The organism is Paenibacillus cremeus, from assembly GCF_007786445.1.
GTDB classification, from domain to species: domain Bacteria; phylum Bacillota; class Bacilli; order Paenibacillales; family NBRC-103111; genus Paenibacillus_G; species Paenibacillus_G cremeus.
The window spans coordinates 1-57671 of record NZ_VNJI01000026.1 but is presented as its reverse complement, the minus strand read 5'-3'; the positions used below and the strand labels follow the sequence as shown (position 1 = coordinate 57671).

General features: G+C 52.2%; 47 protein-coding genes (1 of these 47 running past the window's edge). 2 read left to right on the top strand and 45 right to left on the bottom strand.

The genetic code is table 11. From position 1 onward, the window contains the following. From FPZ49_RS20010 to FPZ49_RS19845, 35 genes are all read right to left on the bottom strand, one after another. Positions 1-718 carry the 5' portion of a site-specific integrase gene (locus FPZ49_RS20010; protein WP_144850220.1) on the bottom strand. Its footprint begins 320 nt before the window's first position, so only the first 718 of its 1038 coding nucleotides appear in the window; the start codon lies at positions 716-718; the stop codon falls past the left edge of the window. A 99-nt stretch (positions 719-817) separates the two neighbouring features. After that, on the bottom strand, positions 818-976 hold the full coding sequence (locus FPZ49_RS35855; RefSeq protein ID WP_186445933.1) for a hypothetical protein: 159 nt from the start codon (positions 974-976) through the stop codon (positions 818-820). A 706-nt stretch (positions 977-1682) separates the two neighbouring features. After that, positions 1683-1808, bottom strand: coding sequence for a hypothetical protein (locus tag FPZ49_RS36920; RefSeq protein WP_261381503.1), 126 nt, complete (start codon positions 1806-1808; stop codon positions 1683-1685). Between the two features lie 1027 nt (positions 1809-2835). After that, entirely contained in the window at positions 2836-4632 is a 1797-nt protein-coding gene (locus FPZ49_RS20000) for a sensor histidine kinase (protein ID WP_144850218.1), read from the bottom strand. Between the two features lie 190 nt (positions 4633-4822). Continuing rightward, positions 4823-5830, bottom strand: a complete 1008-nt coding sequence (locus FPZ49_RS19995) for a Gfo/Idh/MocA family protein (protein ID WP_144850216.1) — start codon at positions 5828-5830, stop codon at positions 4823-4825. A 12-nt stretch (positions 5831-5842) separates the two neighbouring features. Then, positions 5843-6832, bottom strand: coding sequence for a Gfo/Idh/MocA family protein (locus tag FPZ49_RS19990; protein ID WP_144850214.1), 990 nt, complete (start codon positions 6830-6832; stop codon positions 5843-5845). A 127-nt stretch (positions 6833-6959) separates the two neighbouring features. Next, positions 6960-8447, bottom strand: a complete 1488-nt coding sequence (locus tag FPZ49_RS19985; protein ID WP_144850212.1) for an ABC transporter substrate-binding protein — start codon at positions 8445-8447, stop codon at positions 6960-6962. Between the two features lie 34 nt (positions 8448-8481). After that, positions 8482-9303, bottom strand: coding sequence for a carbohydrate ABC transporter permease (locus tag FPZ49_RS19980; RefSeq protein ID WP_144850210.1), 822 nt, complete (start codon positions 9301-9303; stop codon positions 8482-8484). An 11-nt stretch (positions 9304-9314) separates the two neighbouring features. Further along, on the bottom strand, positions 9315-10256 hold the full coding sequence (locus FPZ49_RS19975; protein ID WP_186445932.1) for a carbohydrate ABC transporter permease: 942 nt from the start codon (positions 10254-10256) through the stop codon (positions 9315-9317). A gap of 249 nt (positions 10257-10505) precedes the next feature. Further along, positions 10506-11408 (bottom strand): AraC family transcriptional regulator, encoded by a 903-nt coding sequence (locus tag FPZ49_RS19970; RefSeq protein WP_144850206.1) that lies wholly within the window; start codon positions 11406-11408, stop codon positions 10506-10508. Between the two features lie 75 nt (positions 11409-11483). Next, positions 11484-12914, bottom strand: a complete 1431-nt coding sequence (locus tag FPZ49_RS19965) for a sulfatase family protein (protein WP_144850204.1) — start codon at positions 12912-12914, stop codon at positions 11484-11486. A gap of 41 nt (positions 12915-12955) precedes the next feature. Further along, a complete protein-coding gene (locus tag FPZ49_RS19960; protein WP_144850203.1) occupies positions 12956-13762 on the bottom strand; it encodes a sugar phosphate isomerase/epimerase family protein in 807 nt (268 codons plus the stop codon). A gap of 113 nt (positions 13763-13875) precedes the next feature. Then, positions 13876-15285 (bottom strand): sulfatase-like hydrolase/transferase, encoded by a 1410-nt coding sequence (locus FPZ49_RS19955; RefSeq protein ID WP_144850201.1) that lies wholly within the window; start codon positions 15283-15285, stop codon positions 13876-13878. Between the two features lie 4 nt (positions 15286-15289). Further along, positions 15290-16177 carry a carbohydrate ABC transporter permease gene (locus FPZ49_RS19950; RefSeq protein ID WP_144850198.1) on the bottom strand — a complete coding sequence of 296 codons (888 nt, stop codon included), beginning with the start codon at positions 16175-16177 and terminating at the stop codon, positions 15290-15292. Next, positions 16174-17019 carry a carbohydrate ABC transporter permease gene (locus FPZ49_RS19945; protein WP_391563843.1) on the bottom strand — a complete coding sequence of 282 codons (846 nt, stop codon included), beginning with the start codon at positions 17017-17019 and terminating at the stop codon, positions 16174-16176. Before FPZ49_RS19945 ends, FPZ49_RS19950 begins: the two co-directional genes overlap by 4 nt. Before the next feature lie 100 nt (positions 17020-17119). Continuing rightward, complete coding sequence (locus FPZ49_RS19940) at positions 17120-18463, bottom strand: ABC transporter substrate-binding protein (RefSeq protein ID WP_144850194.1); 1344 nt, start codon at positions 18461-18463, stop codon at positions 17120-17122. A 199-nt stretch (positions 18464-18662) separates the two neighbouring features. After that, a complete protein-coding gene (locus tag FPZ49_RS19935; protein ID WP_144850192.1) occupies positions 18663-20207 on the bottom strand; it encodes a response regulator transcription factor in 1545 nt (514 codons plus the stop codon). Between the two features lie 193 nt (positions 20208-20400). Beyond that, positions 20401-21114, bottom strand: coding sequence for an esterase-like activity of phytase family protein (locus FPZ49_RS19930; protein ID WP_144850190.1), 714 nt, complete (start codon positions 21112-21114; stop codon positions 20401-20403). Positions 21115-21121: 7 nt separating this feature from the next. Then, positions 21122-23803, bottom strand: coding sequence for a UxaA family hydrolase (locus FPZ49_RS19925; RefSeq protein WP_144850188.1), 2682 nt, complete (start codon positions 23801-23803; stop codon positions 21122-21124). Positions 23804-23931: 128 nt separating this feature from the next. After that, positions 23932-25353 (bottom strand): LamG-like jellyroll fold domain-containing protein, encoded by a 1422-nt coding sequence (locus tag FPZ49_RS36915; protein ID WP_261381502.1) that lies wholly within the window; start codon positions 25351-25353, stop codon positions 23932-23934. 172 nt (positions 25354-25525) lie between these two features. After that, the gene (locus FPZ49_RS19915; RefSeq protein WP_261381501.1) at positions 25526-26692 is read right to left on the bottom strand and encodes a CapA family protein; all 1167 of its coding nucleotides are present in this window, start codon (positions 26690-26692) and stop codon (positions 25526-25528) included. A 114-nt stretch (positions 26693-26806) separates the two neighbouring features. After that, on the bottom strand, positions 26807-27559 hold the full coding sequence (locus FPZ49_RS19910) for an SGNH/GDSL hydrolase family protein (protein WP_144850186.1): 753 nt from the start codon (positions 27557-27559) through the stop codon (positions 26807-26809). Between the two features lie 119 nt (positions 27560-27678). After that, complete coding sequence (locus FPZ49_RS19905; RefSeq protein WP_144850184.1) at positions 27679-28164, bottom strand: hypothetical protein; 486 nt, start codon at positions 28162-28164, stop codon at positions 27679-27681. 184 nt (positions 28165-28348) lie between these two features. Next, positions 28349-29674, bottom strand: a complete 1326-nt coding sequence (gene melA / locus FPZ49_RS19900) for an alpha-galactosidase (protein WP_144850182.1) — start codon at positions 29672-29674, stop codon at positions 28349-28351. Positions 29675-29731: 57 nt separating this feature from the next. Continuing rightward, complete coding sequence (locus FPZ49_RS19895; RefSeq protein ID WP_186445930.1) at positions 29732-30541, bottom strand: SDR family NAD(P)-dependent oxidoreductase; 810 nt, start codon at positions 30539-30541, stop codon at positions 29732-29734. Then, positions 30534-31337, bottom strand: coding sequence for an SDR family NAD(P)-dependent oxidoreductase (locus FPZ49_RS19890; protein ID WP_144850178.1), 804 nt, complete (start codon positions 31335-31337; stop codon positions 30534-30536). Before FPZ49_RS19890 ends, FPZ49_RS19895 begins: the two co-directional genes overlap by 8 nt. 19 nt (positions 31338-31356) lie before the next feature. Beyond that, the gene (locus FPZ49_RS19885; RefSeq protein ID WP_144850176.1) at positions 31357-31875 is read right to left on the bottom strand and encodes a hypothetical protein; all 519 of its coding nucleotides are present in this window, start codon (positions 31873-31875) and stop codon (positions 31357-31359) included. Positions 31876-31883: 8 nt separating this feature from the next. Continuing rightward, positions 31884-32096 carry an SDR family NAD(P)-dependent oxidoreductase gene (locus FPZ49_RS19880; protein WP_144850175.1) on the bottom strand — a complete coding sequence of 71 codons (213 nt, stop codon included), beginning with the start codon at positions 32094-32096 and terminating at the stop codon, positions 31884-31886. Positions 32097-32272: 176 nt separating this feature from the next. Next, positions 32273-33055, bottom strand: a complete 783-nt coding sequence (locus FPZ49_RS19875; protein ID WP_144850173.1) for an alpha/beta hydrolase — start codon at positions 33053-33055, stop codon at positions 32273-32275. Between the two features lie 23 nt (positions 33056-33078). Continuing rightward, complete coding sequence (locus tag FPZ49_RS19870) at positions 33079-34581, bottom strand: helix-turn-helix domain-containing protein (RefSeq protein WP_261381505.1); 1503 nt, start codon at positions 34579-34581, stop codon at positions 33079-33081. Between the two features lie 2 nt (positions 34582-34583). Further along, positions 34584-36320, bottom strand: a complete 1737-nt coding sequence (locus FPZ49_RS19865; protein ID WP_144850169.1) for a cache domain-containing sensor histidine kinase — start codon at positions 36318-36320, stop codon at positions 34584-34586. A 117-nt stretch (positions 36321-36437) separates the two neighbouring features. Beyond that, on the bottom strand, positions 36438-37253 hold the full coding sequence (locus FPZ49_RS19860) for a carbohydrate ABC transporter permease (protein ID WP_144850167.1): 816 nt from the start codon (positions 37251-37253) through the stop codon (positions 36438-36440). Next, entirely contained in the window at positions 37250-38101 is an 852-nt protein-coding gene (locus FPZ49_RS19855; protein WP_261381504.1) for a carbohydrate ABC transporter permease, read from the bottom strand. Before FPZ49_RS19855 ends, FPZ49_RS19860 begins: the two co-directional genes overlap by 4 nt. Before the next feature lie 159 nt (positions 38102-38260). Then, positions 38261-39592: an ABC transporter substrate-binding protein gene (locus FPZ49_RS19850; protein WP_144850163.1), complete on the bottom strand. Its 1332-nt coding sequence runs from the start codon at positions 39590-39592 to the stop codon at positions 38261-38263. Between the two features lie 155 nt (positions 39593-39747). Then, positions 39748-40779, bottom strand: coding sequence for an LLM class flavin-dependent oxidoreductase (locus tag FPZ49_RS19845; RefSeq protein ID WP_144850161.1), 1032 nt, complete (start codon positions 40777-40779; stop codon positions 39748-39750). Positions 40780-41044: 265 nt separating this feature from the next. Between FPZ49_RS19845 and FPZ49_RS19840 the strand changes: the two genes are divergently transcribed. Further along, positions 41045-42025 carry an aldo/keto reductase gene (locus tag FPZ49_RS19840; protein ID WP_144850279.1) on the top strand — a complete coding sequence of 327 codons (981 nt, stop codon included), beginning with the start codon at positions 41045-41047 and terminating at the stop codon, positions 42023-42025. 65 nt (positions 42026-42090) lie between these two features. Here the strand turns inward: FPZ49_RS19840 and FPZ49_RS19835 are convergent, their stop codons facing one another. After that, positions 42091-43494: an MATE family efflux transporter gene (locus tag FPZ49_RS19835; protein WP_144850159.1), complete on the bottom strand. Its 1404-nt coding sequence runs from the start codon at positions 43492-43494 to the stop codon at positions 42091-42093. A gap of 233 nt (positions 43495-43727) precedes the next feature. Here FPZ49_RS19835 and FPZ49_RS19830 point away from each other — a divergent pair, with 233 nt between their 5' ends. Further along, entirely contained in the window at positions 43728-44279 is a 552-nt protein-coding gene (locus FPZ49_RS19830) for a hypothetical protein (protein ID WP_144850157.1), read from the top strand. A 26-nt stretch (positions 44280-44305) separates the two neighbouring features. Here FPZ49_RS19830 and FPZ49_RS19825 read toward each other — a convergent pair whose 3' ends face one another. The 9 genes from FPZ49_RS19825 to FPZ49_RS19785 form a co-directional block, all read right to left on the bottom strand. Beyond that, positions 44306-45406: a bifunctional heptose 7-phosphate kinase/heptose 1-phosphate adenyltransferase gene (locus FPZ49_RS19825; RefSeq protein WP_144850155.1), complete on the bottom strand. Its 1101-nt coding sequence runs from the start codon at positions 45404-45406 to the stop codon at positions 44306-44308. Continuing rightward, on the bottom strand, positions 45393-47429 hold the full coding sequence (locus FPZ49_RS35850; protein ID WP_186445929.1) for a hypothetical protein: 2037 nt from the start codon (positions 47427-47429) through the stop codon (positions 45393-45395). The genes FPZ49_RS19825 and FPZ49_RS35850 overlap by 14 nt, the downstream gene beginning before the upstream one ends. Positions 47430-47432: 3 nt before the next feature. Continuing rightward, positions 47433-48446: a DUF4432 family protein gene (locus FPZ49_RS19815; RefSeq protein ID WP_144850153.1), complete on the bottom strand. Its 1014-nt coding sequence runs from the start codon at positions 48444-48446 to the stop codon at positions 47433-47435. Further along, positions 48422-49234 carry an HAD family hydrolase gene (locus FPZ49_RS19810; protein WP_144850151.1) on the bottom strand — a complete coding sequence of 271 codons (813 nt, stop codon included), beginning with the start codon at positions 49232-49234 and terminating at the stop codon, positions 48422-48424. The genes FPZ49_RS19815 and FPZ49_RS19810 overlap by 25 nt, the downstream gene beginning before the upstream one ends. 31 nt (positions 49235-49265) lie before the next feature. After that, complete coding sequence (locus FPZ49_RS19805; RefSeq protein ID WP_144850149.1) at positions 49266-49895, bottom strand: D-sedoheptulose-7-phosphate isomerase; 630 nt, start codon at positions 49893-49895, stop codon at positions 49266-49268. 60 nt (positions 49896-49955) lie between these two features. Further along, entirely contained in the window at positions 49956-51134 is a 1179-nt protein-coding gene (locus FPZ49_RS19800; RefSeq protein WP_144850147.1) for an ROK family transcriptional regulator, read from the bottom strand. A 90-nt stretch (positions 51135-51224) separates the two neighbouring features. Beyond that, positions 51225-54278: an alpha-mannosidase gene (locus FPZ49_RS19795; RefSeq protein ID WP_144850145.1), complete on the bottom strand. Its 3054-nt coding sequence runs from the start codon at positions 54276-54278 to the stop codon at positions 51225-51227. Positions 54279-54589: 311 nt separating this feature from the next. Continuing rightward, positions 54590-54778, bottom strand: coding sequence for a hypothetical protein (locus tag FPZ49_RS19790; protein ID WP_144850143.1), 189 nt, complete (start codon positions 54776-54778; stop codon positions 54590-54592). Between the two features lie 185 nt (positions 54779-54963). After that, positions 54964-57294, bottom strand: a complete 2331-nt coding sequence (locus FPZ49_RS19785) for a hypothetical protein (RefSeq protein ID WP_144850140.1) — start codon at positions 57292-57294, stop codon at positions 54964-54966. Between the last annotated feature and the right edge of the window lie 377 nt (positions 57295-57671).

Below are 57671 nucleotides of genomic sequence, written 5' to 3'. Positions count from 1 at the left end.
CCAAAATCTTTTGCCCAGGAATTTTTCCCTGAATCAGTTGTCGTAGCATTGATTCGTACTCCTTAGGAACCGGAATATCGCGGAATCGTCCGCCTTTGGTGACCCCACGCCCCTCCACAATATGAATCTGCAGCCGACCATTCGGATTTTCTGCAATATGTTCTACCCGAATGTTCGTCACCTCCTTGGCACGTAGCCCCAGGTGAACACTCATCTGCATAGCCGCATGTACGTTAGGGGACATGTGTTTACCTATTTCAAAAATTTCTAGCGAAGAATAACTACGATCGTGCGGCTTTTCCCGCTCATCTGTTGCAATGTGACGTGTTCCAACAAAAATCACCGGTGGTTTTCCTTGCTTCTCCGAAAACTTCTGCATACCATTCTGAAGCTTTTTTAAATGGGATTCCACATTAATGAGATACCCCTTCGACACGCCTTTTCCCGTAAGAGACTGCAAAAATCCCTTTGTATGTTCTTCTGTCAGATAATAAATCGATCGGATCCCATATTGTTCGCGACAAAACTCCGCAAAACGAATTGCGGTCCCTTGGACATCCCGATAATACTTAATGGAGTGAATATTACTGGAATCACCAGCTTGTTTTGCCTCGCGTTTGCTATAACCGATCCGATTGATTTCCTTTAGCGCCGTTTCTACCTGATTTTTTACGGACGGTCGCCCCATGGCTTTTCTTCCTTTCTGTGAACTTCCCATCGCGCTGGGGCTGCTCCCCAGACCCCTCCTTAGGGAGGAACCTATCGCTAAGGCGTTGCATTTATGAGTGCTAAATCAATGTTTCAAGGAACTATCGCTTTAAACCTTACGGCTCGCATTTACCGCGTACGCGGAAGGCTGCGTGTTAGGCCGGGCAAACGATTCTTTCGTGATGGTCCTCCCAGTCTGCCGGAGCAAGCTAAGGCGCACAGCATGTGCATCGTACTGCGAAGGTGACGGATGAATCAGCAGGGGCATCACCTCCCCCTTTCTTGCTTTTCCTGCGCCTATTAAGTGCGCCATATATATCAACGTCCATCGTGCTGGCATATGCGGTATGTGACAATCCCCCGCACAACCTCTTCCCTCCCATTGGGGGAACACAAAAAAGCAACTCAGCTATTCACTGACTTGCTTCCTATCTTCCCTATTCAATTGGGAAATTCAGTAGATGCCTTTTCAGAACACAATAAAAGCCCTCGAATGGAAGGAATCACCTAACGGGCATACATATCCCGTTCAATCATTCTACCCACAGGGCTTCTCACTCCTAGTAACGTGGCAACAAAGGCCTTAAAGTAAACTTTTATCTCACCCGGGTAAGCGGGGGATTCACATTTTTATCGCAGCATTTAAGCTGGCTCTCATCTCTGCCCAATCCATAACGGCAAAGAAAAATTAATCCAATCGTAATTAGCCCTGGCCGCATGACTCACGGCTTACATGTCTCCTTAAGCCGCTTGGCAGGAGCATAAAAGAAAATAAAAGTAATGATTCTATATTACCCTATTTTTCCTATCTTGACAAGGTATCCTCAATGCTTTGCCCTCGTTTACTAGTTTCAAGAGTTATGGACACCAGTAATGCCCAGACGGGTTTGCCCTTTACAAGACCATGCAAATGAAATACTCTGGATGGGAACCGTTCATAATTCGATCGTATGCGCGGCAGCCGTAGAGCCTGTTTAACGCTTATGGTCGACGGGTTGGTTGCTGTCCCATCCAAGTTTTGCTGCAGTGATCAGTCCCCAAAGCACAATAAGAAGCCCTGACAAGATTGCCGCTTGATGCGCTGATTTGAGGTTGAACATCGACCTTATTCCTCCATGCCGTAGGCTTCACGCATTCGCGCTGAGCGCGAACATGATTCCGTAACCGGCGAAAGGTCGCATACCACGTAATAGGGAGTTCCGAAAATCCGACCATAATGCGGCTGAATTCGATAAAATACTGATAACGAATCACATTCTGTTTGACAAGCCCATCCCTGGGAGTCCTTGTCTCAGTTTCCTTCATATGCTCTGCCTGATCAAAATACGCTGTCTGGCACTCGTCGAATACCGTCATGCGAGATTATGTTACTGGAGCGTGATGAAGCTTGGAAGAACTCTTATTTCATTTTCCTCAGACAGCCCTGATCGTTATTGACTTGCAAAAATGGCTTGGTAACCATTACACACCTTATTCTTGATCCGAAATAAAATAACGCCAGGACTCCGTTAGAGAATAGCGGCTGCCTAGCGTTTCTTTTATGGTTTTACTGTCAGCGCCATATGACAGTCCTTACATTTACCTACAGAGTACTCGTGACTTCCAGTTCTTCTAAAAGCGGTTTTAAATATGTATGTCGATTTTTCGTTAGGATGTAGAACTCTGCACAAATGGCAGTAAAAATGGGTAGAGTTTCTCATAGCTTCCTCTCATTGGTAAAAATTATAATGCTGCTAACGAATTACGGTTATCATTTCGTCATTTTGCCCGGAGCTGTAGCCGGTTTGAATGCTCTCATGCCAGTTTTCTCAACCATTTCATTTCTTAATCCCCTTCCCTATGTTACTTGTTCGCCTTCTAATTCTTTTATCATAGAAAAAGCGACAGCATCTGCAGAGGTGGCAATCCTTTGAAATGAGGTTGAAATTTGGATGACAACATCTTGTCATCGAAAAGAGCCTGCCAAGTATTCTCCCGGCAAGCTCTTAAATATAATCAGTTCGCGGTATCAGCCGTGAGCGGTACCGCGCAAATTGCACTTAGCGTGGATTCGTTGCCGTTTGTACCAAGTGCCTTAATCCCTAGTGGTAATTCGTTCAGGCACTTTGTACCAGTAAAGACAATGCTTTATTGCTGGCCAGACTCGTTGCGATAAGGAATGGCCATCACTACACACATCCCTCCTTCTACCGGACACGTAAGCCTCACCCCATAGCTCGGGGAGCTGCCATAAAAAAGCCGAATACGTTGCTGGATATTGAGCAGTCCGATTCCTTCACTAGGCATAGAGGTCTGCTGCAGCGGGGCCATGGTTCCCAGCCTTGTATTGAGCTGCTCCAGCGCTTGCTCCTCCATGCCAATTCCATTATCCGTTACCGTAACGACAAGCAAATCTCCGGCTTGAGTCGCTTGGATGTGGACTCTTCCCCCTGACCTCATCCGTTTTAGGCCATGATTGACCGCGTTTTCAACTAATGGCTGAATGGTTAGCTTCAGAAGTAAAGCTTGCAACAGCTCCTCTGGAATATCACAGTGAAGCTGGATCCGGCCTCCAAAGCGGTGCTGCTGGATTTTGAAATAGTTTAGGATATGCTCAATCTCTTCACGAAGGGTAACCGGTTGATGCAGATTTTTCATGCTGTATTGAAACAGGGAAGCCAGCGACTCCGAGATTTCTGCGACCTCCTCGAGCCCCCGCAAGCGGCTGATGGATTTCATGACGTTCAACGTATTATACAAAAAATGAGGATTGATTTGAGCATGCAGCGCTGACAGCTGGGCATTGGTTTCGGCGAGCTTGGATTCGTACACCTCATGAATAAGCCGGGAAATACTATCCAGCATTAAATTGTACATCCGGCTAAGCCTGCCAATCTCATTATTGGCCGTATAGCTCATTCGCTGATGGAAATTACCGCGCTCTACACTGGACATTTTACGCATCATATTTTGCAATGGCAGTGTAATTTGATGGGACAGCGTATAGGAAACGACGGCAATCAGCAGCATCGTAACAAGACCGACCAAGATGACGATCGTCCGAATTCGGTTTTGCTTCTCAAGGATGGTGGCTTTAGGCATAAGGATAATGGTTTTCCACCCGGTATAGTCGGATGCCTTGTAGGTGTACAAGTAGGGTGCCCCCTTCCAGATCAGCTCCCCTTCTGCTCCGTTCTTCAGCGCACTGCTATCGAAGGATCCACTAGCAGTAGCTTCCCCTACTCCACTGCTGCCGTTTTCATAAATAACGGTGCCGTCCCTATCCACAATCAGCAGCCGCATCGTTTGCTCAATAACGTTAGCTTGGGTGCTGGCAAGCACTAATGAATTGAAGGCGTTTACATCAATATGGATGTTCACGTATCCGATCACTTGCTGGGTCGGAATTCGATTAATATTTCGAATGAAGGCAACGATCCGCTCCTGCGCTCCATCTCTGGAATTCAAAATGGAAGGAATCAAAATGAACTTCTGATTGAGCAGCGTCTCCTTAAATTGGGATAGCTCCTGAACCGAAAACGTCGCCAACGTATCCGAATCGAGCCGCTTGGTATAATCATAAACAAAACCGTCCGGTGTGTAGATGGAAATGCCTTGCACATAAGGCTTGGGATAAGAAAAATCGAATAAAAACGGATTTAATCGATAGCCAATAACTTCTTTTTCCACTTCACTAGTCGCTCTTATATAATTCAGCAGATTGGTTTGGACCGGCGGTGAAATCGACACGGCTAATGACAGCTCCTCAATGTTCCGGATGTAGATATCCACGGTCTCCGAAAATTGCTTGGAGATGATTCCGGACAGCGCCAGGCTCTGATTCTGAATATCGTTCGTATATTTCCAATAAAAGATACCGCATGTAATACCGACAATGAATAAGGAGACCATGGAAAATGAGAGGAACATTTTTGTTTTGAGCATTGGATCCCATCCCTTATGCAGGCTTATCCCAGCTTAATTCCATCATAGCTCCCCGCTGGATCCGCCGCATTGCCGATTTCGCCATCCCCTTGGTCGATTCGGACCTGAAATGACTATAATGCAAAAAAACTGCCCCTAGGGTCTATAGATAGACCCTTTGGGACAGCCCGGATCCGCCAATAGCGGACAACTAACCATGTATCGAAGGAACTTCGATGACGACTCCGCCATTTTGGTGCGAACGGATGGCAGCCTCGATCACCTCTTGCGCAGCCAGAGCGTCCGCACCTGAGGCGTCGATCTGGTCAGGGGATACATTAGCCTTGATTTGAGAAATTAACCGTTCGATCCGATGCTTAAACGTATCGTCAAAGCCCTGCATGCCGCGGAAAATCGGGTTGCGAAACACCATTGTTTCATCGCGGTCGTGCGGATAGAACGTCAAGCTTTCATACACGTTGTCGATCACGAAGCGGCCCTGATGACCAGCGACCTCGCAATATTCGATCGGATGGCGCATCGAAGCGTCGTAGCTGCCGGTCAGGTGCCCGACGGCACCGGAAGCGAACTCCACATTGACCGAGGCGGTAGACCAGGCCGTTCGGCCGGGTGCTTTGGTCATGAACGCCTGCACCCGCCGAATGTCTCCGGCGAAGTAGCGCATGACATCGATGGAATGCGGATGCAGCGCCCGCATATGGAACCATTCGGTCGCATCCGATGGATTGCCGATGGTCAGCTTCATGTTGACGAACAGCGTGCTGCCTAGATTGCCGGCTTCAACTAGAGCCTTGGCTTTATGTGCCGCTGGAGTGAATCGGTGGTTCAGGTTACAGGCAAGCCTAACCCCGATCTCACGGGCATGGCGCACCATCTCCCGGGCCTCTTCGATGCTGTTGGAGAGCGGCTTCTCCACCAGCACGTCCTTTCCGACAGAGATGGCGGCCATAGCCGGTGCGAAGTGGTGGCTGCCCTTCTCTACACCGGCCGTGGCGACGACCACGAGGTCGATCTCCCTCTCCTCCAGCATCCGATGCATATCAGTGTAGGCCGGGACGCCATGCTCTGCTCCCGCCGCATTGGACCGTTCCTCCAGCAAGTCGCAAACTGCGACCAGCTCGGTATCGGGATTTTGGGCATAAAATTTGCAATGGATCTTCCCTATGTTATTGACTCCGATTACGGCGACTTTAATCATCGCGAATCTCCCTTACAGTTCAATGATTTGACCGGTTTCGAATGACTTGATCGCTGCTTCGATGATTTTCTGCACCTTCAGCGCATCCCGGCCGGAAGCGCTGATTTCATTGTAGGCCGCTCCTGCTGCCAGCTGATCTACCCATGCGTCGATGCGGCTTTTGAACGTTTCGTTGAATGCGCGCATCCCCCCAAGGTAGCTGTACGATTCCGTTTCAATGCTATGACGCGGGTAGAAGCTAAGCTGCTCGCAGGCGTCCTCAAGCACGAAACGACCTTGGGAGCCGACCACCTCGCAGCGCTCTAGACCATAGCTTTTCCCTGCATCGTAGCTGCCGACGAGATTACCGATGGCTCCGTTCTCGAATTCCAGCAGGATCTGCGTATTGGACCAGATGCTTCTTCCCTCTCCCTTCATCATGAAGGCGGCCACGCGCTTCACATCGCCGACAAAGTACCGGATCACATCGAAGGAATGCGGATGCAGAGCACGCAGATGGAACCAAGGTGACGATTCCGCCGGGTTGTTGATCCACATGCGGAAATTGATCATATGGAGCTTGCCGAGACGTCCGCTGTCGACCCATTCCTTGGCTCGAACCGCTGCCGGTGTAAATCGATGGTTCAAGTTGACCGCATAGGGGATCTTCCTCGATTCAGCCAGCGCCACCATCTTCTCGCCTTCGTCAATGCGGTTCGAGATCGGCTTCTCCCCAAGCACGGGAATGCCGGCCTCGAGCAGCTCCATCGTCGGGGCAAAGTGCTCGCCGCCGTTCTCCTCGCCTTTCGTCGCGACGCTGACCGCGTCCAACTGGATCCCGCTGTCAAGCATTTCGCGTACGCTGTAAAAGGCGCGTGCACCGAATTTCTCGGCGGCCGCATCCGCTTTTGCCTTGATGATATCGCAGACCGCGACCAGCTCAACCTTCGGATTCTGTTTATAGACCCCCGCATGAATGCTGCCGATATTGCCTACGCCTACCACGCCCACCTTCAATGTCATAGAAAAATTCCTCCCATAAATGAATTTGAATTTGCTTCATCCTACTGCCTAGATTTATCTTAACGATTGTCCGCCCGGGCTTCATGGCTGATTAAGCCAATTTGGGTGCCGATTGGGACAGCGTACATTATTTAATCCCGTAATTGTTCTCGGCGCTCCATTTGTTCTCGTCCTTCTTCTGCTTCACTCCGTCGACCATGACTCTTTTCAGATCGGTGAGATACTTATCCACCTGCAAGGAGCCCTCCAAATACAGCTGACCCAGCTTCTGGTTGTTTTCAGTCACGTTCTTGTCGACCTCACCGCCGTAAATATTCAGCTTCATCGGATCGCCGGTGAACAGGAAGCCCTTGAGCTTATCAGGAAGATCTGCCGTGGACGTCGCTGGATTTCGGTAGAGCTTGTCGGCGTGCATGCCCTGGATTTTGGGTGAAGTAAGGAAGGCCATAAAATCGACGGCTGCATCCAGCTTTTCCGGCTTGATCGTTTTGGGGATCGCCATATTGCCCGCCGGAACGCCGCCAATTTCCATCAGCTTACCGACAGCGTCCGGATGATTCTCCTTGGTCAAATAAGGCAGCGGAAATGCCGCGACCTCGAACTTGCGCGCAGAGGACTCGTAAACCACCTTGCTCTGCCCGGAGGTTCTCATGATCATAGCCACGTCACCACGGAGGAACATGTCGGTCGACGTATCAAAATCGATACCGTTAAAGCCCTTGGCCCAATATTGACTCCAGTTTTTGATGATCGGGAAGACGTCCTTATACGGGGACTTCGTAATATCCACCAGGCCTTGATCGACGGCGCGAGCATATTCGTTCACTTCAATGAAGCCGCTTTTGTTCACATCCATCTGATCATACTGATTGGCGATCAATTCCTCGGTCAGAATCCGGGTCGTCCAGCTGTAGTTATAGTCTCCGGGCTTCGTATTGGGAAAGCCGAACGGCGTGATGCCCGCTTTTTTCAGCTTTTCCTGCGCATCGAGAAATTCATTCCAGGTTTTGGGGATGTTCTGAATCCCAGCCTTCGCAAACAGATCCTTGTTATATAAAATCCGCACGGAATCGACGTTCGTCGGAACGCTCGCATAGCTTTTCCCGTCACCGATCAGCCTCGTCAGCATTGATTTTGGGAATACCTCTTCCCACGACTTGTTGTCGAGATACGGATTTTTCTTGCTGTAATATGGCGTGAGGTCAACCAGAAGCCCCTTTTTCAAATCCTCCTGATCCCAAATATACCGCGTAGTAAAAATATCCGGTGCATTGCCGCCGATCAGCTGAGTCGTCACCCAGGTCCGATGCTGCTCCACGCCGCCGAAATTTTGCAGCTGCAGGTTAATTTTAACGTTCGGGTTTTTCTCCCCGTACAGCTTAACGGTGTCTTCCCACACCTTCGCTTCGGTTTGATCCCCATTAGCCTCGGTCATGATCATGACATTCAGCTCGGTTTTAGCTGCAGCTCCGGTTGAACCCGTCCCCCCAGAGGAGCTCCCCGTGCCGGCGCTACTGTCAGAACCGCTGCTGCTGCATCCGGCTCCAAGCATGGCGATCCCTGCGATTACTGCCGTCAGACGAAGAATCTTCGATTTCGATTGAAGCGTTCTCATTTGGTAACCACCCTTTTCGATAAAATGTTGTCTCTCAGCCTTTCACCGCACCGGCCGTAATGCCGCTGATGAACGATTTCGTTGCAAAAGCGAACAAGATGAGCATAGGCAGCGCAGCGATGACGTAGCCCGCAAATTGCATGCCTTGTGCCTGATCGAGCGGCCCCTTAATGTTGCTTAAGGCCAGGATGATCGGTCTAACCTTGTCCCCAGACGTTACGACTAAGGGCCAAATATAGTTGTTCCAGCCCGTCAGCGCATTGATGATCGCCACGGTGGCAATCACCGGTTGGGATAAGGGAAGAACCAGCTGCCCAAAAATACGCAGGTCGCCTGCACCCTCCACCTCGGCGGCTTCCAGCAGACTGACGGAGATGCCTTCGAAAAACGTCCGCATCAGCATGGTGGCTAGTGCAGAGGCTCCGGCCATCGGGCCGAAAATCTGCGCCCAATACGTGTTCAAAAGGCCCAGCTGTTTAAACAAAATGAATTGCGGGATTAAAAGCAGAAAGGCCGGTACCATCATCAGAACCAAAATGAGCGAATAAAGCAGTCCCTTCCCGACAAACTGGAATCTCGCAAAGGCATACCCGGCTAGTGTCGAGTTGACCAGCACACAGGCAATGATCCCTACGGTGATGAGAATCGAGTTTCCAATAAAGCGCCAGGTTTGCTTGAAGGCGCCGACATAGTTTTCGAAATGAAGTGGCAGCACGGGCGTCCAGAAATGGTAAATGATTTGGTCCTGGTGCTTCAGCGAGGTGATGATGAGCATGTAAAAGGGCAGCAGTGTTAACACCAGCAGCACGCCGAGAAATACTTGGTTACTAACTGCCCCGTACGAAAATTTCCGCATCCTGCCGCCTCCTATTCGGTCTTCTCCGCCGGTCTAATCAGTTTGTTGGCTGCCAGCGTGAACAGGACCAAGATGACGAAAATGACCACTCCGATAGCCGAGGCATACCCTAACTCGTTATATTCGAATCCTTTTTTATACAAGTACAGCGCGGGAGTCAGGGTGGAAAAGCCGGGACCGCCATTGGTCAGCACCAGAATATTCTCAAAGCTTTGGTACTGATGTATAAAGGCAAGAATAACGACAAGTCGAACTTGGTTCTTAATCAGAGGAAGCTCGATATGCCGAAAGCGCTGCCAACCGGTCATACCATCCAGCCTTCCAACCTCGAACAGCTCCTGCGGAATGGTGACAAGTCCGGCCAGATAGATGAGAAAATAAATGCCGCCGATCCAAGGAAAATTGACAAAAATGACGGACCACAGCGCGGTTGCGCTTTCCCCTAGCCACGCGTGCGTCCACGATTCCAGCCCGACCGCCCTCAGAAAGGTGTTTAACACACCGGTCCCCATATATATCCAACGCCACAGCAAAAAAATAATGATATAAGGCACGACCAGCGGTACGAGAAACAAGACGCGATACCATTGCTGCGCTTTTTTATGGGCGTGAAACACTCCAATGGCGGCAAACAAAGGCAAAGTAAGCTCGATCACAATAAAGCTTGCGGTCAAGATCGTTACATTCTTTAACGACGCATAGAAAGTGGGGTCGCTCAGCAGCTTAGTAAAATTGTCGAAGCCGATGAACTTGTTGATATTGGCTCCGTTCCATTGGTAGAACGATTTCAGTATCGCTGTAACGAAGGGGTAATATTTAAACAGCCCCATCGACACAAAGATCGGCACCAAAAAGGCGTAGGCGATCAGGTGCTTTTTCAGCTTTTTTTGCCTACTTAGGGTTGAAACCGCGGCGGAAGCGTTTACAACGGTACTAGTATGAATATCAGCCAATCTCTCCTCTCCCTTCCAAAAAACACGGTACTCTACCTTCATCTTAACGGCGGTCATCGCGGATTTCATGGTTGATTGCGCCATTCGTGTTGCTTAAACGGACATATTGTAATGTTATTTTAGCTACTCCCATGTCCCCCCATTTACTCCCAGGCACACCCATGGCGACAGCAAAAGGCCAGGGGACCAGCCCCCGGCCTCATTCACGCACCGTCAGCGGTCATCCCAACAGGATGACGAGCTTTCAGCTCAATATTTGACCATATAGCCTATGCTCTCCCGGTATTTACCTGGCGAGCAGCCCACCATGCGGGCGAACAACCGGCTAAAGAAGGCCGGATCCTCGTAGCCCACAGCGGTCGCGACGGAGATCACCTTGTCGTCGGTAGTAACCAGGAGCTGCTTAGCCCGCTCGACCCGAATCTGGTGAAGCAGATCAAGCACCGAGAAGCCGGTATGCTGTTTGATCATGCGATTTAACTGGCGCACACTAATATTGAACGTGTCCGCCAGCTGGGATAATGGGATCTTTTGATCGTAGTTCCGTTCCAAATAACCCTTGATGCGTAGCACCTTGACCTGACTATCTCCAACTCTGCGGGACGCCTCCGGCTGCTGCAAAAAAGAATAATGGCGGGATAACAGGATCAGCAGCTCGACCATTTTGACCCTGATTAAGGTGGAATAGCCAGGCATCCGCGCATTCAATTCCAGCAGCATGCTCTCGAACAAAGCGAGTGCCGATGCTGCCTGGGAACCCTGAAGATTCAATCGGCGGTTGAAGCGCTCGTTTTCATTCAGGAAGGGATGGACATAGAAGTAATCCATGGACTGGGAAATTTCCAGCTCACGCAGCAGCGTATCGCGGATCAAGGAAGGCTGGAACAAGCAATTGATAATCTCGATTTGCTGTCCCTGCTCGAACCGGTAGGTGTGCACCTCTCCGGGATTAATGATAAAGACGTCCCCGGCTCGAATTTCATACTCGTTCCCCTCGAACTGATGCCATCCCTCTCCATTCACTACGTACACCAACTCCACAAAATCATGCCCGTGCATCTCCGGTGTATTGCTCACCCCGTGACGGATTCTGTGAATGAAAAAGGGGAATTCATTGTGCATGAAATTGCGGCTGTTTAATTGGCGTTTCATGAATGGTCACTTCCTTGGTAGGATTGTCACTATCCATATCCATTATAACCATATTCTTCTATATCATGGAAGCGTTTACTTCGTAACTTCTTTGGTGGCAGCCGCTGCTGCTGCTTTTTCGGCGGCCTGTTTAGCCTGGAGACTGCGGGCACTCGTAACCCCGCCAATATATAGCGTGTCATAAGCTTGCTGAGACGAGCTAAATGGCCCCCCGCCCTTGCCGTGCCAGTTCAAATTCGTATACATCGGGTTCGTTCTCTGTGTGGTTTCCTCTCGCCCATGGATATGCTCCTCCATCCGCCTAGTGAGAAGCTCCACGATTTCCGGCTCTTGCTCCGCCACATTGACATTTTCTTCTGGGTCCTTAACCAGATTGTACAGCTCTACTTCCGGTTTAAAATGAAAATCCGGCTCCAGCGCGCGGATCAGCTTCCACTCTGACGTTCGCCAACCATGCTTGCGCATCCAGGTGCATTCGGTGATGTACATTTCGCTGATCCGATCCAGCTTCCCTCCCGCCATGAGCGGCTGCAGGCTGCGGCCATCCAGCTGCTGTCCGGCATCAATCCCCAGGAGCTCCAGCATCGTAGGCATGATGTCGCTAATGAGCGTGACATCCGACACTCGCTTGCCCGCAGCCACCTTGCCCGGAAGCTTGATAATTAACGGCACAGTCAGCGTGCAGTCGTACAGTCCATGATGATCGAAATAGCAGTCATGTTCATACAAGGTTTCCCCGTGATCCGAAGTGACGATGATCAACGTATCCTCTTCGAGACCAAGTGCCGCCACCTCGTTGAGGATCGCTTGGATCGAAGCGTCCATATAGGCAATGGCTCCATCATAGAGCGCCGTGACGTATTCTTGGTCGGTCACATCTTTCGGAATCCATGATTTGAGGAAGTCGCCGAACGGTTTAAAGTTGAAAACCGGCTCCATGGAGGTGTTCTCAGGATTTTTCTCGTCCCCGCCGTAGAACAGCCTCCGGTAAGGCCGTGGTGGCAAGTATGGGGAGTGCGGATCCATGTGGCGAAGGAAAAGGAAGAACGGCTTTTCCTCGCCCGCGAGTCGCTGCAGCTCCGGAATCGCCACGTCATTTAAATTTTCCGCCTTCGGACACTCTGCCCGATCGTCCGGTACCCAGGCTTCATATTCAAGGTAGTTTTGAAAGCCTCGAGAGGACGGATTTCCTGTAAAACCAACGCAGGTCGTATTGTATCCGTTTTCTTCCAAGAGCTCAGCCAATGTTTTGACATGGCCGCCAAGCGACCCTTGATGGCGCAGCGCGACGACGTCGGTCCCGAAGCAGTCCATTCCGGTCAGCATGGAGGCATACGCCGGGGTGGTGGGAATGCTCGGACTGAAATGCTTTTCGAATAATACCCCTTGCTCCGCCAGCTTATCCAGATGTGGAGTCGTCAAACGATGATAACCATAAGAGCTCATATGATCCCGGCGCAGACTGTCGATACCGAAAAGAATGACGTTGGGTTGTTTACTAGCCATGGCGTTCCACTCCTTCTCCTAGATTTAAAAAATCAGGTTGATTATCTGCCGCCCAATTGCTTGAGGCATGCGTTGAGATAGCCGTACGTATCAGCAGCTACGATCGAGATTTGAGCGAGCGAATTCTCCGGCTTGGCTCCGATGACCTCCAGCACGACCGGTCCGTTATAGTCTCCGTCTACCATCGCTTTGCAGTATCCGTACAGATTAATATCTCCGCGTCCGCAAGCCTGCAGCTCAATCGGACCCGGTCCTTGCTGGCGGCCTTTGCAATCGCGTATGTGCACGTGCTTCACTCGGGACAGAACTGCAGGTAGTGCTTCCTCTGGATTTTCGTTGGCACGGTAAATATGGCTCGGATCCATGTCGATCCCAAATGCCGGGGATGAGATCGCCGCCATCGCGCGCAGCGTAGTCGGAGTATTGTCGATCGCGTTGCCGACATGCGCCTTCACGCAGAGGGTTACGCCATACGAAGCAGCTTTGTCGGACATACGCTGCAGCATGTCAATGGAACGCTCCAGATCCTCTTCTACGCCTGTTTTGCCGCCGGGACCGATATTGATGATCGGAATGCCGATTTCTGCTCCAGCTTCAAAGGCGCGAAGGAGTCTCTCCTCACTTTTCACCGAGCCGAATTCCATGGAGAGAAACTCCAGGTTATTTTCCTGAACGATCGCTTTCAGCTGCTGCACCTGCGATTTCCACTCATTCAGAGCCAAATGCTCACACATGCCCTCGATTGCGGAGATTTCCACTCCGTCATAGCCGCACAACGCAATATGCTTGGCAGCCGTAGCAAAATCAAACTCCTTGAACAATACCGAGTTGACACCCAACTTGATCATATGTATCCCTCATTTCACCGTTTTTTTCTTGCTTGGTCCTAATTGTATGCAATCTTCAAACGGGCCGCATTGCCGATTCTGACAACCGACTGTTCGATTCGGACATAAAAAGTTCAAAGCTTCCTTCCCTCCAGAAGCTGCCGCTGCATCCATTGGTTTGCGACAATCGGATCTTCATCCTGCTTCAGAATCTCATATAGCCGTCTCCGCAAGCCCGCGATCAGCTCTCGATGACCTTGCACACCGATTTGATTGTTCAGTTCATGCGGGTCGTTCCGCAGATCATACAGCTCATCGACATCCGTCAAATTCCAGACGTATTTCCATTCCCGGGTCCGGATCATCCGCTGCGTAAACAGCCCGAATTGCTGTCCGTTATACGTGCAGACGATCTCTTCACGCGATATATAGCCTCCTGCTTGCTCTTTGCTCCCCGTCTTCCATAACGGGACCAGTGATTGACCGTGAAAGCGGCAATCCTCCGGGTTGGCGAGTCCGCAGGCCTGCAGAAGCGTAGGCGGCAAATCGAGCAAATTATAAACCAGCTCCTCTGTCTGGGAGCCGGCGCGAATGACTCCGGGCCAACGCATCACCATCGGGACCCGAATAACGTCCTCGTACATAACATAATGCTTATCCATCATCCGGTGCCCGCCGCACAGATCGCCATGGTCGGATGTAAACACGACCAGTGTGTTCTCCCGCAGTCCGAGATCGTCCAATTGCTTCAGCAATCGGCCGATCGCATCGTCAAGCTGGCTGATGACCGCGAAATACCTGGCTACGATAGGAGCCCACTCCTCCCAGCCGTAGTCTTCAATCCCCCAGCTGTGAAGCTGCTGGGCCTGAATGTACGGCTTGCCCGCGAAGGTTTCCGCGAAGCTGCCCCACGGGGCTATCTGCCTCGCATCATAAAGCTTGGCGAATTCCGCGGTCGGTCGGCAGGGCAGATGGGGCTCGTCGAAGTTCACACGCAGCTGCCACGGACCGCCGGATGCCGCCAGCCTCTGCAGCAGCTTCCCTGCCTCGGAGGAGGTTCTATGGCTAAGCGTGTCCTCGAGCGGCAGCGGGTCCACCTCCCCCAGATAGCCGCCCGTATACTCAACGTCCGGATACTGTGCCCGCAGCGCTTCCGCATAAAGCTTCCGGCTGTCGACAAACTCGTCATAGCCATAATGGGTGGGGTCCAGCGTCGGATGAACGTCCCACTTGCCCACATAGCCGCTGCGGTATCCATGCTCCTGAAGCGTACGGGCCCACGAGTAGGCGCTCGGCGCAAGTGTACTCACCTTCCAGGCGATGCCGGCATTCCACAGCCCTCCGAACGTCTCCGCTCTTCGCCCGCAAACAAGCGATTGCCGAGCGGGTCCACAGACTGGGATAGGACTGAAAGCCGTTGCAAAGCTCATCCCTTCCGCTGCCAGTCGATCGATATTCGGGGTGGCCACCGGAGACATGCCGGCAAAGCCGACACAGTCGTAGCGCAGCTGGTCAGCCATAATTAGAAGAATGTTGGGTGTCATCACGCTATCCTTTCACCGCACCAGCGGTCATCCCAGCCACGATCTGCTTGTTAAAAAACAAAAACAGAACCAAAGGTGGAATGGAAATCAGTACGACATCGGCGAAAAGCAGGTTCCATTGGGTTAAATACATGCTCATAAAGTTATAAAGCGTCAGCTGCACGGTAGCGTTGTCCGACCCGGGCAAAAAATAGAGCGGATTGACGAAATCGTTAAACACGCTGACCGCTTGAATAATCACAATAGTGGACGTGACCGGCTTCAGCAGAGGAAAAATAATTTGGGTGAACAGCTTGAAGCCCCCGCAGCCGTCGATAAACGCGCTCTCGTCAATGTCCTTGGGCACAGTGGCCGTGAACGCTTTGTACAAAATGGCACAGAACGGAAAGTGCAGGGCAATTTCCACCATCGTAAGCCCGGTCATCGTTTTAAACAGCCCGATCGTATTCAGCACCCAAATGGTGGGCACAACCGCAGGTGGAATCATCAGTCCGGCAAGCACCAGAAAATTCAGTACGGAGGCGGCCCTTCCCCGCTCCCTGCGCTGGAGAATAAAGCCGGCGAGCGAGCTAACGAAAACCATGCCGACTAAAGAAAAGATCGTCAGCAGCGTACTGTTGTAGAACGCGCGAATCAGCATGCCGTCCGCCGTGAGCAGCACGGTTTTATAATTGTCCAGAATGTTCAAGGTTTCCGGCCAGAGCATGTTCATTTCGGCTGCCTTCATGCTCGTCTTGAACGAATTGACGATCACGAAGTAAAAAGGTACCCAGAACACAATCGTGGACAGGATGAACAAAATCAGACTGACCAAGGCTTTGCTCGTAACGACCTGCCAGCGCGTGCCCGCCTTAGCTGAAGCCACATGGGATTCCCGAGCCAGGCTGTTCATAGATCCACCTCTCTTCGGCTGAGGAACATATACAGCGGGAATGCGAGCAGGGAAATGCCGATAAACAAGATCACATTGCCTGCGGTCGCTAAACCGTAGAAGCCGGCTTGGTACTGCTTATAAATAATCGAAGCGATGAGGTCGGTAGAGAAGCCCGGCCCTCCCCGCGTAGTGGCCCAAATCAAATCAAACGTTCTCAGACCGCCGATAAAAGCCAGAATAATCACCGAGTTCATAGCCGGTCTGCTCAGCGGTAAAGTAATGTGCCAAAAGCTGCGGAAGGAGCTCCCCCCGTCGATGCGCAGCGCTTCATAGTAATGCTGGGGAATCGACATAATACCAGCAATATAAATCACGGTGGCGATGCCGACGCCCTTCCAAACATCGATGAGCGCGACGGACAGCAAGGCGATCTTGGTGTTTCCGAGCCAGTCCGGCCCTTGAATGCCAAAGGAGGCCAGTGCTGTATTGATCACCCCTTGAGTCGGATGCATCATCGTACTAAAGGCGATCCCCACGGCAATGGTACTGAGCAGCGTCGGGAAAAAGACCATGGAGCGGAAATAATCCTTGAACCAAATGCGCGAGGTGAGCAGCGTGGCGAGCAAGAGAGCGAGAACCACCTTCAAGCCGCAGGTCACGACCGCGAATATAATCGTATTCCGAAACCCGATTCGCAAAGACGACTCCTCGAAAAACATGGTGTAATTTTCAAAGCCAATAAATTGCCACTTGGTCAAGGTCCATCGGGTCAAGCTGAAAAATAATGACATAATCGTCGGCAGCAAATAAAAGACGAAATAAATAATGCCCGCCGGCAGCAAGAACAAGTAGGAGTACATTTTCCTTTGCGCCAAGCTCACGTGCTTCACTCCTTTAGGACAACCGGTCCTGCAGCATCGACATGTGCAGGACCGATCCGGATTCTATTTCAGCGCGTCGTTACCAGCCCTTCAGATTTAACTGTTGAGCCTGCTTCTTGACATCCTTGTCGTAATCGGACGCACCGTCGGCCGCCGATTTCTGCCCCGTTCCGACCTCGATCAGAATGCTCTCCAGGTTCGGACCTTTGACCGGTGATACGAACTCCAGTGCCGGAGCCGTTTTACCCGAATCAAAGAACGGCTGCATTTCCTTGATCGCATCGTAAGCGTCGTCCGGCACATTAATGCCTTTGATGACATAAGGGCCGTTCGCCTTACTTTTGCTCATATAAACCTTCATGCCCTCAGGAGAAATGAGATACTCCAGCCATTTTTTCGCGGCATCGACGTTTTTACTCTTCTTATTGATATACAGCCCGCTCGGCATCCATACCGTAAACCCGTTAATGCTGGCGTTGTCGCTCGGCACCGGGAATACCCCGATGTCCTTGATCTTATCCGGGAAGTTCTGGGCCAGCGCATCCACCGCATGGGTCAGCATCGGATAATGCACCCCGGTGCCTTCGGCCAGCAGCTTCAGTCCACCATCATAGGTGGTAGCCAGAAAATCCTTGTTCATATAGCCCTTCTGGAACGTTTCGGCTGTCATCTCAAAGCCGCGAAGCGCCGTAGGCGTGTTGGCAAATTTAGCTTTATTACCGGTATAGTCCGTCACAAAGTTCGGGTTTTGCTGTACCACGTTATATTCATTGGCCAGCACGTACAACTGGGACGTCCATGTGGTTTTGTATGAGCCGATGACGGCGATTTTGCCTGCGGCCTTGATCTTTTCATTATTGGCGATATATTCCGCCCAGGTTTTGGGGATCGTTAGTCCGAGGTCCTTGTACACCTTCTTGTTGTACATGATCCCGCCTACGTTGGAGGAGCCGCCAGGAACGCCGTACACCTTTCCATTCGCCGTAACCACGGATTTGAAGGAATCCATGACCTTATCCATGAAGGGCTCTTTGGTCAGATCCACAAAGTTTTCCTCGGGATTAAGCGCCTGAAACAAAGAGCCCGAGTTGTAGAAGAGGATGTCCGACATTTCGCCGGTAGCCAGACGCGTTTTCACGAGATTATCGCCTTCCGTGCCATCCGGCTTAATATCAAACTTAATCTTGATATTCAACTTCTTCTCGGCCTCCGCTGCGACCGCCTGTAGTGCCGGATACGCCGTACCGGTTGTCCCTGTCAGCAGTGTAAGCGTTTTCGGTTCTACCGCTTTCGCATCGGTCTGAGCCGCAGCTGGCTTATCTGCAGGTGCCGGCTTGGATGCCGGTTGGGTGCTGCACGCTACGAGTGCTGAGGTCATCAGAGTCGCGAAGGAAACTAGGGCTACTCTCCTAGCATGGTTCATGCATGAATCCTCCCTTTTTGAATTAACGGTTCTCGTCCAAACGGCGTTGCCCCAGGCCTGGGATGGCTGCCGAGAAGCTCCGTCTCTCTCCTACTTTCGCTTGCTGCGTAGTTCAGAGCTTTAAACTAATTGTAAAAATAAGCACAATAATCGAAAACCCGTAAATTGTACTAAAACAGGGGGGCGATTTTTCCTTCCTTCATTTACGTTTGCTTCCCGCTCCGTTCAACCTTTTAGCATAAGCCATCGGCGACTCTCCGACGGACTTCTTGAACAGCAGGCTAAAGTGCTTGGCGTCCTCATAGCCCACTAAGCGGCTGATCTCCTGCAAGCGATCCACTCCATGACTTAGCAGCTCCTTGGCCTTGCGAATCCGGTAATCGACGATATATTCAGAAAAGGTTAATCCGGTATGGCTTTTAAATAGACGGGAGAGGTACCCTAAGCTTACGTGATGCTCCGCGGCAAATTGCTGGAGGGATATATTGGTTTGATAGTGATGATGAATGATGCCCAGAAGGACAAAAATCAGCCCCTTTGGGGTATGATGAGCTGTCTCTGCATCACAATATAAACTGCAGATTTTATCTTTAAGGAGCACGAACAACTGGCGGTAATCCGACACGGTGTGAATCAGCGCGGGATCCTCTTGAAGCTCGTGGATGTTAATGCTGCCCAGCTTGGCTTCGAGCAGATTGAATTTGAGGGAAAACAGCAGATCGCATGCGAACAATCCCAGCTGCCTCTTCGTGATGGAAAGGCTGCGAACAGCTCCTACGAGATCCAGGAGGCTTGCTTCACCTTTAGCCAAATCGCCTTTTTTATAATAGGATTCCATCACCCGAACTCGGTCCCACAGCACCGTTAAATCGACATCGGAGCTGCTGTCAGGCCGAAGGTACGACGACCTTCCGAACAGCCGGTGATCCTCTACTGTTCGCCTTAGCTTGATGAACGTATCGTGAAACGATGCTCCGACCGGCTTCATCGCATAACTGACATGCACGTGACAAGAAAGCGCGTGATGCAGATGCTGATACAAACCAAGCGCCACTGTATCCGGCTGACCCTCCGTTCTCCGTGCAGAGCCTGGCAAGAGGACAACCGAATGCGCTGCATCAAGCGCGATGACTTGAATGTCTTTCTCCGAAATTTGAGGCGACGTGCTATGGATCATCCGCTTCAGCTCATCTGGGTGAAGCTCAGGTAATTTTCGGCCTTTAACTGAAGTATCGGGCTCAAAATTTATCAAAATCATTCCATAGGCGGGTCTAGCATAAGCATGCAGCATCGGGTCCGCGCTCAATTCCGGTGCGGTCAGCAGTCGGGCCAAATTTCCGAGAAGCAGCTCCTGCTTCTGTCTGTTGTTCTGCTCGATTTGCTCTATGGCCTGGTTAACGGCTTTGTACAGCGTTTCCTTCTTTACCGGCTTCACCAGAAAATCAATGACTCCGAATTTCATCCCTTGTCGCGCATACTCGAACTGATCATGGACACTGATAATGATTTTTTTGATCGAAGGATCCAGTCGGTTCAGCTGCTCGACCAGCTCCAGCCCGTCAATCCCCGGCATGTTGATGTCTGTTAGCACCAGCTGAGGCACCACGCTGTCTAAGGCTTGCAGAACATCCTCCCCGTTATCGAAAGCAAAGACCCGATGCTCCGGCTCGTACACCTTCATCACTTCGGCCAATTCCGCCAAAGCCCAATGTTCATCTTCCACGATCACAATGTTCATCGGCATTCATCAGCTCCTTTTCAGGCTGTCTCTGACTTCATGATAGCGCTTCATGCGCTAATTATCATGGTCGATTGCGCCAATAAATCGGTCGATTGGGACATTAGAGTCTATTTGCAAATAACAAAAAGGAGCAGTTTCCGCTAGGGAAAACCGCTCCTTCTTCTTTATCTATCACCGGCTCTTCAGCAGGCCGATCCTACTTGATCGTGTATGGAAGCTTGAACGTCCACATCTCTGTTCCGTTCTCGGAGGACGTGCTGCCAAGGCCGAAGTCGTTATCATTGACAATGGCAATGGTGTCGCCGTTAACAAGTGACAAGCCTTCGATCTTCTCAAAAGGGAATTTGAACGCAACAGCATCGACCACTGTACGCTTCGATGGAGGCATAATGCCAGCATCCTTCAATTCCTTGGTGCTCATTTGCTCCAGTGTTTTGCCTGCAGCCTTGTTATCGTCATATTTGCCCAGAATGTTAGTCGCATCGGACAGGTCAATCGCGAAAATACGCTTTAATTGAGCCTGGTCGCCTGCATTTTTATCGCGCTCGTCGATCAGCAATGTATTCTCGCTGACAGCAACCAGATTGGAGATGACGACATCCGCTTGCTTCACGTCTTTGAATTGTTTTGCATCTTCTGTGACATATGCATATTCAGCTACCGGCTCGAGTGTAGTCAGATCAAGCTTGATGATCCGCAGCTGTCGGGAGCTGTCGACATCCTTGTTCGGATTGCGCAGCGCGCTCTGCATAGCCATGAACATGTACTTGCCGTCCGGCGTGATGCCTACAGCTTCAGCACCGCGGTTGGAGCGGAGCTTATTGTATACCGCAGGAAAATTGTAAATAATGGGAGCGGCACTAAAAAAAAGAGCAGCCAGGATTTTACCCCTAACCGCTCTTACATTCATATATAAACTACAACGAAACACCCAAAAAGCCGCGCGTTAATTGGAAATCAACGTTCCCCTGCTGGTAGAGACGCGGCGTATACGTCTGCTCCACAATTTGCTTGCTGCGCTCGAGAATTTGGTTCGTCCATGCCTGTGGATCGCCTGTGAGGAGCAAATCTAGATCATTGGCATAGTTCTGCTGCATGGTCGAGTCTGATGCCATTTGCAGGATCGGTACAAACGGATGCGTCTGCATCGGCCGATGACCGACCAGCGCAATAATCAACTCAACGCCTGTGGCCGCCAGGCCTGTAATCGTCTCCACCCAATGCTCGGTTGGTGTCTCCATGATGTGGAAGCCGCTGCGCTGGACATGCTCACCATACGCGACAGACGGCTGGACCTGCGATACGGGAAGCAGCTGCTGGCTGTACGCCGGCGTGGAAAGCAGTCCGCTATTCTCTGGAACAACGACCATACCGCCCGCGCCGACGATCATTTGGGTCAGCTTCGCCAGCTGCTCACCGGCTGTGTCGGAAAGGGGACCATCGCTTACCATACCAATGCGCAGCCCTTCCAGTCCTACGGTTTCCTTACCGGCTGCGGTTGCTTTCAACCGATCGTCAAACCAAGCTTCTACCTTCTGAGTCACCTTCGTTATTCCGCCGTCCAACTGAATGCTGGCAAAGCCAAGCCGGCTCGCGTCGACCCCCATCTCACCCATCTCATGGCGCATGAAGTCGTTGTGTGTTTTCTCACAGCCATGCTCCAAAAGCAGACAGTGCTTCACCAACGGATGGGTCACATAACCGATCATCGTTCGAGCATAGAGCTGCTCCGACTGGCCCCCCGAGTTCCCACAGCCTTCCGTATGCGCCAAGGCCACAAAGCGAGATAGATCCGGCTGCCCAGTCCCCTGCTTGTTCAAGCGCTGTGTAATCATATTGGCTACCTGTCCAGCGCAGAGGCTCGTCGGTAAGATCAAGCCGATGCTGCCGCCCTCCGGCCGGTTGAATTGGATCGAGCTAGCCACCGCCTCTGTATCCTCCAAAATTTCAATCGGCTCTCCCGTCGGCTCCGTGGCATGCAGCAATCGGTCGAGCTGGCTGGCATCCTTTTGCTGCCAGTTACGCCAGATCTGCACCTGGGCATGGCCCGCCTTCTCGCCCACACTCTTCTGTCCGGAAGCGATCTGGATGGTCAGGTCGAAGACCTCTTTCCCCAGCTCATCCATCGATTTGCCTTCCAAATATTGTCCTGCGTTAACATCCATGTCATTGGACAACAGCTGGAAGCGGCGCGTCGTTGTAACCACCTTGACCGTCGGCACATAAGGGAAGTTAGTAATCGAGCCGTTACCCGTCGTAAAGAAAATCAGATTACACCCTGCAGCGACCTGGCCAGCGATGCTCTCGAGGTCATTGCCGGGACTGTCCATGAAATAATATCCGCCATCCTTCATGAGCTCCCCGTACTCTGTGGCAAAATCGATGCGAGTGATCGGATCTTTCTTTTGGGCCGCACCGATGGACTTCAGGTAAATATTATACAGCCCCCGATACTTGTTCCCGCCCGACGGATTACCTTCCGCGCTCGCTCCATGCCAAGACGTACGCTCCTTGAAGCGATCCACAAGCTCGAGGAATTTACGCGCCGTTTCTACGTTGCGCACCCTCGACAGTACATAAGGCTCTGCGCCAATGAGCTCATCGGTTTCAGCCAAGCTGGCCGCGCCCCCGTAGCGCACCAATTCTTCGGAAATCCAGCCCAGCAGCGGGTTCGCAGAGATGCCGGAAAAAGCGTCCGAGCCGCCGCACTGCAGGCCGATTTTCAGGTGCTTGATCGATTCAGGCGTCCGCTGCATCGCATTAACGGCGGGCAGCCACTCACGTACGATCTCTTCACCTATGGCCAGATTCGCTTCAAAGCCGCCTTGGAGCGTTACAAACTTGTGCAGCACTTCATCGATCGGGTAGCTGTGCTCGCGGCAATAGGCCTCCACCATCTTATTGGTAACCGGCTCAATTCCATAATCCACCATCAGCACTGCGCCTACATTCGGGTTCACAGAAAATCCGGCCAGTGTTCGGAGCAGCAAATCCAGATTGTTGGGATTTTCTGTTCCCCCCTCGGTATGCGCCGCAGGGACAATGCCATCAATATTAGGGAAGTTCTTCAGTTCGCTCTGCAATCGAGCGGCAAGCTGCTTCACATAGCTGCCTGTGCGAGAGGTGGTGCCAAGCAGAACCACATAGTTACGGGTCCCTACGCCACGATCAGCACTACGGCGATACCCCAGGAACGTGCGTTCCTCTGTGTAAGCAGGCGATGCTGGAGCAGGCTGAAAATGGGCTTCATCGAGAATATACGGATGAACTTGATCTGCGAAATTCGGCTTCGCTGGCAATGCAAATTTGAGCTGCCTCACGCTAAGCGCTTCCAATACGGCCTCATTGATTACATAATGACCGGGTGGAATCGCTTCCAAAGCTACGCCAAAAGGCAATTCCCAAGAAAGCAGCTCTTCACCCGGTGCAATCGGCTTCACCGCGAACCGGTGGCCTTCCATTACCGTATAGTCCATGATCAAGGTTTGGCCTTCGTAATGAATCTCTGTACCGGCATCCAGCTGGCGGGTGGCAACGGCGCAATTATCGCCAGGCAAGGGAAGTCTTGCAATTTCGTCAAATGTGTAAGCTTCGCTCATCGATTTCGGGCTCCTTTTTGTCAATTTCACTGGTTTGAATATAACTTCGATAGCTGGGGCACAAATCCTTTTTTGATAAAAAAACAGGACTAAAATTAGCCCTGTCTATAAAATCTAGAAGTTTATTCCTATTTAGAAGAATCATGATCGACCAAGACTGTCGCAGTTGCAGTAGACTGATTGCCGGCTGCATCCGTTACCGTATAAGTGATGGTGTAAACGCGTCCATTCCCAGTCCCCGATCGTTCGGCACGAAGCGCAAAATCGGTATCGGCGGTGCCGAGATCTGCGTCTTGAATGTCGCTCACCGTATTCCCATCCCCTGAGCCCACATCCGGCTCATTGCTTGTAATCGATTGGAGGCTGATCGTAAGCGGCCCTGGATTGTTATCTTGAGCGGTTAGGGTCGCATGGATCGGTACCATTTTATGATTAGGCGGATTTAGCACGGTGTGATCAAGTGTAATCTTTAAAGTCGGCGCAGTGCGATCAATGTTGCTCACAACCGCCGTAGCTGACCCCTCATTCCCCGATGCATCTACAAAATTAAATGTATAGCTGCCGTTTTGCGTGAAGGTGTAGCTTTTGGAGCCGCCGTTATTCGTAATCGTGACATTCTCGCTAGGAGTGATGGTGGCAATGACATCTTGGTTGGTCGGCGCTGTTGTGCTGTAAGCCACGGTCGCGGTAGGAGGAACCACATCCGTCATGTTGTTATAGTGGGCCATCAGCTGATCTGGGGTCAATTCATAATCATACACAGCAACTTTGCCGACAGCGCCCTGGAAAAAGGAGGAAAAATCGCGTGTTCCTACCCGCATCGGTGCTGTTCCGTTACCTGGGATGATATTGTAGTCGGACAATCGATCTTGGTCGCGAAGCACGCCATTCTTGTACAGCTTGGTGTAGCCGGTAGTGTACGCGGAGCTCTTATTCACGGTGTTGATGACCAGCGTATAATGGATCCACTGGCCCGCCGTTACCGCATCTTGGAAGTAGGAGCCGGCACCCAGGCCGCCGCTGAGATTGAAGGAGTAGCCGCTGATCCGGTTAGGACGATTTTCCGTGTTCTTGTAACTGTACATTCGAGCCACCCAAGAGTGCTGTCCTGCGGTCCCTTTTCCCATCCAATGCACGTAGCCGCTGCTCTCGGATTTCTGGAACTGAAGCGTATCCGGGCGCATCCACGCCTCGACGGTCAAGATGCCGGTCCGCGTCACTTCCAAATAATCGTTGTCCGCAACGGTGAAATATTGATCCACGCCGTTAAACGCGGTCGCCGCATCGCCATTCGGCAGTGTAGTCCCCACCGGACTGCCTGTAAAGGTACCGTCCATGTGGTGCCCGGTCTGATCTGTAGTAACCCCCGGCGAGATCGGCCAGTAGCCTACGGGGTTGTCCGCTAGGACGGCGCTATCGTACGTCGTAGCCGCGAATGCTTTGCTTGTCATACCCATGCCGCCCGGCGTGATCAGCATGGCTGACAGTGCCAGAGTCGCTGCCCATTTTACAACATGACCTTTCCTCCTATTATTCGAAACTAAGCTCATCCTTTTCGTGCCTCCTTCGCATAGTTAGGCTCCCAACCGGCTGTCATCGTACTTGAGCTGCAGGGAAACTTCATTCAGCGTACTGGAGCATTCGCAGGAATGATATTGTTAATTATTTGACTTATTGGCTGTTTTTTAACTTTCTCAAAAATAAAAGAATCGAAAGATTCGTCTATTGACTTTCAAGCTCACCCGCGTCACTTATCCTGACATTTCGATTGATCGCATTTAATCTTTGAATCAGCTTGGCACCAGCCTCGGCTTCCATGGGCGTCGGACTCGCGTACTTGGTAAGCACAGGCACGATCGACATGCTGCACGCCGCTTCTTGGGTACAATCCGCTTGCAAAATGAGCGTCTCCCATGTTTTCGGAACGCCATTCGTTGTAAAAATAAAGTTGCCTAGGGAATATGCGATCCATTTCCCGTTATAGGCTTCAAACCCTTGCAGCACATGCGGATGACCGCCAATCACTAAGTCGGCGCCGCTGTCGATGTATTGGTGGGCCAGGTTCACCTGATATTTTTCCGGCGTATCTTCTCTCTCGATCCCCCAATGGGCGATAACGACGACCAAATCCGCATTTTGTTTAGCGAGCTGAATCGCTTTTAACGCTTTGGTCGGGTCATAGGTGGTTGCCAGCCCCGGCTTTCGGAGCCCTGCATACCAGGAACCCTCCGGTACGACTCTACTAAATCCGAGAACAGCGACCTTGATGCCATTTTTCTCGATGTAGACTGGAGCGAACGCCTCGGCTTCATTCATACCGGCCCCTACAAAGGGAAGCTCGACCGATTGTAAATGCTGAAGCGTATCGACCAGTCCAAGCTCCCCTTGGTCCATCGAATGATTATTAGCCAAGTTAACTACATCTACCCCGCTATCCTTAAGCGCAGGCAGATACTGGGGATTGGTTTTGTACACGTATTCTTTATCTTGTGGAGTCCCGTTTTCCGTCACAGGGGTCTCGAGATTCGCTATTGTGATATCCGGCTCGCTCAAGTAGGGTTGAACATTTTGATACGGGTAGTCATAGCCTTTACTATCAAGAATTTTTTCTACGCCGCCACTGAGCAGCACATCTCCTACGAAAGCGAAGGTGACATGTTTTTTTGCAGGAGGAGGTTCAATCACCGTTTCTTCTTGCCCCGCTGGCTCTACCAAAGGCTCTACAGGAGGTTCAATTAGCGGTTCGGTTACCGCTGTTGGGACGTTTACCATTTGAAGAGATTCAGTAATCTTTTCAGGTAATGGTGACCTGGATGCGCTTTCATTTGTAGAACAAGAAACGAGTACTAGCAAAATAGCCCCTGCCGCCGCCGCAATCCAATATTTCATAACCCAACCCCCGTAGGATGTAGATCTATTAAATCTGTTCCTAATCGTTACATAAATCTACTACGGAGGCTGTCGAATACTGTTAGAGCGGATATAAAAATTTCCTAAAAATTTCTAATTTATTCTCGGCGTGACCGGCTGGCCGGATAATTTCTGAGCTATGGCATCGGCGATCGCCCGGTAGCCTGCCTCATTCGGATGAATGGTGTCCTGCATAAACGGATGCTCAGGCTGTACTTGTCGCCCAAACACTAGACTTGGGATATCCAGAAGATCCACCCGTGGGTCATAGTCTCGGAAGCTCTGGTATACGCCCCACAGCTGATCGGAATAGAGCTGCGCCTTCGCGATGTCCATCTGGATGTAGCTCCATCGATTCACAGACAGAAAAGGATTGGGGATCCGCAGCAGCACGCCGCCGCGCGTTTCCTTGAGCAGCCTGTCCACAGCAAGCTTTAAATCGGACTGAATCTGTTCAGGGCTGCTCTCCCGAATGTCATTGATCCCATAAGAGACAATATACAAATCCGCTTGGTCCCGAATCACTTGATCGAGCGTATGCCCATTGGCTGCGATTTGGTTGACAAAATAGTGCAGCGTATTGCCGCTGGAGCCGCAATTGCGAATGCGCACTCCTTCCAGCACGCCCCCAGGAGCCGCATAAACATTGGTTAACTGCTCATACAATCCCGGAGCCGCTTCCGTTGTGCTATCCCCGACAAAGTCAATTACTTTGCCTGATTTCGAATTTTGATAAAATTGCTCCATCGATTCAGCCGGTTGGCCGAAGAGATTGCCTGGCAGCAGCAGCATGAAGAATAGAGAGAACGACAACCCGCGCATCCACCACTTTAATCTCTTTTTCACCCTTCTGAGCACCCCTTGTTGGTAAATGTTGTCACACCTCTTTCTAAGGTGCCCAACAAGACTTGCTTCATGCACGCAAAAAAAGACGGTTCCGCAGGTGGGAGCCGCCTTCTATGAAATTATTTCTGGGGATGCCCAGCAAGCTGCTGAAGAAAATAAAACTCTCGGTAAAGCTGCAGAAGCTCGCTCTCCTTCTCTCCAATGAGCTGCGACAGCTCCTGCAATCGTTGACCGGCATTAGGAGACTGCTCGCTGCGGGGTCCATCGTCGATCGTGTCACTGTTTTCGAGCCCAATGCGCTCCGAATCTTCCGGAAGCTCGTAGCCGAACGTCACCGCTACCCACTCATCCGCTTTCGCTCGCCCAAAGACCCGATAAATATGCATGTATTTCTCGAAAATCGAGTTGATCGTCTGCCGGCGCTCCCAGCCTTGAATGCCCATCGTATCCTTAGCCCGTGAAGCCGCCTGCATCAGTTGAAAATCGTTCAGCTTCCCCCGGACGCTCTCAATTTGCGTAATTTCGTCCAGGAATGCCATATAAATGTTGTAAAACCCCTCGGTTTCTTGAATCATTTCATGCTCCGAAATGATAGGCCGGTCCATTGAGCTCATCCCTTCCTTGGCAGCATCCGCTATGTACGTGTTCTTCCTATAGCTTTCGAAGCACTAGAAAATTTTCAGTTCATTTTCAGAAAATGTTATCGCGACAAAATTAGATTACATAACATTTGTTATGTCTACTACTATTAATTGAAAAAGCCGCGCCCACGGCGACGGCTCTTAATCTTCAGGACAAATGCTTGAATTGAGGCAGCCAATCTTGATTGACCTTAAACATTTGATCCACCATCGACTTGATTTCCGCCAAGCTGAGCACCGCCGAGGTGAGCGGATCGTAGCAGATGGCATGAAATATTTTTCGCGGATCCCCGGTAAGCGCTCCTTCTACAGCCAATTCCTCACACCTTGAGCTGGTGTTCACAAGTAAGGCCAGCTGATCGGGCAATGGTCCGACATGGATAGGGCTCAGCCCTTGTCTGGAAGCCAGCATAGGCACCTCCACACAAGCACCTTCCGGCAAATTGTCGATTAATCCGAAATTGCGGACATTTCCATTAAATTGAAACAAGGTGTGATCTCCAAACACCGCGTTAAAAATATAGGAAGCATATTCATTCCCACGCTTTAGATCGATTGGGCTGTCCCGCCATGCCATCAATTGATTTTTCCAGTTGCTCCGCTTTCGCTCGGCATTTTTAACGGTAAGCGCGTATTCGCCAGGGTTCCAGCCGGTGCCATGCGTGCAGTATTTTTCGATTAATTCGGGACGTTTACGGAACCACGCGTTGTATTCGGAATTATGACCACTAGATTCGGTCACATAATAATCCAGATGGAGATACATTTCGTTTCTAACCTGCTCCTCGTTATAAATCTCTGGTCTGTTCTGCACGGCCTCCCGAATGAGCGGGTACGCATCCTTACCATTCCACTTGTAGTCCAGATAAAAGGCCTGATGATTGATCCCGGCGCAGGTGTAGGTAATCTCCTCAATCGGAGCTCCGATCCACTTGGCTAGCATAGCCGCGGTGCCTTGTACGCTGTGGCATAGGCCTGTCACTGTCACCTTGGTCTCGCCTTGCATCGCTCTGCACAGCATGGCCATAGGATTGGTATAGTTCAGAAACACGGCATCCGGACAATAGCGTTCGATATCCCGGCAAATGTCCAGCATCACGGGAACGGTCCTCAGGAAGCGGAAAATGCCCGCAGGGCCGCGAGTATCGCCGATGTTGATGTCCACTCCAAAGGACTTCGGAATTTCCAAATCCGTCCGCCAAACCGGCAAATCGCCGACCAGAATCGTGCTGACGACACCATTGGCGCCTTTTAAGGCTTCAGCTCTGTTCGTCGTCGTTTCCGCCTTGGCAGAGGAGTAACCGCCGGCGGAGATAATATTATTTACGGCTTCTTTAGCAAACCCAAGCCGTTCTTCGTCGATGTCCATCAGCATGATGGTACAGTCCTCAAACGCAGGAAACGTAAGCAAATCTCTGACCAAATTTTTAGTAAACACTAAGCTGCCCGCACCTATGAAAGTAATTTTCGCCATTAGAAAAATCCACCTTTCTCGGACTCACCAGTTTCTATTTTTCCTAGCGCTTGCGCTTTACCTCGACATATCGCTTAAGGGCCGCCGTACGCTTAGCCCTCCGTCTACCGTTAGCATTTGGCCCGTGATTTGCTCGGCCAAGTCGGACGCCAGGAACACCGCTGCATTCGCAATATCGGTTCCTGTTTGCATGCGGCCGAGGGGCAAATTCTGAATGGATCGCTGGATATGATCGAACTCATGGGTTCCGAGCCCTTCCCAGCGCGAAACCTCTCCTTCCGACGCCACCCAGCCGGGATGTACGCAGTTCACCCGAATGCTGTGCTTCGCCAAGGCGTGGGCTAAATTGCGGGTCATCGTGATCAGGCCTCCCTTGGACACGGCATACGCCAAGGTGTTGTCCTCCCCTTTGGCAGAATGAAGCGACCCGATATTAATGATGCTTCCGCCGGTTCCTTGCCGGATCATTGCCGGGGCTGCAGCCTTGCACATGAGAAAGACGCCTTTTAAGTTGATGCCGATCACCCGGTCCCATAACGCTTCGTCCGTACTCATGAGGTCGCCTCTGGGAAAAATCCCCGCATTGTTGACCAACACATCCACGCCGCCAAAATCGTTCTCTACAGCAGCCATCATCCGCTCAATGTCAAAGGTGCGTGAAACATCGCAGGAATAGTATCTGACCTCGCAGCCGTCTTTTCTCCAGCGTTCGGCTAATGCCTCTCCCTGGGAGTCCACATCCGCTATCGCTACCCTTGCTCCTCCAAGCTTGGCGAACTGCTCCACGATCCCAGCGCCAATTCCTTTGGAGCCGCCTGTAACAATGACCGTTTTATGTGCCAATCCGGAAAACGAAGGACTATTCATGGTTCTCCGCCTCCGCTCTCTCATAAGCGACTTTTGGAATTTGCGTAGCCAGCTTACCACCGCTTACATCGATCATTGTCCCTGTAATATATTCAGCAAGGTCTGAGGCCAGGAAACAGATGAGATTAGCAACATCATCCTTGGAGCCCCACCTTCTAAGCGTCAATGTATCGAGCAGGCGCTCCTGGTCCTTCTCCGGCCGCTCGGCAAAATGATTCATGTCGGTAGGAATCATGCCCGGCGCGTAACAGTTCACGGTTATATTCCAAGGTCCCAATTCTCCTGCCAGCACTCGGGTGAATTGGCTCACGCCCGCCTTGGATGAAGCATAAGCAGCGCTACCAATGCTCGGAACAATCGCCGCAAAGGAAGCGGCATTAATAATGCGGCCCGATCGCTGACGTTTCATCACCGGAATGACGCCCTTGCACATCAGGAAAGTGCCCTTCAAGTTAATATCCAGATTCAAATCCCAAACTTCTTCTTGCAGCGAAGTAACCATCCCGCCTGCAGCAACCCCGGCATTATTGACCAGGATATCCAGGTGTCCATAGGACTCTACTACGGCACCCACCACTTGCTGTATTCGGTTAAAATCACGGACATCGCATAGATACTGTGAGCCTTGATATCCCAGCTGCTCAAACTCCTGTTTGATCGCTTCCAGGTTGGCTTCGTTTACATCCGTGACCACCGTGATGACGCCTTCCGAAGCCAGGGTCAGCGCAATTTCCCGGCCGATCCCCCGACCGGCGCCTGTGACAATCGCTACTTTACCTTGTAGGTCAATCTGCATTTCGTTATCCCTCCGCCGATTAGTCTTCTTGAATCGCATTGTAAGTACGGACTAAGCCTTGCATATAGGCAATGCTGGACAGCAGCTGGTGGTTTTCATAAGCGATAATGCTGCTCTCGGGCTCGTTCTTTTCATACGGAGTCCGCCAATCGGCCGGTGCTTTCGCGTGGGCAAGCACAAAACGCATCGTTTCAGCGAATTGCGACGCTGATCGAGCCGGATACTCCAGCCAATAATCGTCGGCCAGCACCCTAGTATGACGTGCCTCCAGCGCGCCAACCTCAATGGACATCGTCATTTGGGGATGATGCTGCGAAAGGAGCGTAAATAATGCCGGGAAGTCTACCACCCCTTGGCCAATTGGACAGCGAACCAGGCGGTAGCCCTCCTCCGTCAAGTAAATCCAATAGTCTTTTAAATGAACGTGCTTCAGATGCGGCATCGCCTTTGCTGGAGCAATACGCGCTTCGTTCGGGGAGCGAACGCTTCCTAGCATGGAAGCCACATTGATCACACGCCCGTACCTTTGCTGCTTCATCTGCCGGGCTACGGCCCTCGAGCCGCGATCCCGACAGCCCTTTGGCCGCTGCTTTCTCTAAGGACGACTGCGGCTTCTTCCGCCTTGCTGCGGTCACGGCTTGTAACCGCGACGCTAGCTCCTGCTCCCGCAAGCGCTTTCGCCATCTCCATTCCAAGCCCTTGCGCTCCGCCAGTGATTAAAGCTACCCGTCCATCCAATTGAAATAAATCCAAGCTCATAGGCTTCAAACCTTTCGTTCGTTATTGACTAGCCTACTATCAATATATGCCTGTGGTATGCGCTTTCATAGGCTGCAAAACTACGGTGTGCGCGCTATTTTTGTAATGAAAAAGCGTACCGCCCGGCGCCCTTCAAGGGAACGCATCCGAAACGATACACTTTCCATAGGTCCTCTTCATTTGTGATGCTTCTCCATCGGCAGCCAGGAAAGCACCGCTTGAATTTTTTGATCCCAATAGCCCCATTCGTGGGTGCCTGGTTCTTCCTCATAAGTGAAATCGAAGCTCGTTTTCCGGCAAGCGTCCCGAAACAGAAGGTTGTCCTCGTACAGGAAATCCTCCGTACCGCAGCATTGATACAGCTTGGGCTTAGGAGCGTCGGACTGATCACACTGCTGCAGCAGCCAAAATAAATCGTTTTCCGTTCCCGCCACGCTTTCCTCGCCAAAGGTTAAACGATAATCTCGGAGTCTTTGCGGCTCCGTAGGCACTTTGGCACGGTTCAAGCCTCCGGATAAGCTCGCCGCAGCGGCGAATTGATCGGGCTTGTTTAAAGCCCATTTCATCGCACCATAGCCCCCCATGGATAGCCCGGCTACAAAATTATCCTCCCTCGCATCCGACAACGGGAAAAAAGATCGGGCCAATTCAGGCAGCTCTTCGCTCAAAAAGGTCCAATACCGGTTTCCATACGCCATATCCGTATAGGAGCTGCGATGAACCTGCGGCATGACGACCGCTAGACCTAGCGGAGCGACATAACGTTCAATGGAGGTGCGGCGCAGCCAAATCGTATCATCATCGGACATCCCATGCAGCAAATACAGGGTAGGATGGCGCTCGGATCGCTTGACATTTTGCATACCGATCTGCGTGCGGGTTTGCTGGGGCAAAATCACCGTCATCGATGTGCTTAACTGCAGAACCTCGGAGAAAAAGTGACATTGAATCAGGGCCATTGGAAAGCCTCCTAGATTTATGATTATGATCCAGATTGCATCTGATTTTTTCGGTAATCCGAAGGATAAGTGGCGAAGGTTTGTGTGAACAGCTTGGTGAAATGTCTCGTGCTGTAGTACCCGACCTGCTCGGCTACTTGCCGTACCTGAAGGTTGGTGTTCATGAGCAGCTCCTTCGCTTTATTCATCCGAATACGGGTCAAATATTTAACGAACATCACACCGGTTTTCTTATGAAACAACGCGCTTAAATAGTTGGCCGAAACATTAAGCTGACCTGCGATTTGCCCGATCCCGATATCATCCATATAATGCTGCTCGATATATTGAATCACCTGCGTAATCAGATCTACGGAAGAGGGTTCCTTTGTGTTCGTGTCGCGCAAAACCTTTTCGCCATACTGCCGCAAAGCTTCAATTATTCTCGGTACCGTGAGGTCTTCGGGCAAACGGATGCCTATAGCGATACTAATAAATAACCGGACGGCCTGCTTGGTTTGTTCGGCACCCATTAGAGGCGTTTTTTGCAGCAAGGCTTCCAGCTCGCTGACCGCATTGTGATAATTCAAGCACATCCAATCCTGGAGGTGATTGCCTATGGCACACAACAAGCGCGCGGCTTCCAGCTGATCCGGCAGCTGCGCCACTCGAAGCAATTCCGTATAATCGAGGCTGCGGCCGATCCCGCAAACCGCGCGGAGATGACTCCACTGCTGCAGCTGCTGCAGCTGTCCGTTTAACGCCTTAAAGCCTTGGCACTCCCCCGATTGTAAGACGGTCATGGTCATATACGCCGTTCGATATCGGGAAATAATCTTTTCTATGTCACCAAAGAAGTCGTAGCAGCGCCGTTTCCCTTCATCGCCCTTGTCCGGATCCCAGACGGCTATGGCAGCCAAATCTCCGTTCTGCAGTGCCAGTAACGCCAAATTCATCCCGAAAATGAGGTGCTTGCCCATCATTTGACGAAGCTCTTTGTATAGTTCAACCTCCATATCCGTCACAAAGCTCGCAGGCCGAGCCGCATCTAGATGGAACGTCCATGCCAGAAAGCTTCCTCGATGCAGCAAGCTGTCTTGTTCCTCATGCTCAATAGAGGTGAGTCCGTTGCAAAGCGCCGACAAATTATTTTCAAACTGCTGGTTCAGGAGGGAAATATACTCTTTGTTGTCTTTGTAGATCAGCTGCACCGTTCGTTCCAGTTCAACCGGATCGACCGGCTTGAGCAAATAAGCGGAAACCCCTAAAGCCAGTGCCTGCTGCGCATAGCCAAAATCAGAATATCCGCTCAGAATCACCCATTTTGTAAACGGGGAGAGCGATTTACCGCGCTGAACCGCATCCAGCCCATTCAGCTTAGGCATCCGAATATCGACGATCGCGATATTCGGTTGATGCTGCGCGACCAGCGTAAGCAATTCCTCGCCGTTGGTCGCTTCGCCGACAATCTGCCAAGAGGCCTCCATATCTTTAATCATGCAGGATAAATTAACCCGTGCTAAGCTTTCGTCATCGGCAATGACCATCTTCACGAATGGCTCACATCCTTCAACGGAATATGGATTCGTACGAGCGTGCCTTGTCCTACCGCTGTCTCTACGCTCATGATAGAGCCTTCGTAAGTCAGCTTTAACCGCTCCCGTACGTTGCTGATTCCCACTCCCTCCCGCTCTGTGCTGGGATCATACCCCGCTCCGTTGTCGGCAATTCGAATTTCCAGCCACTCCTCGCCTTCCCGCCAATCGTCCGCCACCGCCGCATCAATCGTAAGACGGCAAGCGGTATCGCTTGGTTCAATCCCATGAATAATAGCGTTTTCAACAATCGGCTGAAGCAGCAGCTTAGGAATCACAATGTCCGCCGTACCCGGACCGCAGTCGATCTGGTAGTCCAGCTTTTCGGCAAACCGAATTTTCTGCAGCTCGCAATATTTGCTTATGAAATCCAGTTCATCCTTTAGCCGTACCCAGTCGTTGTGCTGCAGGCTGTAACGCATCATCCCGCTTAAAGACAAGATAGCCCGCTCCAGCAGCACACGTTGGCCTGTTCGATTGAGACCTATAAATCCATTTAAGGTATTGTATAAAAAATGAGGCTGGATCTGAGATTGCAGCGCACGGTATTCGGCATTCCGCTGTCCGAGTGCAGCACGAAATTCGCGGTCGATCAGCTCGCCAAGCTGGGATATCATCGTATTTAAGCTTATGCCGAGCTGAGCAATTTCATCATTGCCGCGTACGGGGTAAAACGTTTGCAAATTTCCGCGCTGGACGCGTTTCATCACCTGAATCATCCGCTTGAACGGCGTGATCATCCAGTGAGACACCGTGAAATAAAGCAGCAAAGCAATGATCAGGCCCGAAACGCCAACGATGACCCCAACCCAATAAATACGCTGGAGCTGCACTTTAATGACCGATTCCGGAAAAAGCACGACGATCCGCCAGTTGGAGCGACTGACCGTTTGGGTGACGACAGAGTAGCGCTCATTCACGTCTTCCACGGTGCTGCGTTCGTCCGCCAATTGATGCAGGACGTTCTCCGGCAGCGGCCGACTAGCGTATATGAGCTTTCGCTTATCGTCGAGAATGGCGGCTGCAGAGCCGTTTTCTAACTGAATTCCGTGCATCATTTTCTCCAAAGCGGCCGTATCGGCGTCCGCCATCATCACCGCTAGCGGACGTCGACTATCGGGGTCATTAATCAGGCGTGCCACGGAGAACACCTCGGTTCCCGCGCCTTCCAAATAGCTTTGCGGGTGGACGCTTGTAAAAGCAACATTACCATCAGCCCTCAGCGCCTGAATGTACCAGTCCTGTTTTTCGTACGGAAAGAGCTCAACCGGCTTGCTCACGTAACCGCCCGGCGAGGTGATATAGACAGAGCCGTCCATGGGAAGAAGGATGGTGCCGAGGATGTCTTTGCGAGTATTTTTCAAAAATTTTGGTAACGTATTCGATAGCGCCTGTTCCGCTTCAAACTGCTCGTAGGCCGTCCACAGCTTCCACCCAAAGGTCGACTTCATCTTTAACGCCCTCATCACGTCGTCATTCAAATAGGGCGTGATCGTCATGCGGTCCAGGTCGTCCAAATACGCTTCGATACTGAAGGTTAGTGCCGTTAACGTTCCCTTCATCTGCGAAGACTGTTGGCTTCGGATTAACTCCTCGTAATAGGAGGGGATCGCAATGACGATAACGACAACAGGGATCACAATGGCTGTCAGAAACAGAATCGTTAATTTGAACCGGATCGATTTCCACATCAAGTCTCCCCCTACTGCAGCATCGCCCTCCTATCCTTTATTTTACAATTTTCGTGAGGTTTGTCTTTAGCAAATCTTGTCTTCTTTTGTCAGTACCACCGCAATGAACCATAGGTCCTATCCTTTTATTGCGCCTGCCGAAAGTCCTGTAATAAAGTAGCGCTGCAGGAACAAATAAATGACGATCATCGGTAACGCTCCCATAAATGAGCCCGCGGCAACCCAACCAACCTTATTGCCATCCTCCCCAAAGAAGCTGGAAAGCGCTACGGTGACGGTTCGCAGCTCCGGCTTTTGCAAGAAAAACAACGAAAATTGAAAGTCATTCCACACCGATACGCCATGCAAAATCACAACGGTGGCCGTAATCGGCTTCAGCAAGGGGAGAATAATCCGGTAAAACAACCCGAAGTGCCCTGCCCCGTCGATCATCCCTGCTTCGTCCAGCTCTTTTGGAATCGTGCTGATGAAGCCGGTATATAAAAAGATCGTCATTGGCAAATGGAACGAGATATGCAGCAGAATAATGCCCCAGTATTGGTTCATCCCGCCCAAATCAACCATGAATTTATAGAGTGGGACCAAGCTTGTTAGAGGAGGTACGATCAGTGCGGAAATAAACAGCATATAAATGAATTTATTCCATTTGGTTTGGCGTCTGGATAACGGATAAGCCGCAATCGAGCCGACAATTACTATGAATACGATGGAAGTGACCGCAACAATGAGATTATTTTTGAAGGCGATTCCCAATTTGGCATCGTACCAGGCGTTGATAAAATTATCTAGATACAGATAACCGGGAAACATCCATTTGGAGCTCAGATCATCCATCGCTTTAAACGAGGTCGTAATTAAGATGTAAAAAGGCAAGATGTGTATCAAGCAGATCAAAACGGAAAGAGGGGTGACCCATCCCTTTTTGCGGTTCATGCGGACACCTCCCTTTTTCTTAAGAAAACTAAGGAGATCATGCTGACAAGCGATATCATGATGAACATGACGATCCCGATCGTAGCGGCATAGCCCGCATCCTCACGGCCAAAATACAGCAAGTACATTAAGGTGGACATGGATGCCGAGGCGTAGCCAGGACCACTGTTGGTCAATGCCGCGATGACGTCAAACAGCTTTAACCCGCCGATCAAGTTCATCACAATACTGATGGTAAAAGCAGGCGCCAGCAAAGGCCATGTGACATGGATAAAACGCGAAAACACCCCTGCCCCGTCGATGGTTGCCGCTTCATAATAGTCCTTCGGGATGGTCTGCAGGCCCGCCAGAAATACCACCATCGCAATGCCTAGATATTGATACGTGTTAACGAAGGTAATAATCCATACGTTGATATAGGGATCTCCCAACAAATTCGTCGGCTGATCCTGGAACAGCAGCAGGATGTCGTTGATGGCGCCTCCCTGATATTGAAAGAAAAAGTACCAAATATAACCCATAATCAAGGAGCTGATGATAACCGGTAAGTAAATGATCGTTCTCACGATTCCGCGGGTGCGGAAGTTCATATTCAGGTACAGCGCGTAAAGCAAGCCCATAATGTTCTGAAAGAGGGTGCTGCCAACGCCGTAGATGATCGTGTTTTTAATAACCTTGGCAATATCGGGGTCGGTTAACAGCCTTGCGTAATTTCTTAGTCCCACCCATTTGTATTCCTGATTATAGCCATTCCAATTGGTAAACGAAATCTGGATGCCTTTGATAAACGGATAAAAAATAAAGACGAAGAACAAAATGAGCGCCGGAAAATAAAGCAGATTCAACATCCCGCCGTTGCGTATGAACCGCTTAATTGCACTGTTTCGGGAACGCCGCGCCCCTGCATCTAATACGGACACCGTATTAACCTCCGCCATAGGCTGCACCTCCTGATGTTCGTAATAAATCAAACGGGAGGGCGGACACCCTCCCGGTCGTCTGTTCAATTAGTTATTGCGGAGACGATCAAATTCCTGTTTCATTTTTTCTGAGAATTGCTGTGGCGTTAACGTTCCGCCGAGCAATGCGGTACCGCTTTTGCACATGACATCCCACATACCGTTCGGCAGGTACACGCGGTCGAAATAAGGGAATACGCGAACCGAGCTGTATTTGGCATAGTAGTCGGAGAACTCATGCTTCGCATTGATATCCTTCAACCCGGACGGCAGCTTGGTTGAATTGGCGATCTTTAACATATTCTCCGGCTTCGCGACAAAGGCGATAAATTTCTTCGACTCCGCCAGATGCTTTCCGTCTTTCCATGCGCCCATGGTGTAGCGTTCACCGCCGGAGAAGAGCGGCTCGTCGCCCGCCACAGCAGCCGGTACCGGCATGATGCCGATTTTAACGTTTGGATTAATCTTCTGCACATCGCCCGCAAAGGACGGACCACCCGATATGAAGGCGATTTTTCCTTGGGCAAAACGTGCAGGCATGTCAACTCGCTTGGCGCTGAGCACATCGGCGTTGATATAGCCTTTATTCTTCATATCGAGCAGCTTTTGCGCGAGCGGAGTCCACTTGTTCCAGTCGAACTTCCCGTCGAGAAACGCTTGTGCGTCGTTCGTTTTCGGGCTGATGTAGTAGGAGCTGCCATAATGATCCAAGAAGCTGCCGATCATCCCGTTGTCAATCCCCGACATGAAGAACGGAGTGACCTCGCCGTTGCTTTGCGTTTTGATTTTCTCGGCTGCCGCCAGCATCTCATCTAAGGTTTTCGGAACCTCGATATTATATTTTTGGAGCACGTCCACATTGTATGAGAACCCATCCTTCGCTTCACTCATGACCAAGGCGTGGACTTTACCGTCCTTACTGGTGACGACCGGCTTGATGGTATCCGTTTGCTTGGACGCCCAAGGCTCGTCTTTCAAATCAGCAAGGTATTTACCGTAGCGGATGATCGCCCAACCATGTGTGTCGAACACATCCGGAAGATCGTTGGCCGCCATTTTGACTTTCAAGATATTCTCATACTCCGAGCCTGGAAATTGGTATTCAATTACAATGTTCGGATTTTCTTTCGTAAAATCGCTGGCGATTTGCTTCAGGACATCCTGATTCACGGTATCGCTCATGGTGCTGTAAACCGTAAGCTTCGTTTTATCGCCGCTCGTGCTGCTCGCCGATGGTCCGCTGCTTGCGGATGGTGCGGGCTGAGCGGGCTTGACGTCTGTTCCCGTACCCGTGTTACCATTCGGACGCTGTGAACATCCCATTAATGCCAAAGAAAACATTAAGCTTACAGATAGCAGACTTACAAAGCTTTTTCTCATGCGCTTGTTCAGTCCTCCCTCTTTCACCTTTATGGATGCGTTTACATTCTTTATGCTAGCATATTTGGTAGCGTTTTCAAATGTCGCAAATCTACGCTGTATGCGCTATATTTTCTAAAACAAAAAAGCCGCGCACATGGCGACGGCTCTTGCTTTCACTTCCCTTTGACAATGTCAGCTAAAATCTCGTACGATCGGAGTCGCGCCCCATGGTCATAAATCGGCGACGAGACGATCCATTCATCCGCGGCGGTTTGCTGCTGCAGCTGCTGGAGTCTCGCGCGTACGGTTTCCTTGCTGCCGATGACGGAAAAACTCAACTGCCTCATCACATACGCCTTCTCCTGCTCGTTCCAGAGCGCGTCCATGTTGTCTACCGGCGGATTCATCATTCCGGTGCGTCCGCGGATAATGTTCAAGAAGGACTGCTGGTGCGACGTAGCCAGCCGCTGCGCTTCGGCATCCGTATCCGCCGCAATAATGTTGATGCCGACCATCGCCTGAGGCTTTGCGAGCGTCTCGGACGGGCGGAACTGACTGCGGTACAGATGCAGTGCCGGCATGAGATAGTCCGGGGCAAAATGGCTCGCGAACGCGAACGGCAGCCCGAGCTGGCCCGCCAATTCGGCGCTGAATCCGCTCGACCCGAGCAGCCAGATCGGGATATCCAGTCCTTCGCCCGGGAAGGCGCGAACGCCCGGCACGGCTGTGCCCAGCTCCGGGTTCATATAGCCGCGCAGCTCGCTGAGCAGCTCGGGGAAGTCATGCCCGTCCCTGCCCAGTCCGCGGCGCAATGCCCGTGCGGCCGGCTGATCGGAGCCGGGTGCACGGCCCAGGCCGAGGTCAATCCGGCCCGGGTACATCGACTCGAGCGTGCCGAACTGCTCGGCGATGACCAGCGGCGCGTGATTCGGCAGCATGATGCCGCCGGAGCCGACGCGGATGCTTGTGGTGCCGGCTGCGACATAGCCGATCACCACCGAGGTTGCCGAGCTGGCAATGCCGGGCATATTGTGGTGCTCCGCCAGCCAGAACCGATGGTAGCCCCACTTTTCCGCGTGCTGCGCCAAATCCAGCGTGCGATGAAACGAATCGCGCGGCGTACCGCCGACAAGCACCGGCGCTAAATCCAATATTGAAAAAGGGACATCGGTGATCCCTTGGATGGACTTTTGATCCTCTGTCATGAATAAACCCTCCTGCTCCTTCTTGTTTGTACACCTATTACACCTTGTGGGATTCACAAGCACACTTACTTTTTAGTATATACTATTTATTCTTCAACAATCAAAACCTAAAAAGTTCCACCTTAATCCACACCTTACTTACGTCCAAGTTACTTGTTCCCTCGAAATAAAGCATGTAACTAATTATTGCGTACTATAAATGTCTACGAAGGGACGTTATGATATACAATAGCTCTCACCATTTTTTAGGAGGTTGGTATTGAAAATGAAGTACACGTACTTAGGCCGTTCCGGATTAAAAGTGAGTAAGCTGTGCCTCGGCACCATGAATTTTGGAGTCGATACGAGTGAGAAAGAAGCATTTCGCATTATGGACGCCGCTGTAGATGCTGGAGTGAATTTCTTCGACACGGCCAACGTGTACGGGGGTATTGGTTCCCGCGGCAAGACCGAGGAAATCATCGGCCGCTGGTTCGCCCAAGGCGGTGGACGCCGGGAGAAAGTGGTACTGGCCACCAAGGTATTCGGCGACATGGAGAATCCGGACGACGGCCCTAACGCAGCGCGCGGACTATCCGCGTACAAAATCCGCCGCCACTTGGAGGCTTCCTTACAACGCCTTCAAACCGATCATATCGAGCTGTATCAAATGCATCACGTCGACCGCAACGTCGCTTGGGATGAGCTTTGGGAAGCGTTCTTAGTTCATGTTTATCAGGGTAAAATCGGCTACGTCGGGGCCAGCAATTTTGCCGGAAGAGATTTGGTCAAAGCGCAGTACGAAGCAAAAAACCGCCATTTCCTCGGCCTCGTCTCCGAGCAGCATAAATACAGCCTGCTGTGCCGACTGCCGGAGTTGGAAGTGCTGCCAGCCGCTGAAGAATACGGCATCGGCGTCATTGCCTGGAGCCCGCTTGACGGCGGACTGCTCGGAGGCAATGCGCTGAATCCGGCCGCAGGCTCCCGCAGCTCCCGCAATCAGGAGCGCGCCGAGAAGCGCCGCAGCCAATTGGAGGCGTTCAGCCGCCTGTGCAAAGAGCTGGGCGAAAGCGAGGCGAACGTAGCCTTAGCCTGGACGCTGGTGAATCCAGCCATGACGGCGCCGATTATCGGGCCGCGTACCCTCGAGCAGTTCGAGAGCACCCTGCGGGTGGTCGATATCGAGCTGAACGCGGACGTCTTGAAGCAGCTGGATGAGATTTTTCCAGGCCCAGGAGGCAGCGCTCCGCAGGCTTATGCTTGGTAATTTTTCGTACGACAAAAAACCACTCCGCCCTTCAAGGCTGGAGTGGTTTCTGCTTTTTATATGCTCTATTGCGCCGGCTTCGCCCGCTTGGCAGCATCCATCAGATGGGCCTTGCGCCAATTGCCGAACCGGTAATACAGCACGTTGAGCCCGGCTGCGATCGCGAAGCTGATCGGGAAGCTCCACCAGATCATATCAAAGCCGTAGTGGCTGCTGAAATACGACGCAAACGGTATGCGGACCAGCAGCAAGGCAATCGATGAAACGACGAGCGGCACGATGACCGCCCCCGCGGAACGAACTACTCCGGCCACAACGTTGAATATCCCGAAAATAATGAACGACCACAGCGTAAGGTTGTTGATATGGACACCCAGATCAATCGCCTTGCCTTCCAGCGGCAAGAACAAGCCCAGCGCTTGGCGGTTAAACAAATGAATGATGGCGACCAAACTGCCGGTCAACGCCACATTAAACCCGACTCCGATCCAGGTTACCCGACTTACGCGATCCCATTTGCCTGCTCCGATATTTTGAGCAGCCATGGAAGTGACCGCTCCGCCGATCGCCATCGCCGGCATTTGCACGTAGCTGGAGATCTGGTTCGCCACGCCGAAAGCGGCTGAAGCCTCCGAGCCGAACGCATTGACGATATGAATCAGCACCAGGTTGCTGAGCGACACCACGACCATGTTCAGCCCCATCGGCAGGCCTTTGCGGATCAGCAGCCCAATCAACGGCCAATCGAGCTTCAGCAGATGAAGATCGTTTTTGGTAATCCGCAGAAAATATTTTTTGGCATACAGATAGATCAGCAGAAGCACAAAGCTCAGCAGCTGAGCAATGAAGGTCGCCGTAGCCGAGCCGCTTATCCCCATCTTCGGGAACGGGCCGATGCCGGCAATGAGCAGCGGGTTTAGCGCCACGTCGAAGACCGCCGACAGCAGCAGGAAGTAAAACGGCGTCTTCGCATCCCCCGAGCCGCGCAGGACGGCCATCACCAGATTGTAGCCGAACATGAACGGAATGCCGGCAAAAATAATCCGCGTGTACGCAATAGCCAGCTCCCTAGCGTCAGCCGGTGTATTGAGCAAGTCGAGAATATGCGGTGAGAATACGATCCCGAGCAGTCCAACAATAATGGAAGCTAGGGCGAAAAAAGTAGTGCTGGTTCCCACGACACGCTTCGCTTCATCCACCTTTTTGGCGCCGAGATTTTGACCGACGAGAATGACGGCTGCCATCGAAATCCCAAATATTAAGCTTAACAGGAAAAATAAAATAATGTTCGCATTCGACGTAGCCGCCAGTGCGGTTTCACCGAGAAATTTACCGACCCAGATGGAATTGATCGATCCGTTGAGCGACTGCAGCACATTGCCCAGCAGGATCGGAAGGGAGAACAGAAAGAGCGTCTTCCCTATTGGACCTTCGGTTAGTACGGGTCGTGCCTTGGCTTGCGGCGTCATGGTTGCTCCTCCTAATGTCCGTCCGTAATATAAATTCATGGCCCGTCATCCACTTCTTGCCATACTGTTCTATTTTACGTCCCACGAGTCGGATTTTCAAATGTTGCGAACCTATCTATTGGCCGATGGTCACGATCACAGTTCCAATTTTCGTCCGGCTATACCGTTGTCCCTCTCTAGCGGACTGGCTGAAGCATATGCTAATGCAAACTCCTTTGAAAGGATGAATTAGCATGCGTGTCAACACTAAGCCTTCGTCTCCTTTCTTTTTGCCAGCCTCACTCAAGCGTCAAAAGCGTCAAGTGCGACAAATCCATCAAACCCGCTCACGAACAATTACTCCCGTGCGCCGAACCGCAAAACGATTCCCCACCATCCGAATCAGTCCGAATAATATTCAGCGCCCGCGCATCATCGTCAGCAAGCTGCCGGATAACACACTGCTTGTGACAGCCAGTGGAGTCGTACAAACCAGAAATGCCGTTTCAAAAGATGATGCAGGCGTGCTGGTGCCGATCGAGTTCTTTTTGAGCCAAGCCGGGGAGGTACGGCTGTTTCCAAGCAATAGCCAACTCCTCAATTCCACGATTCTGCTGACGCCCAATGCGTCGGATCAATTCGATCGGGACTTAAGCACGCTCGGCGTATTCAATGCCGATGTGCGGTTAGTCCCCACCGAGGATGGGCGCGCCAAACAGCTGCGTGCGAATGCCGTAGTGCATGTACAAGGCTGCGCCGTATTGGCTGTCGGCTATGCCATTTCGGCTTCCATCTCTTCTCCTTGAGCGAAAAGGAAAAAGCCGCTCTACGGTTATCCGTAAGCGGCAGTTTTATAAACGCTGGTGTAACGCTCTTTGATTTCGTCTGGCGTTGCGGTTCCGGTCGTGCCCAGCTTGCCGATGACAATAGACGCCGAGATATGCGCCAACGCCATGGCATCCGCTCCGGAGGCGCCGCTCGCTATCGCAGCCAGCAAGGACGAGAGGAAGCAATCCCCTGCTCCGACGATATCCAGCGGCGGCTGAACCGGCAGCGAGGGGATCCATACAGGCTTCGTCTGCCCTGCCTCGTACCAGAGCGAGCCGTTGGCCCCCAGCGTCATGCAGCTCTGAGCCCCGTTCCGGGCTTGCAAGCGGCTGCCGGCTTGAATCCATGCCGCCCACTCCCCGCCATCGGCATCACCTGTTTCCGACGCCGCACCCGGGAAGGCTCGCATCGCTTCCAGCTCGTTGGGCTTGACGATGACACCGTGGTACAGGGCGATCCGATCCCGACTATCGACGGCGATCCGTTTGCCGCGTCCGGCCCAATAGGCTAGACGCTCGCGAATCTCCGGCGTGATGACGCCGAGCTGAAACTGATCCGTCACCGCGATCGCGTCCACCTGCTCGGCCATCGCGTCCAGCTTCTCCAGCAGGCGAGCCGTTTCGGCCGCCGTCAACGGGCTGCGGTTGGCAAAATCAAGCCGTGCGTCCTCCTGCCACGCCCCTTGATGCCCATGCCGCATCGGCTTGCAATAGGCTGGCGTGATGCGCCCCGCTTCCACGGTGGAGTACGAATCGTCGATGCCCCGCTCCCGCAGGCACTGATTCAGCAGCCCTCGCCTCCAGTCGTCTCCCGTCACCGTGCAGAACAAGACCTCGCGTACACCAAGCGCCTTCAAATTCGCCGCCACATTGCCTGCTGCGCCGGGGGAGTACACTTCCTTGACCACCGGCAGCGGGTAATGCGGCGTTTCTCTCGACAGCTCGCTGATGGTCATATCCGCGTGCCAATAAATATCGATGCAGCCGTCGCCGATGACCCCGATTTTGAGCTTCGAAATAGCGCTCAGCAGCTCCATTAACCGTTCATGGGTCAAGCCTTCATGTCGATCCACTAGATGAAGCGGGGGGCGGTTATCTCCATTCATCGTCTCGTTCTCCTTTCGAGTCGGAGTTCAACGTAAGCGTCTGCCACAGAACTGGAATCGTCTCTTGATGCAGCCCTTCAAAATGAAACCCTTTGCCCCCCAGGCTGGTCGGGCGGTGAATAATATTTTTGCGCGGCCGATAGTAGTAGTCCCAATCCTCATAGCCTACTTTTTTGCGGTAATCGCCTAGCCGGATGATGTCAAAATTCGCCGTGGTGATGTGATGCACCGGATACTGGAGATTTCGCGCGATGGACAGTGCTTTTAGAAACACCTCGGGCCCTGTAACCGTAGAACCAAAATTGACAAAGACGCCATGCTCCAGCTGCGAAACCGTATGGCAGTACGCTGCAAAATCTCTCCCGCTGGCTCCCCCATGTACCGCAAAATCGGTATCGGGGTGCTGCTGAATCGCATCGGTCCCAATCGTAATGTGCACCGTGTACGGAATGCCGGCCTTCATGCAGCTGCCAAGCAGCGTAGCGTCGAGGTACGGGAACCGATCCTCATGCTTCTCTACATAAGCGATCAGGCTTTCCCCGTAGCCAAGCCCCTGACGATACCCTTCCTGCAGCGCTTCATTCAGCCACTCTCCCGGCTCCTTCCACATGCCAAGCACGCCGCGGCCCAGCGCCTCTCGCTCGTCTTCCTCCGTCTGACCGAAGGCAGCCAGCTCGAAATCCTGGAATGCGCAGGCGCCAACGACCGCCAAATGTGTAATCATGCCGCGTTCAATCAAATCGCCCAAATAGCGCGTCATTCCGCTCCCCACCACTTTGCCGCCAAGCGAAGCCAGCACTTGATTGCTTTTTAGCCTAGCCTCCAGCCACCGTTCTGTGAACTCGTCAAACTGCGGCGCATCCCAAGGACGAGGCAGCGATCGCTTCACCCAATAGGGCTCCGCCGGATGCGGAATGTCAACGGCACGCAGCAATGCTGCGCGATCCCGAATGGGATAAAGCACTCTCTCTACGCCCAAACGCATCTCCGCAGACGAAGCCACAGCCACTGCACCGCCCAGAAAAGAGATCCCCCGCTCCTTCATCCGCCCCAGAACCGCCTCGAACAAATGAGGGATCGTCACCTGATGCAGCCCATGGAACAAATGCCCTTGACCGTCGATTTGCCGCAGCCGATCGATGAAATTGCGTCGTGGCCGATAGTAGAACTCCGGCTCATCCTCTGTCGGCCGCATCTGTGCGTTTACAGGGACAATATCGAAATTAGCCGCTGTAATGCCGCTCATCGGTAGACCGGCGTTGCGGGCCAGGCTGAGCGCTTTTAAGAACATTTCCGGTCCCGAGATCGCCGAGCCGAAGTTCAGAAACACCCCGCCATGAGCCATAGCTGCTACAGACCGGCACATCCATTCAAAATCCCGTCCGCTCGCCGCGCCCAGCGCTTCAAAATCGACGATCGGATGCTGATGGATAATATCCGTTCCGATCGAAATGTGACACGTATAGGGCACACCGTACTTTTGGCATTGCACGAAAACGCAGTCGTCAGAATGCGGGAACCGTTCCGGATGATCGGACAAGTACTTAGACAAACTGGCCCCGTAGCCCAATCCAAGCGCCGCCCCCTGCTGCACCGCTTCGTTCATGTAGCGCCCGGTTTCCTCCCACATGCCGAAGGAGCCGTCCTCGATCGAGCGCGCGACATCCTCAGACGTTTCCCCCATGAACGCGAGTTCAAAATCGTGTATGCTCGTTGCCCCATTGCCGGAAACGTGCGTAAGAATGCCGTGCTTTACCATTTCAATAATGTAGCGGGATAGTCCGTTCTTGATGACGTGCGCGCCCATCGACCAAATGACCGGCTTTCCCTGAAGGCGTGTCTCGATGATTTTTTCTACAAGCTGGTCGAACGCCCCCTGCTCGTGCACAGCGGACTTCCAGTCCGGAACCGTATCCTCGTAGGGCTTTGCCATATTTTTGATCGTGACCAGATTCGTGCGGATGTGCACCGGATTAGTACGGATCGCTTCGAATGAAAGCCGCTTCGTTCTCGGATAGGCCATGCCTTATCCCTCCTTCGTCACTTCGATTTCGAGCCAAGCATGCCGGCTGCCGCCTGGAGGCACGACAATCGCTACCCCCTGCTTCACCGCTTCCGCTACAGTCAGCTTGGGCGGCACATTGAACATTTCGAGCCCAATATTATAATCACACGCGAAAAATGGGGCGTCCGAATCCGCAGCGTAATTTTGCCAATACCATAAATACGGCCATACCGAGGTATCCCATCGCACCTGTAACGCCAATCCATCTTCGGGCCGCCGTAGGCGATACATTCCTTCAGCCATTGTCACGTAAAGCAAATCCCGCTTCGTTCCCGGTGCAGCCATGCGGGACAAGTCGACAAGGTCGTCTCCCTGTCTAGCGTTCGGCCAAGCGAGCGTTTGCTCCATGCCTGGATGATGTACCAGCGCTCCCGGCTCCAGCTCGATGCGGGACGTTTCACTTAAGAACGGCGCCCCATAGGCCAAATGATGCCCCCAATTCGCTTCCAGCGTAACCGGCGATTCGTTATGTATGGCTTCATCGATCTTTACTCTACTATCCCCTTGCCTCATAGTAATCGTTTTCTCGATGCGAAAGGGCAGCGAGCGCAGCCGATTCGTTAGCCTAACTTGAATTTGCTCCGGTGTATCGAATACGATTTCGTAATCCCAAGGCGTAATCGCGGATTCCCCTCGATGCAATGTAGCTCCTCGGTACTCGTGCGTAAAGCTGACCTCCGGAAACATTTCCTGCCACCCGCCGATGTAACTCATTTGGTAATCCGGGTAAAGATGGTGTACAGGCAGAAGTCCCATCCTCGTCTGCCAAATGAAATCGGTATCCGTTGGCTTATGAAGCCAGCGAATTGGCTCACTGCCTTTATCCAGCAGCAGATGGATTAAAAGCGTCTCGTTCTCCAGCAGGATGGATCGGTACCCTTTATACGTCAGATCATCCGTGATCCGACAGCCGAATAACCGATGCTTGCGGTACAGGGAGGGCGCCATCGCTACAGTCCCAGCCTTTCCAGCCAAGCATTCAGCTGCTGGTAATCACCCGCAATCCAGTCTGCTCCCGCATTCATGAGCCGGTTCTCCTTAACGGGATTGATGCCCTCTCTAGCGTTCTCGTCGCTGGCAATGCCTAGGGCGAGGCTTCCATATTCTTTGGCCAAACGAATTTCCACCTTCCCGTCGCCAATGACCGCGAGTTCACTGCAGTTCAGCTCAGGGTTTTCCAGCAAATCGCGGATGACCTTTTCCTTCGAGCAATCAGCCTTCCCGACAGGCGCACCGGCGATCTCCTTGAAATAGCGGTATACGCCAAGCGCCTTTGCTTCCCGCACCACATCCGGGTGATCGGTTCCACTCGCCACATACATCGCAATGCCAGCTGTCTGAAGCGCCTCAAGAAACGGGATCGAGCCCTTCATTAAGTAATCCTCCGCTTGCAGCTCTCCCCGCTCCAGCTTTTCCAGCCGTTCATTGACCGTCATCAGCAATCTGCGGTTGTATTCCTCTTTATAGCCCCATTCACTGAGCACGACGGGGTTCCAGCTTTTTTTGCGCACCTTGTCAGCCAGCCACATCATTTGATACACGGTTTGAATGCCAGTCGATTGATCAATATATTCCGCGATCTCCTTCGTTAATGCCTCTTCTTCAGAAGCCGTAAGCGGGTGCGGCCCCGAGATCACCTCAAGCATGAGCGGCGCCATCACTTCTTCCCAGCCCGCCCGCAGCGTCGACAACGTTCCGTCAAAATCAAGCAAGACGACCTTCACCCGTGCCTGCGTGTTCTTTTGTGCGCTATGGTTATTCATATTAAATTCCTCCCGAATAAAATGCTTTGGCTTAAAAAAATGCGTCCTCCAGCATGATGCAAAGCGCGTGGTAAATCGGCAGGTGACGCTCTTGAATATCCGGCGTAGCTTGATAAGGAACACGAATGATGGCGTCGCAGTAGGTGTTCATCTCGCCGCCGCTGCTTCCTGTGAAGCCGATCGTGTACAGCCCGCGGGCTTTAGCTACTTGAAGGGCACGAATCACATTCATCGAATTCCCCGAGGTACTGAATCCAACCAGCACGTCGCCCTGGGCGCCATAGCCGTAAACCTGCTGCGCGAACACCAAGTCCGCCGCCACATCGTTGGCAAACGCCGTCTGGAGGGCCGTATGGCTGACGAGCGAAATCGCGGGAAGCGCGCCTTGCAAGTGATCGGCCAAATAGCGGCCTTGCTCACCATATGAATCGATTAGCTTTTGCCGTTCTTCTTCGGGCAGCGGCCGCTTGCTCATAAACCCTTTCATCAGCTCGCCGACCATATGCTCACAATCCGCCGCGCTGCCGCCGTTGCCGCAGAGCAGCATTTTGCCCCCGGATCGGTACGATTGCTCCATCAATCTCGCGGACTCCAGGATGGAAGCATGGCAGGAAATCAGCTCCGGATAGCGCTGAAACAGTCTTTCTAGAACTTCTGGCATATGCTAAGCCCTCTTTTCATTTAATCATTAAGTTAATACACTATGCAGAGGCACCGGTTTTTAGGACCGGCGCATGACCTGCAGCGGCTTGGCAATCAGCTCCTCTAGCACGAGCGCTGCACCTCCCACTGCACTTTGAACCTCGCCGAAGGTCGCGGCTTCAATGCGAACGCGGTGCTTCACGAAGTCATACACCCTTTCGATGACGCGGCTTCGGATGCGGGCAAGCTCCGGCTCCAGGTACGAAAACAGCTTACCGCCCAGCACGATCATCGCAGGGTCGTACATGTTAAACACATTGGTGAGCGCCGACTCCAAATAATACAGCGTCTCCTCGTAGCATTGGCTGGCGGAAGGGTCCCCCCGCTTCACCTGCTCCATCAGCTCAGCCATGCTGCCCTCGCCGCCATAACGACGCAGAATGCCAGGGATCGCGCCGATCGTCTCCCAGCAGCCGCGGTTGCCGCAGTCGCACACAATGCCATGTGGATCCAGCATCGTATGACCGACTTGACCGTACAGCCCATTCACCCCGCGAACAAGCTTGCCCTCCGCTATGATGCCGCTGCCGATCCCCATCCCCATCGTGACAAATACGAGGCTGCCTTCCTTCTTCGCATGCCCGAACCATCGCTCCGCGAGCGCGGACGTGCGCGCATCGTCCTCGATTTGAACCGGGAGTCCCAACCGTTCTTCCAGCACCTTACGGATCGGGTAGCCATCCCAGCCCGGAAAATTCGGCGGCTTCCGCAGCGTTCCCGTCTCCAAATTCATCGGCCCCGGAATGCCAACGCCGATGCCCAGCACACGCTTGTGCTCGCTAGCCGCCAGCTGCAGCGCTTCCTGCATAAGCGGCTCAATAGCGGCTAGGACACTGGCGGGCTCGAGTGTCTCCCCGGTGTCCAGCTTCCGTGAGTACACGATGCCGCCGGTCAAGTCCGTCATGACCAGCGCAATGGACGATCGGCCGATGTCCAGGCCCATGATCCGATACAGCTCCGGCTGGAACCGCAGCATAATGCGTTTGCGCCCCACCGTGCCCGAGCTCGTCTCCGACTCGCGAATCAGCCCCCACTCGATGAGCTCCGACGTCAGATTCGTGATTGTGCCCGAGGTCAGCCCCGTTTTTTCAATTAGCTCAACCCGCGAAATTGCCTCCGCTTCCCAAATGTAGGTCAAGATCGAGCATAAATTTTGCTGCTTCACTTGCTGTAAATAAATCGTCTTTGTTTGCGTCATCCTTCTCACCCGATCACAATAACTTATTGATTAAACAAAATTATGACGGCAAACACTGAATTTGTAAAGGCGGGTCGCGGGTTACTCCCCCTACCCTAACACCACTCGAAACGTACGAATCTGATACGGCGTCACACGAAACTCCAGGGAGTGTTCCCCCATCTTAAACGCATCCGCTTCCGCCAATGGACTCACCGGCTCCTCCAGCAAATTCACGGCTTCCACCGCCTTGATCGGCCGCGCCGAACGAACGGTGACCGGCCCCCGTTGATTGCCATACTCATGGAAGCGTAGAATCACTCCGTTACCAGCCTCCGCCGGCTTCACGGTTTCCAGCATCACATGCTCGCCTTCGACTTGCAGATAGGAATACTCCTTCGGCAGATCGCGGCCCCCGCTGCTTCCACCCGACTCCATCACTCTAGCCTGCAATGGAATATTTACCTCATATGCCTCGCGGTTCGTCCCAGCCGTATGCCAGCTTCCCTGATGCGGGAACAAGCTATAGCAGAACGTATGATCGCCATGGTCTGCCAGTGGATCGGGATAAATCCCCGACTTAATCAGCGTGATGCGCATCGTATGTCCTTTGATGTCGTGCCCGTACTTGCAGTCGTTCAGCAGGCTTACCCCATAACCGCCCTCGGACAAATCAACCCACTTCTGCGCGCACATCTCGAATTGCGCCTCATCCCAGCTCGTATTCTTAAGCGTCGACCGCTGCAAATTACCGAACTGAATGTCATACGTCGCATAGGCGCTCTGAACATCCACCGGAAAGGCCGCTTTAAGCAGCACCTGGCGCTCCTGCCAATCCACCCGTGTGTCAAAATCGATCCGCTTGCTGTCGCGATGAACGATCACCTTTTGCACAATCGTGCTCCGGTTCCAGGTCCACGTGAACTGAACAGCGCCCCGCAGCCCGTTATCGAACACCACCTGCACACCCACAAGCTCCGTCACCTCTCGACGCTTCAGCGGAAAATCATAGTCGATATTCCATGCGTCATTGCGGATCGGGCGATCCTCGAACAGCTCCAGCACGTTCCCCGCTTCCCCTGGTGCCAGCACCTCGCGATTCGCCTGCTTATCAAAGACCGAGAGCAGCTGCCCATTCGGTGCAAAAAGGATACGGATGAGCTCATTTTCCATTTTCTCCGTGCTGATGCTCCATGCTCCTCCAACAGAAGCTGAAGCGGGAACGCGACTCCAAGCCTCAAGCTCTTTCCAGCTTATCGTCCGGTACCCTAGCGCGGGCACGGAATCCACCCACAAGGTTCGTCCATCGACTTCTACCCAGCCCCCGCGATCCCACGGCAAGGAATTGAACACTACAATCCCCGGCTCATCATCAGCAGCAATACGGCTTGCGACAGCAGACAAACCAGCTTCCAGCACCTCGCGACCAATAGCCAATATTTGCTCATAATCCCGGTCACTGTCCTCAAATACTTCCGGAATGCCCGACCCCGGCAAAATATCGTGGAATTGATTTTTCAATATCAGCTTCCAGCCGTCCGCCAGCCTTTCCAAAACCCGTACGTCATGAAAATTCGCAACCGCCCCCCATAGCTCCGCCTCCCGATACAGCCACTCACTTTGGCGATTGAACCGCTTGTTCTTCGCCTGCGACGTGTAGGTCCCTCGGTGAAACTCGAGATACAGCTCGCCCTTCCAGGACGGAAGATCCTCCCGCAGCCGCACCCGGCGCTCCAACTCGCGGAAATACTCCAGCGCCGTGCCGAACTTCGTTTGCGGCAATCTAGGCAGCGCTGCCATCCGACGCCCGGACTCGACCATTTCTGCAGTTGGCCCGCCTCCGCCATCGCCATGCCCGAACGCAATCAGCAGATGATCGTTGATCGCCTTGGACTTATAATTTTCCCACGTCTGCCATACGCTCTTCGGATCCAAAAAGCCATTATACGTATACACGTCCAAATTACGCTCCGGCGCGCTAATATAATGGGCCAGCACCTCCGAGCCGTCGATTCCCACCCACCCGAACGTATCATGCGGAAAATCATTCACCTCATTCCAGCTCAGCTTCGTCGTCATGAAGTAGCGAATCCCGCACTGCTTCAAGATTTGCGGCAGCGCCGCATTGTAGCCGAACACGTCGGGCATCCACAGCATTTCGCAGCTTTTTCCGAACTTCTCCTTCACATAACGCATCCCGTGCAAAAACTGCCTAACCAGCGACTCACCAGACGGAATATTGCAGTCCGACTCGACCCACATCCCGCCCTCGACTTCCCAGCGGCCTTCTTGAGCTCGTGCTTGAATTTGCCTGAACAAATCCGGTGCGTCCTCTTCAATATAAGCGTAAATTTGCGGCATCGATTGAAAATAAGTAAACTCCGGATACTGATCCATCAACGCCATGATCGTGGTGAAGGTATGGACGCTTTTTCGCCGGGCATCGGCAATCGTCCACAAGTACGCAATGTCGATATGCGAGTGCCCCACAGCGATCAGCGTCGGCGCAAATCCGTCCCTTGGCAGCGCAGAGAGTCCGCCCTGAATCACCTCCAACGCAGACTGTACCGAGCTGAAAAAGCTATCCGATCGCGGGGCAAACAAATCCAACCGAATGCAGGCATCATGCAAAAGGTCGTGCAGCTTATAGTGCGCAGGATCGTGCAGCTCCAGGCATTCCACGGCTTCCGCCAGATTTTTCAACCACATTGAAAGCTCCTGCATCATCGGATCCAGCAAACAAACCTGCGGCGCTTTGAACTGGTAGAGGTTCTCGGTAATCCCGGCAAACGCTTCCACTTCCAGCTCCAAGGTTCCCCCTCGAACGGCGTCCTCTGGCAGCACGTATTCTTTATGATTGCGATCAAGCCCGAAGCTCCTCCGGCCATTCACGAACAGAAGCCCCTCACACGCCGTCCGGTCTTTCGGAACGTCGAGGTCAAACCGCATGGTCACGAGCCCCTCCCTCCACGCCGCCGGCAGCTCAACCGTTTGTTTAAAATGCCACATCGTCCGCCCCCCGCCATAAACGATCGGACAGGACCGTTCCTGCCAATTGCCGTCACCTGAGTGAGCCATACATGTGGAAAGTGTCATACTGCCAAGCACGCTCAGCCTTTGCAGGTGATCTGCCAGCTGTTTGATTTTGACCAGAGAAAGCTTCATGCCACGTCCTCCAAAACGATCCCTTATGATTTATCTTAATGATAAAGTTAATTATGAGTTAGCTTTATCATTAAGTCAACTTTTTTCTACAAAACAAAAAAAGTCCCTGGCAGGCAAGGACCTTCTTAAACTACACCTCATTTTACATACAGGATCGATTTCCACACTGAGGACAAACAAGACAAACCGATGCTGAAGCACTACTCGGTACCGCGATCGGGTATTGGCAGCATTCACATGCCACATATTTGAATTCCGGCTTACTTTCCGTTGATTTAAGTTTCATGTTGTCTGATCTCCTTGTGATCTACTTAGTTCAGCCTTTCCGTGAAAACGCGGTTCATAATATCGAAGGCCTTCTCCGTAACTTCAAAGTATTGCCCATGCAGATTAAAAAACACCTTAGCATGACTGTCCTCCTGTTTCACAGCCGTAACATCCGACTTTTTCACCCATGCCGGCAAGCCGGTTGTCAGTGATAGCTTTAACCATTCACTCATAGCCTCACCACCCTCATATAACATGCAACAAACAAGAACACTTGTTCCCTTATCATATACCTAATTTCCTTCCATTTCAACCTCAAAAAAAACACCATTCCAATGCATCGCAACCGTTACAGCAGGCGGATGAACCCGTTGTTGGTTGTCGACGATTGAAATGGTGTTTTGCTCATCTTTACCCTTTAATGAATCGTAGTACCGTTCAGCGTTACGCTGCTCGAATTAAACGACGGGATCACCAGCGTCATACCCGAGTCCGTCACCGTGATGCTGCCGGTTACGGTTTGCTTCGTCGCATCGGCCACCGTAGCCGACACGCTGAACGCGTCGTAGGTGCCGCTGGAGTTTTGCGGGGTGTACTTGGCGATCGCGCAGACGATGTCCCCAGCCGAATACGTTTGCGGCGTCGAGCTTTCGAACAGCTTCACCCGCATATTGTCTGTGTATTTCACATATTTTTCCGAGCTGCCGGCTTTCTTGTACCAGAATACCTTCGTGCTAAGGCCGACCAGGCTTTCCAGCGTTTTGTTGCCGGTGCTGCCCGTCGTGCTCGACATCCACATCTCATTCGGCGTCGTGGCATCCTCTTTATTCTCCGCCTTGATGTACGGCCAGCCTTGAATGAACACGTTGTTCACGCCATTCGTACCGGTCACATTGCCGATTTTGAACAAGCTGATATTGCCGCTCGCTGGGAACACACCCGTCGTCGCACTGCTTAGATCGAACACCTTCGTCGTATCCGTCCCATCAAAAATGTTCATAATCCGCTGCGTCTTCGAAAAATACGGCAGCCCGATCATCGCATTCGTCGATTTGAGCAGCACATCCTGATCAAACTGCACCATCATGATCTGATACAGCGACGTACCGTCCGTGATATAGCGGGTTTTGATGTCCGCGTTCAGATTGCTGTCGTGACCCGTGGTCATCCGAACCATATAATTGCCAACGGTGTCAGTATAATTGTTCGGCGTCGACGCTCCCGCTTTCCAATTACCGGAGTTATCCCGGTAGTAGAAGCCCTGCGCTTTGACATTGTCGTTTACACCGTCATTGATCAAGTTATCGGTGAAGGTCATGCCGTTAACCGCAATTTCTGCCGGCTGGTTATTGTCTTTATCGAAGTAGATCGAGACGTTGCTATTCCGGAACGCCATGCGATCGTTGATGGTATTGGCTGTACTGTTCCACGTACGGAAATAATCGTAAAACAGCAGCATCCCCATCGCGCCATGCCCGTAAATTTGCGAGTTCACCGGGTCGGTCGACAGCGCTGCCGTATTGCCGTCCAGCTTCACCCGTCCCAGATCGGCCCCGATCTCCCCGCCAAAATAGTTGTACCCCAGCGCAATCGCGTTATCCCGCTTACTGCCGGAGATATCGTTATGCCGCGTGCCGCCGTGCATCATCCCCGCTGCCGACAAGCGGCGATTGATGTAATTCGCCTGACTGATGCCGTCATTATATAGCGTATCCTTGATCCCGTTCGTCTCGCCGATATCGAGCATGCGCTTGTACAGCCCTGCCATGAATGTCAGCTGCAGCCCGCTGTAATGCGTCTCAAATCCGCCCTGCTCGGCAAAAATACGATACCCGTCCTGCTGCGTAATATTTTCGCACTGTACATAGCCGTTGCCTTGCACATACGACGTGCTAGGGCACTGGGAAGGCACAGACGACTGATCCAAATTCGTGCCGGTCAGCGTGCTTGTAGAGCTATAGTAATTCATCGCCTCGCTCTGCAGACTGCCGGTCAGCGAGTCCGTAGACGGGTACAACGAGCCCAGCGTGTAGCCGCCGAGAATGGCGCCCATGACTTGGTTCGGCGTTTTTTGCGGGTTGTATTTGGAGACGGTGCGCAGCCATTTCCAGTTCGAGACGGCGCGGGCTTTAATCGTGTTTTTATCCGTCAACGTAAATAAGTTATCTCCCCCAACGCCGTCGTACTTGAGAATCAGCGTCTTATAAAGCAGTGACCAAGCCGTCGTCGGATAGTTGGCGGAAGCGCCGACAGGTGTCCCGAGCGAGTTCATGTTTGAAGTACCGTACCCGGACAACGAGTAGGAGGCATAATATTCGGTGCTTGTCGGGCTCAGCAAAAAGGACGTATCCGACGGCGGCGCATTCCAATCCCGGTTAGCCAGCGCAAACTGCAGCCCTTGACGCGCCGCATCGCGTACCGCATCCCGGTCCGTTGCGGCCGGGTTATTCGCCCACCACAGCGTCAGCAAAGCGACCGCGCCCCAGTCGGCGTTGCCGATCTCGGTGTTGTCCGTGCCGGTTTCAAAATTGCCCGTCGAGCCGTTCGCCGTATACCGTGCCATGAGCGCATCCTTCTGATTCGTGATGGCGGTCATGACCGACGCCTGATCCGGATAAAGCACCGTCAGCGCCGACTTCGTGTAGTTGTAATCGGTTGCGGCCAGCGCCGTATTGACAGGGGTCGTGCAGGAGACTAACGATAAAGCAACGCTCGGAATCATGACATACTTCATCCACTTTCGGTACATCAACTTCACTCCTTTTTAACATCGTTGGAAGCGTTATCATGACTCATTATAAACGGAATGTCCGCTTCATTTCTCTATCCTATTTGCGCTAAATTATAACTAGATTGCGCACCACCTTTGCCCCTAATAACCCTACAATGGCAAAAAGGCCCCCAAAGCAGGCAATGTCATTTAGTTAAGCTCAAAGACTAGACTGGGTATAAAAATGTAATCCGAAACGGCATGGGACAAAGTCCTGTGCCGTTAGTTTTTTGGGTTTAGTCAAGCAAAATGTGCACAGCAAACAAGCGGATGTCATATCCGCTTAAAAAATGTTCATTCGAAATGAATTATGCTACTCTGTAGACGAAGCTAACTGCTGATTTATAACGGATTTT

Bases quoted from the DNA above. Each gene is read 5' to 3' on its own strand.
- FPZ49_RS35855 (WP_186445933.1), bottom strand. From the start codon at position 976: ATGCCCCTGCTGATTCATCCGTCACCTTCGCAGTACGATGCACATGCT.
- FPZ49_RS36920 (WP_261381503.1), bottom strand. From the start codon at position 1,808: ATGTTCAACCTCAAATCAGCGCATCAAGCGGCAATCTTGTCAGGGCTT.
- FPZ49_RS20000 (WP_144850218.1), bottom strand. From the start codon at position 4,632: ATGCTCAAAACAAAAATGTTCCTCTCATTTTCCATGGTCTCCTTATTC.
- FPZ49_RS19995 (WP_144850216.1), bottom strand. From the start codon at position 5,830: ATGATTAAAGTCGCCGTAATCGGAGTCAATAACATAGGGAAGATCCAT.
- FPZ49_RS19990 (WP_144850214.1), bottom strand. From the start codon at position 6,832: ATGACATTGAAGGTGGGCGTGGTAGGCGTAGGCAATATCGGCAGCATT.
- FPZ49_RS19985 (WP_144850212.1), bottom strand. From the start codon at position 8,447: ATGAGAACGCTTCAATCGAAATCGAAGATTCTTCGTCTGACGGCAGTA.
- FPZ49_RS19980 (WP_144850210.1), bottom strand. From the start codon at position 9,303: ATGCGGAAATTTTCGTACGGGGCAGTTAGTAACCAAGTATTTCTCGGC.
- FPZ49_RS19970 (WP_144850206.1), bottom strand. From the start codon at position 11,408: ATGAAACGCCAATTAAACAGCCGCAATTTCATGCACAATGAATTCCCC.
- FPZ49_RS19965 (WP_144850204.1), bottom strand. From the start codon at position 12,914: ATGGCTAGTAAACAACCCAACGTCATTCTTTTCGGTATCGACAGTCTG.
- FPZ49_RS19960 (WP_144850203.1), bottom strand. From the start codon at position 13,762: ATGATCAAGTTGGGTGTCAACTCGGTATTGTTCAAGGAGTTTGATTTT.
- FPZ49_RS19955 (WP_144850201.1), bottom strand. From the start codon at position 15,285: ATGACACCCAACATTCTTCTAATTATGGCTGACCAGCTGCGCTACGAC.
- FPZ49_RS19950 (WP_144850198.1), bottom strand. From the start codon at position 16,177: ATGAACAGCCTGGCTCGGGAATCCCATGTGGCTTCAGCTAAGGCGGGC.
- FPZ49_RS19945 (WP_391563843.1), bottom strand. From the start codon at position 17,019: ATGTACTCCTACTTGTTCTTGCTGCCGGCGGGCATTATTTATTTCGTC.
- FPZ49_RS19940 (WP_144850194.1), bottom strand. From the start codon at position 18,463: ATGAACCATGCTAGGAGAGTAGCCCTAGTTTCCTTCGCGACTCTGATG.
- FPZ49_RS19935 (WP_144850192.1), bottom strand. From the start codon at position 20,207: ATGCCGATGAACATTGTGATCGTGGAAGATGAACATTGGGCTTTGGCG.
- FPZ49_RS19930 (WP_144850190.1), bottom strand. From the start codon at position 21,114: ATGAATGTAAGAGCGGTTAGGGGTAAAATCCTGGCTGCTCTTTTTTTT.
- FPZ49_RS19925 (WP_144850188.1), bottom strand. From the start codon at position 23,803: ATGAGCGAAGCTTACACATTTGACGAAATTGCAAGACTTCCCTTGCCT.
- FPZ49_RS36915 (WP_261381502.1), bottom strand. From the start codon at position 25,353: ATGAGCTTAGTTTCGAATAATAGGAGGAAAGGTCATGTTGTAAAATGG.
- FPZ49_RS19915 (WP_261381501.1), bottom strand. From the start codon at position 26,692: ATGAAATATTGGATTGCGGCGGCGGCAGGGGCTATTTTGCTAGTACTC.
- FPZ49_RS19905 (WP_144850184.1), bottom strand. From the start codon at position 28,164: ATGGACCGGCCTATCATTTCGGAGCATGAAATGATTCAAGAAACCGAG.
- melA (WP_144850182.1), bottom strand. From the start codon at position 29,674: ATGGCGAAAATTACTTTCATAGGTGCGGGCAGCTTAGTGTTTACTAAA.
- FPZ49_RS19895 (WP_186445930.1), bottom strand. From the start codon at position 30,541: ATGAATAGTCCTTCGTTTTCCGGATTGGCACATAAAACGGTCATTGTT.
- FPZ49_RS19890 (WP_144850178.1), bottom strand. From the start codon at position 31,337: ATGCAGATTGACCTACAAGGTAAAGTAGCGATTGTCACAGGCGCCGGT.
- FPZ49_RS19885 (WP_144850176.1), bottom strand. From the start codon at position 31,875: ATGAAGCAGCAAAGGTACGGGCGTGTGATCAATGTGGCTTCCATGCTA.
- FPZ49_RS19880 (WP_144850175.1), bottom strand. From the start codon at position 32,096: ATGAGCTTGGATTTATTTCAATTGGATGGACGGGTAGCTTTAATCACT.
- FPZ49_RS19875 (WP_144850173.1), bottom strand. From the start codon at position 33,055: ATGGCCCTGATTCAATGTCACTTTTTCTCCGAGGTTCTGCAGTTAAGC.
- FPZ49_RS19870 (WP_261381505.1), bottom strand. From the start codon at position 34,581: ATGGTCATTGCCGATGACGAAAGCTTAGCACGGGTTAATTTATCCTGC.
- FPZ49_RS19865 (WP_144850169.1), bottom strand. From the start codon at position 36,320: ATGTGGAAATCGATCCGGTTCAAATTAACGATTCTGTTTCTGACAGCC.
- FPZ49_RS19860 (WP_144850167.1), bottom strand. From the start codon at position 37,253: ATGAACCGCAAAAAGGGATGGGTCACCCCTCTTTCCGTTTTGATCTGC.
- FPZ49_RS19855 (WP_261381504.1), bottom strand. From the start codon at position 38,101: ATGTTGAATCTGCTTTATTTTCCGGCGCTCATTTTGTTCTTCGTCTTT.
- FPZ49_RS19850 (WP_144850163.1), bottom strand. From the start codon at position 39,592: ATGAGAAAAAGCTTTGTAAGTCTGCTATCTGTAAGCTTAATGTTTTCT.
- FPZ49_RS19845 (WP_144850161.1), bottom strand. From the start codon at position 40,779: ATGACAGAGGATCAAAAGTCCATCCAAGGGATCACCGATGTCCCTTTT.
- FPZ49_RS19840 (WP_144850279.1), top strand. From the start codon at position 41,045: ATGAAGTACACGTACTTAGGCCGTTCCGGATTAAAAGTGAGTAAGCTG.
- FPZ49_RS19835 (WP_144850159.1), bottom strand. From the start codon at position 43,494: ATGACGCCGCAAGCCAAGGCACGACCCGTACTAACCGAAGGTCCAATA.
- FPZ49_RS19830 (WP_144850157.1), top strand. From the start codon at position 43,728: ATGCGTGTCAACACTAAGCCTTCGTCTCCTTTCTTTTTGCCAGCCTCA.
- FPZ49_RS19825 (WP_144850155.1), bottom strand. From the start codon at position 45,406: ATGAATGGAGATAACCGCCCCCCGCTTCATCTAGTGGATCGACATGAA.
- FPZ49_RS35850 (WP_186445929.1), bottom strand. From the start codon at position 47,429: ATGGCCTATCCGAGAACGAAGCGGCTTTCATTCGAAGCGATCCGTACT.
- FPZ49_RS19810 (WP_144850151.1), bottom strand. From the start codon at position 49,234: ATGAATAACCATAGCGCACAAAAGAACACGCAGGCACGGGTGAAGGTC.
- FPZ49_RS19805 (WP_144850149.1), bottom strand. From the start codon at position 49,895: ATGCCAGAAGTTCTAGAAAGACTGTTTCAGCGCTATCCGGAGCTGATT.
- FPZ49_RS19800 (WP_144850147.1), bottom strand. From the start codon at position 51,134: ATGACGCAAACAAAGACGATTTATTTACAGCAAGTGAAGCAGCAAAAT.
- FPZ49_RS19795 (WP_144850145.1), bottom strand. From the start codon at position 54,278: ATGAAGCTTTCTCTGGTCAAAATCAAACAGCTGGCAGATCACCTGCAA.
- FPZ49_RS19790 (WP_144850143.1), bottom strand. From the start codon at position 54,778: ATGAGTGAATGGTTAAAGCTATCACTGACAACCGGCTTGCCGGCATGG.
- FPZ49_RS19785 (WP_144850140.1), bottom strand. From the start codon at position 57,294: ATGTACCGAAAGTGGATGAAGTATGTCATGATTCCGAGCGTTGCTTTA.